General features: G+C 34.8%; 59 protein-coding genes (1 of these 59 only partly in view). 26 read left to right on the forward strand and 33 right to left on the reverse strand.

What is annotated here, in order from left to right; translation table 11 throughout:
* From KO493_RS15230 to KO493_RS15275, 10 genes are all read right to left on the reverse strand, one after another.
* Positions 1–102: the start of a hypothetical protein gene (locus KO493_RS15230; protein ID WP_216068843.1), read on the reverse strand. The gene continues 381 nt to the left of window position 1, outside the view; only the first 102 of its 483 coding nucleotides appear in the window; its start codon is at positions 100–102; its stop codon lies off the left edge, out of view.
* 96 nt (positions 103–198) lie between these two features.
* Complete coding sequence (locus tag KO493_RS15235) at positions 199–1,014, reverse strand: c-type heme family protein (RefSeq protein WP_216068844.1); 816 nt, start codon at positions 1,012–1,014, stop codon at positions 199–201.
* A 16-nt stretch (positions 1,015–1,030) separates the two neighbouring features.
* The gene (locus KO493_RS15240; protein ID WP_216068845.1) at positions 1,031–1,444 is read right to left on the reverse strand and encodes a globin family protein; all 414 of its coding nucleotides are present in this window, start codon (positions 1,442–1,444) and stop codon (positions 1,031–1,033) included.
* 190 nt (positions 1,445–1,634) lie between these two features.
* Positions 1,635–2,384 (reverse strand): Crp/Fnr family transcriptional regulator, encoded by a 750-nt coding sequence (locus tag KO493_RS15245; RefSeq protein WP_216068846.1) that lies wholly within the window; start codon positions 2,382–2,384, stop codon positions 1,635–1,637.
* A gap of 142 nt (positions 2,385–2,526) precedes the next feature.
* Positions 2,527–3,750: a sulfate reduction electron transfer complex DsrMKJOP subunit DsrP gene (gene dsrP, locus KO493_RS15250; protein ID WP_216068847.1), complete on the reverse strand. Its 1,224-nt coding sequence runs from the start codon at positions 3,748–3,750 to the stop codon at positions 2,527–2,529.
* Between the two features lie 448 nt (positions 3,751–4,198).
* Positions 4,199–5,347 carry a 4Fe-4S dicluster domain-containing protein gene (locus tag KO493_RS15255; protein ID WP_216068848.1) on the reverse strand — a complete coding sequence of 383 codons (1,149 nt, stop codon included), beginning with the start codon at positions 5,345–5,347 and terminating at the stop codon, positions 4,199–4,201.
* A 35-nt stretch (positions 5,348–5,382) separates the two neighbouring features.
* The gene (locus KO493_RS15260) at positions 5,383–5,991 is read right to left on the reverse strand and encodes a cytochrome c family protein (RefSeq protein WP_252723248.1); all 609 of its coding nucleotides are present in this window, start codon (positions 5,989–5,991) and stop codon (positions 5,383–5,385) included.
* 7 nt (positions 5,992–5,998) lie between these two features.
* Entirely contained in the window at positions 5,999–6,697 is a 699-nt protein-coding gene (locus KO493_RS15265) for a nitrate reductase cytochrome c-type subunit (protein WP_216068850.1), read from the reverse strand.
* A gap of 2 nt (positions 6,698–6,699) precedes the next feature.
* Positions 6,700–9,027: a molybdopterin-dependent oxidoreductase gene (locus KO493_RS15270; RefSeq protein ID WP_216068851.1), complete on the reverse strand. Its 2,328-nt coding sequence runs from the start codon at positions 9,025–9,027 to the stop codon at positions 6,700–6,702.
* 2 nt (positions 9,028–9,029) lie between these two features.
* Complete coding sequence (locus tag KO493_RS15275) at positions 9,030–9,269, reverse strand: hypothetical protein (RefSeq protein WP_216068852.1); 240 nt, start codon at positions 9,267–9,269, stop codon at positions 9,030–9,032.
* Between the two features lie 136 nt (positions 9,270–9,405).
* Here KO493_RS15275 and KO493_RS15280 point away from each other — a divergent pair, with 136 nt between their 5' ends.
* The 10 genes from KO493_RS15280 to moaA all read left to right on the forward strand — a co-directional run bounded on the left by KO493_RS15280 (position 9,406) and on the right by moaA (position 17,234).
* Entirely contained in the window at positions 9,406–10,584 is a 1,179-nt protein-coding gene (locus KO493_RS15280) for a molybdopterin molybdotransferase MoeA (RefSeq protein ID WP_216068853.1), read from the forward strand.
* Positions 10,585–10,594: 10 nt separating this feature from the next.
* The gene (locus KO493_RS15285; RefSeq protein WP_216068854.1) at positions 10,595–10,933 is read left to right on the forward strand and encodes a winged helix-turn-helix domain-containing protein; all 339 of its coding nucleotides are present in this window, start codon (positions 10,595–10,597) and stop codon (positions 10,931–10,933) included.
* A 67-nt stretch (positions 10,934–11,000) separates the two neighbouring features.
* Positions 11,001–11,357, forward strand: coding sequence for a four helix bundle protein (locus tag KO493_RS15290; RefSeq protein ID WP_216068855.1), 357 nt, complete (start codon positions 11,001–11,003; stop codon positions 11,355–11,357).
* A gap of 212 nt (positions 11,358–11,569) precedes the next feature.
* A complete protein-coding gene (locus KO493_RS15295) occupies positions 11,570–12,310 on the forward strand; it encodes a sulfite exporter TauE/SafE family protein (RefSeq protein ID WP_216068856.1) in 741 nt (246 codons plus the stop codon).
* Complete coding sequence (gene mobA / locus KO493_RS15300) at positions 12,311–12,925, forward strand: molybdenum cofactor guanylyltransferase (RefSeq protein WP_216068857.1); 615 nt, start codon at positions 12,311–12,313, stop codon at positions 12,923–12,925. It begins immediately after the preceding gene.
* A 153-nt stretch (positions 12,926–13,078) separates the two neighbouring features.
* The gene (locus KO493_RS15305) at positions 13,079–13,312 is read left to right on the forward strand and encodes a MoaD/ThiS family protein (protein ID WP_216068858.1); all 234 of its coding nucleotides are present in this window, start codon (positions 13,079–13,081) and stop codon (positions 13,310–13,312) included.
* 71 nt (positions 13,313–13,383) lie between these two features.
* On the forward strand, positions 13,384–14,457 hold the full coding sequence (gene moeB / locus KO493_RS15310) for a molybdopterin-synthase adenylyltransferase MoeB (protein ID WP_216068859.1): 1,074 nt from the start codon (positions 13,384–13,386) through the stop codon (positions 14,455–14,457).
* Positions 14,458–14,527: 70 nt separating this feature from the next.
* Positions 14,528–14,971 (forward strand): molybdenum cofactor biosynthesis protein MoaE, encoded by a 444-nt coding sequence (locus KO493_RS15315; RefSeq protein ID WP_216068860.1) that lies wholly within the window; start codon positions 14,528–14,530, stop codon positions 14,969–14,971.
* A gap of 149 nt (positions 14,972–15,120) precedes the next feature.
* A complete protein-coding gene (moaCB, locus tag KO493_RS15320; RefSeq protein ID WP_216068861.1) occupies positions 15,121–16,032 on the forward strand; it encodes a bifunctional molybdenum cofactor biosynthesis protein MoaC/MoaB in 912 nt (303 codons plus the stop codon).
* 200 nt (positions 16,033–16,232) lie between these two features.
* Positions 16,233–17,234 carry a GTP 3',8-cyclase MoaA gene (gene moaA / locus KO493_RS15325; RefSeq protein ID WP_216068862.1) on the forward strand — a complete coding sequence of 334 codons (1,002 nt, stop codon included), beginning with the start codon at positions 16,233–16,235 and terminating at the stop codon, positions 17,232–17,234.
* Between the two features lie 112 nt (positions 17,235–17,346).
* Here moaA and KO493_RS15330 read toward each other — a convergent pair whose 3' ends face one another.
* Positions 17,347–17,844: an SRPBCC family protein gene (locus KO493_RS15330; protein ID WP_216068863.1), complete on the reverse strand. Its 498-nt coding sequence runs from the start codon at positions 17,842–17,844 to the stop codon at positions 17,347–17,349.
* Between the two features lie 99 nt (positions 17,845–17,943).
* A complete protein-coding gene (ychF, locus tag KO493_RS15335; RefSeq protein ID WP_216068864.1) occupies positions 17,944–19,038 on the reverse strand; it encodes a redox-regulated ATPase YchF in 1,095 nt (364 codons plus the stop codon).
* 171 nt (positions 19,039–19,209) lie between these two features.
* Between ychF and KO493_RS15340 the strand changes: the two genes are divergently transcribed.
* Entirely contained in the window at positions 19,210–20,679 is a 1,470-nt protein-coding gene (locus KO493_RS15340) for a carboxypeptidase-like regulatory domain-containing protein (RefSeq protein ID WP_216068865.1), read from the forward strand.
* 101 nt (positions 20,680–20,780) lie between these two features.
* Here KO493_RS15340 and KO493_RS15345 read toward each other — a convergent pair whose 3' ends face one another.
* The 3 genes from KO493_RS15345 to KO493_RS15355 form a co-directional block, all read right to left on the reverse strand.
* On the reverse strand, positions 20,781–21,281 hold the full coding sequence (locus KO493_RS15345; protein WP_216068866.1) for a hypothetical protein: 501 nt from the start codon (positions 21,279–21,281) through the stop codon (positions 20,781–20,783).
* 142 nt (positions 21,282–21,423) lie between these two features.
* Positions 21,424–22,218 carry a CPBP family intramembrane glutamic endopeptidase gene (locus tag KO493_RS15350; RefSeq protein WP_216068867.1) on the reverse strand — a complete coding sequence of 265 codons (795 nt, stop codon included), beginning with the start codon at positions 22,216–22,218 and terminating at the stop codon, positions 21,424–21,426.
* 131 nt (positions 22,219–22,349) lie between these two features.
* The gene (locus KO493_RS15355) at positions 22,350–22,703 is read right to left on the reverse strand and encodes a 4Fe-4S dicluster domain-containing protein (RefSeq protein WP_216068868.1); all 354 of its coding nucleotides are present in this window, start codon (positions 22,701–22,703) and stop codon (positions 22,350–22,352) included.
* 68 nt (positions 22,704–22,771) lie between these two features.
* Between KO493_RS15355 and KO493_RS15360 the strand changes: the two genes are divergently transcribed.
* From KO493_RS15360 to KO493_RS15400, 9 genes are all read left to right on the forward strand, one after another.
* A complete protein-coding gene (locus KO493_RS15360) occupies positions 22,772–23,830 on the forward strand; it encodes an acyl-CoA reductase (RefSeq protein ID WP_216068869.1) in 1,059 nt (352 codons plus the stop codon).
* A gap of 76 nt (positions 23,831–23,906) precedes the next feature.
* A complete protein-coding gene (serC, locus tag KO493_RS15365; RefSeq protein ID WP_216068870.1) occupies positions 23,907–24,971 on the forward strand; it encodes a 3-phosphoserine/phosphohydroxythreonine transaminase in 1,065 nt (354 codons plus the stop codon).
* Positions 24,972–25,070: 99 nt separating this feature from the next.
* Positions 25,071–26,021 carry a D-2-hydroxyacid dehydrogenase gene (locus KO493_RS15370; protein WP_216068871.1) on the forward strand — a complete coding sequence of 317 codons (951 nt, stop codon included), beginning with the start codon at positions 25,071–25,073 and terminating at the stop codon, positions 26,019–26,021.
* 199 nt (positions 26,022–26,220) lie between these two features.
* Positions 26,221–26,859: a DUF937 domain-containing protein gene (locus KO493_RS15375; protein WP_216068872.1), complete on the forward strand. Its 639-nt coding sequence runs from the start codon at positions 26,221–26,223 to the stop codon at positions 26,857–26,859.
* 154 nt (positions 26,860–27,013) lie between these two features.
* Entirely contained in the window at positions 27,014–27,466 is a 453-nt protein-coding gene (locus KO493_RS15380; RefSeq protein WP_252723249.1) for a DUF6146 family protein, read from the forward strand.
* 27 nt (positions 27,467–27,493) lie between these two features.
* Positions 27,494–27,805: a DUF6787 family protein gene (locus tag KO493_RS15385; RefSeq protein ID WP_252723250.1), complete on the forward strand. Its 312-nt coding sequence runs from the start codon at positions 27,494–27,496 to the stop codon at positions 27,803–27,805.
* Entirely contained in the window at positions 27,805–28,137 is a 333-nt protein-coding gene (locus KO493_RS15390) for a hypothetical protein (protein WP_216068873.1), read from the forward strand. The genes KO493_RS15385 and KO493_RS15390 overlap by 1 nt, the downstream gene beginning before the upstream one ends.
* 31 nt (positions 28,138–28,168) lie before the next feature.
* The gene (locus KO493_RS15395; protein WP_216068874.1) at positions 28,169–30,568 is read left to right on the forward strand and encodes a TonB-dependent receptor; all 2,400 of its coding nucleotides are present in this window, start codon (positions 28,169–28,171) and stop codon (positions 30,566–30,568) included.
* A 34-nt stretch (positions 30,569–30,602) separates the two neighbouring features.
* Positions 30,603–31,154 (forward strand): type 1 periplasmic binding fold superfamily protein, encoded by a 552-nt coding sequence (locus KO493_RS15400; RefSeq protein ID WP_216068875.1) that lies wholly within the window; start codon positions 30,603–30,605, stop codon positions 31,152–31,154.
* A gap of 83 nt (positions 31,155–31,237) precedes the next feature.
* Here KO493_RS15400 and guaB read toward each other — a convergent pair whose 3' ends face one another.
* The 9 genes from guaB to KO493_RS15445 all read right to left on the reverse strand — a co-directional run bounded on the left by guaB (position 31,238) and on the right by KO493_RS15445 (position 45,041).
* Positions 31,238–32,710: an IMP dehydrogenase gene (gene guaB / locus KO493_RS15405; protein WP_216068876.1), complete on the reverse strand. Its 1,473-nt coding sequence runs from the start codon at positions 32,708–32,710 to the stop codon at positions 31,238–31,240.
* Between the two features lie 136 nt (positions 32,711–32,846).
* Positions 32,847–35,618, reverse strand: coding sequence for an outer membrane beta-barrel protein (locus KO493_RS15410; RefSeq protein WP_216068877.1), 2,772 nt, complete (start codon positions 35,616–35,618; stop codon positions 32,847–32,849).
* Positions 35,619–35,861: 243 nt separating this feature from the next.
* Positions 35,862–36,560 carry an Insecticidal toxin complex protein gene (locus KO493_RS15415; RefSeq protein ID WP_216068878.1) on the reverse strand — a complete coding sequence of 233 codons (699 nt, stop codon included), beginning with the start codon at positions 36,558–36,560 and terminating at the stop codon, positions 35,862–35,864.
* Positions 36,561–36,597: 37 nt separating this feature from the next.
* A complete protein-coding gene (locus KO493_RS15420; protein WP_216068879.1) occupies positions 36,598–39,021 on the reverse strand; it encodes a TonB-dependent receptor domain-containing protein in 2,424 nt (807 codons plus the stop codon).
* Positions 39,002–40,360 (reverse strand): HTTM domain-containing protein, encoded by a 1,359-nt coding sequence (locus tag KO493_RS15425; protein WP_216068880.1) that lies wholly within the window; start codon positions 40,358–40,360, stop codon positions 39,002–39,004. The genes KO493_RS15420 and KO493_RS15425 overlap by 20 nt, the downstream gene beginning before the upstream one ends.
* A gap of 76 nt (positions 40,361–40,436) precedes the next feature.
* A complete protein-coding gene (locus KO493_RS15430; RefSeq protein WP_216068881.1) occupies positions 40,437–41,546 on the reverse strand; it encodes an imelysin family protein in 1,110 nt (369 codons plus the stop codon).
* Between the two features lie 74 nt (positions 41,547–41,620).
* Positions 41,621–42,826 carry a DUF4856 domain-containing protein gene (locus KO493_RS15435; RefSeq protein ID WP_216068882.1) on the reverse strand — a complete coding sequence of 402 codons (1,206 nt, stop codon included), beginning with the start codon at positions 42,824–42,826 and terminating at the stop codon, positions 41,621–41,623.
* A gap of 130 nt (positions 42,827–42,956) precedes the next feature.
* Positions 42,957–43,820, reverse strand: coding sequence for a hydroxymethylglutaryl-CoA lyase (locus KO493_RS15440; RefSeq protein WP_216068883.1), 864 nt, complete (start codon positions 43,818–43,820; stop codon positions 42,957–42,959).
* A gap of 189 nt (positions 43,821–44,009) precedes the next feature.
* Complete coding sequence (locus KO493_RS15445) at positions 44,010–45,041, reverse strand: quinone-dependent dihydroorotate dehydrogenase (protein WP_216068884.1); 1,032 nt, start codon at positions 45,039–45,041, stop codon at positions 44,010–44,012.
* Between the two features lie 163 nt (positions 45,042–45,204).
* Between KO493_RS15445 and pepT the strand changes: the two genes are divergently transcribed.
* The 3 genes from pepT (at position 45,205) to cysK (ending at position 47,957) form a co-directional block, all read left to right on the forward strand.
* A complete protein-coding gene (gene pepT / locus KO493_RS15450) occupies positions 45,205–46,443 on the forward strand; it encodes a peptidase T (RefSeq protein WP_216068885.1) in 1,239 nt (412 codons plus the stop codon).
* Positions 46,444–46,504: 61 nt separating this feature from the next.
* The gene (gene eco, locus KO493_RS15455) at positions 46,505–47,014 is read left to right on the forward strand and encodes a serine protease inhibitor ecotin (protein WP_216068886.1); all 510 of its coding nucleotides are present in this window, start codon (positions 46,505–46,507) and stop codon (positions 47,012–47,014) included.
* A 34-nt stretch (positions 47,015–47,048) separates the two neighbouring features.
* Complete coding sequence (gene cysK / locus KO493_RS15460; RefSeq protein WP_216068887.1) at positions 47,049–47,957, forward strand: cysteine synthase A; 909 nt, start codon at positions 47,049–47,051, stop codon at positions 47,955–47,957.
* Between the two features lie 378 nt (positions 47,958–48,335).
* Here the strand turns inward: cysK and proB are convergent, their stop codons facing one another.
* The 7 genes from proB to nusB all read right to left on the reverse strand — a co-directional run bounded on the left by proB (position 48,336) and on the right by nusB (position 52,834).
* Positions 48,336–49,106 (reverse strand): glutamate 5-kinase, encoded by a 771-nt coding sequence (gene proB / locus KO493_RS15465; RefSeq protein WP_216068888.1) that lies wholly within the window; start codon positions 49,104–49,106, stop codon positions 48,336–48,338.
* Position 49,107: 1 nt separating this feature from the next.
* Positions 49,108–49,914 (reverse strand): pyrroline-5-carboxylate reductase, encoded by an 807-nt coding sequence (proC, locus tag KO493_RS15470; RefSeq protein ID WP_216068889.1) that lies wholly within the window; start codon positions 49,912–49,914, stop codon positions 49,108–49,110.
* Between the two features lie 50 nt (positions 49,915–49,964).
* Positions 49,965–50,156 carry a hypothetical protein gene (locus KO493_RS15475; RefSeq protein WP_216068890.1) on the reverse strand — a complete coding sequence of 64 codons (192 nt, stop codon included), beginning with the start codon at positions 50,154–50,156 and terminating at the stop codon, positions 49,965–49,967.
* Positions 50,157–50,191: 35 nt separating this feature from the next.
* Positions 50,192–50,647 (reverse strand): GNAT family N-acetyltransferase, encoded by a 456-nt coding sequence (locus KO493_RS15480; RefSeq protein ID WP_216068891.1) that lies wholly within the window; start codon positions 50,645–50,647, stop codon positions 50,192–50,194.
* 363 nt (positions 50,648–51,010) lie between these two features.
* Entirely contained in the window at positions 51,011–51,301 is a 291-nt protein-coding gene (gene yajC / locus KO493_RS15485) for a preprotein translocase subunit YajC (RefSeq protein WP_216068892.1), read from the reverse strand.
* Positions 51,302–51,331: 30 nt separating this feature from the next.
* A complete protein-coding gene (locus tag KO493_RS15490; protein WP_216068893.1) occupies positions 51,332–51,790 on the reverse strand; it encodes a DUF1573 domain-containing protein in 459 nt (152 codons plus the stop codon).
* A 96-nt stretch (positions 51,791–51,886) separates the two neighbouring features.
* On the reverse strand, positions 51,887–52,834 hold the full coding sequence (nusB, locus tag KO493_RS15495; RefSeq protein WP_252723251.1) for a transcription antitermination factor NusB: 948 nt from the start codon (positions 52,832–52,834) through the stop codon (positions 51,887–51,889).
* 201 nt (positions 52,835–53,035) lie between these two features.
* On the opposite strand from nusB, the gene KO493_RS15500 reads away from it, so the two are divergent.
* Positions 53,036–54,799: an ABC transporter ATP-binding protein gene (locus tag KO493_RS15500; RefSeq protein WP_216068894.1), complete on the forward strand. Its 1,764-nt coding sequence runs from the start codon at positions 53,036–53,038 to the stop codon at positions 54,797–54,799.
* 154 nt (positions 54,800–54,953) lie between these two features.
* Positions 54,954–55,337, forward strand: a complete 384-nt coding sequence (locus KO493_RS15505) for a PUR family DNA/RNA-binding protein (RefSeq protein ID WP_216068895.1) — start codon at positions 54,954–54,956, stop codon at positions 55,335–55,337.
* Positions 55,338–55,393: 56 nt separating this feature from the next.
* Here the strand turns inward: KO493_RS15505 and KO493_RS15510 are convergent, their stop codons facing one another.
* Together KO493_RS15510 and KO493_RS15515 are read right to left on the reverse strand one after the other, a co-directional pair.
* A complete protein-coding gene (locus KO493_RS15510; RefSeq protein WP_252723252.1) occupies positions 55,394–56,425 on the reverse strand; it encodes a lysophospholipid acyltransferase family protein in 1,032 nt (343 codons plus the stop codon).
* A 62-nt stretch (positions 56,426–56,487) separates the two neighbouring features.
* Complete coding sequence (locus tag KO493_RS15515) at positions 56,488–56,823, reverse strand: tRNA-binding protein (protein WP_216068896.1); 336 nt, start codon at positions 56,821–56,823, stop codon at positions 56,488–56,490.
* Between the two features lie 424 nt (positions 56,824–57,247).
* On the opposite strand from KO493_RS15515, the gene KO493_RS15520 reads away from it, so the two are divergent.
* Positions 57,248–57,409 carry a hypothetical protein gene (locus KO493_RS15520; RefSeq protein WP_216068897.1) on the forward strand — a complete coding sequence of 54 codons (162 nt, stop codon included), beginning with the start codon at positions 57,248–57,250 and terminating at the stop codon, positions 57,407–57,409.
* The last annotated feature ends 262 nt before the right edge of the window (positions 57,410–57,671 follow it).

The following is a 57,671-nucleotide window of genomic DNA, read 5'->3' on the forward strand; positions in this document are numbered from 1 at the left end:
TACCTCCAGCCATTCCCATGAAAGTCCTAAAAAGTATTGCAGAAAGTAAGCGCAAAGCAACAGCAATCCTAATACCGTGGATTTATTCGTACTTAATACCATAAATAGTTATGATTGTTTGTTGTCATTGAAAAACACAACCTTTTAATTTTATAATAAAACCTTACGGAAGGCTGCCTTAATCTTATTGATTTCTTTTTACTCAGAAGTTACTACCAAATGCTTCACCGTTTCATATGAAGACAGCTTTTTCACGCTATCTAAAAACACTTCAGCTGAAGGCAAATAGAAGCCTTCTTCTGGCCATTTATCACCTATCTCTGGTTTTTCACTTGCTTTAAAATTTTCAATTTCATCTAAGTATTCCATATAAACATCTACTGTCCCTTTAGCATAAGAACTAAGTACATCCACCGTTTCCTTATAAGTTAAAGAGTCTTTGGGGTATTGCCAAGTTGTGGCTCCCATGACATCACCTAGTTTCCAATCAGATTTGGTCGTTTGCGGGTGCTTATTGTGACAGGTTACACAGGCATCTGCACTGGCTAAATCTGCAAACATGGCCGTATGCAATTTCTGGTCTTCATCAAAGAAAAACTGCGGTTTTTGGTCTTTTTTAATTTGAGTAAAAAGTTCGGCTTGTTTGCCTTCAAACTTATTCGCGGCGTTCACCGGAAAATCAGAACCCAAATACAAACCTAAAGGCACTGGGCTCTTTCTAAGGCTCGTTGCGACACCACGTAAAAATAATGCTGGTAAGGGTCCCGCTTCTACGTCGTCTTTTCTCCAATCCTCATCAAACTTCATCCCTTGAGTTTTTCCTTTACCAACAATGGCTTTGGTGTATAGAGTTCTAGTTACATCATTTTCTTTAGAGACCATTTCTAACACCTCTTCTACCGAAAAAGCATTTTCAACAGTAGCCGTATCCGCTTTATCTTCCGGTACACCCCCGCAAGAATGTAACATACAAATACTCGTTCCTAATAAAATGGTTTTTAATAGTATTCTCATAATTACTTAGTTTTAATTAATATGCAGCTTCAATCATCACACTTGACATGGTTCCATAAACCTCAGCCCAAGCGTCTTTAACTTCAGGTGTAAAATCATCACCCAAGCCTGCGGCAAGCGTACCCAATAATGCAGCACCTACAGTCTCGTAATGAGAAGGCTCTACCTTATAGGCTACATGGCGCTTACCTAAATCTTTTAAAACTGGAATTAATGCATCTAAATTATTAAGGCCAGCAACGGCCGCTCCAAGCATAGTCATTAACTTATTACCTTGAGTTTTCATCGCATCACCGTCGCTAGGAAACAAAGGCTTTAATTTAGGATCGAGTTCGAATAGTTTTGTATAGAATATTTCTGCAGCAGCAGGTGCTATAGGTTTTACTTTTTCAAAAGAGTCTTGTACAAGAGTAACTGTTTTTGCTTCCATAAATTATAAATGTTTTTGGTTTGATTAGGTTTTTAATAAGTATTAATACTTACCCAAAGCAAATGTAAAATGTATATGGCTAACCAATTATGAAATAAAGCAGGCTTAAAGAAGCTTTTATTCCACATTAAAACATGTTAAAACGCAGAAGTTAAAAAAAGAGCAAAAAAAAGGGTCTAAGCCCAAGACATTAAATATCTAGAAAATAATTATGGTCGTTAATCTCTTGTTTGAGCAAGCGCACATCTGGAATTCCAATTTTTTTCCCTTTTGCTGAAATAAGATTTTCCTTTTTTAGAGCTGAAAAAATGCGAATCACCTGTTCCTCTGTAGTTCCTGCATAATCTGCATATTCCTTACGGCTTAAAGGTAATTTTAAGAAACCATTTAAATCACCAAACTTGCGATGTAAATATAGTAAGGTATCAATAACACGCTCACGAACCGTCATTTGAGAAATAGACTTGACTTTATTTTCACTTCTATTGAGTTCATTAGCATAAAACAACATCATACTATAGGCAAACTGCGGATTTTCAAACAAGGCTTCCTGAAGTTCGTCTTTTGAAAAATAACACAACAGCGTATCCTGTAACGCAATGGCTCCAATAGAATAATACTCTTCGGTACCAAAACCACGATGTCCGATAATCTCACCTTCTTTAGCAAAACGAACAATTTGCTCTCTACCATTAATACCCGTTCTAAATACTTTAACGGTTCCTTTAAGTATAAAAAAGAGTCCATTTACAGGAGCGCCTTCCATAATAAACTGCTGCCCTTTTTTACATTTTAAAGTGTTTTTGCTTTTTACGAAAGTAGAATCTAATGCCGTAGACAAACTGCTTTTTATTAAACAGTTTTGATTTAGGCAAACTTCACAAGACACATCGTTTAACGATTTGTTTCTTGAATTGGAATGTAAAGCTGATAAAGGCATAAAAGTGATATCTTTTTCAAAATTAAGTAATAATACTTAGTTTTAAAAACTATTACTTATTTTTAGGAGTCTAACAAAAAACACCAACCGAAATTATTCAATTGATGTTTTGCAGCCTTTATATTCAGAAATCAGGAAGAGACTAAGCTTCCTTCTTGTATCTCAAATTACCCAATTCGATACCTATGGCTGTTTTAGCAAGTATCGTAAACACAAAAGCACCCATAGCCCAAATACCTAGAGTCACGCCTATTTCTATACCTGTAGGTGTGTATTCAACAATTTTACCATAAGGCCCTGGAATAAAACCAGGCACAATTAATCCGAAACCTTTTTCAATCCAAATGGCCACAAACAAGAGGAAACAACAAAAGAAAAGCACTCTAAAATTATTTCTTAATTTATGAAAAGTCAGCAATACGGTAGCCAGTACATTCATAGGAATCGCCGTCCAAATCCATGGTAACAAAGCGTCTTTTCCGTGTAAACCAAAGAATAAATAATAAGCGCTTTCACTGTGGTGTGTAGGTGCATAAAATTCTTTAAAAAGCTCCGAAACCAACATAATTAGATTAATTTGGGCCGCTACAGTAACCACCATAGCAATTTTTCTAAGGGTTCTATCCTGAACTTTGAATTCGGTAAAGTTTCTAATAATTGCTAAAACTAATATGATTAACGCAGGTCCTGCAGCAAATGCAGAGGCTAGAAAACGCGGACCTAATAGGGCATTATTCCAAAACGGTCGAGCCTGTAAACCTTGATATAAAAACGCAGTAACCAAGTGAATACCAACAGCCCAAAACACCGATAAAATAGCCCCTGGAATATAAACACTAGACTTTGCCTCCTTACCTTGATAATGTCTAAATAATATATATAACGGTATGGTGATATTTAAAAACAGATAACCATTTAGTACCAAAACATCCCAGGTAAGCATAGAATTAGGGAAGTTAAACACCCCTATCCCGGGCAACATGTGCCATAACACCGAAGGTCCTCCCATATCTGCAACCACAAAAGCCAAACACATAATTAAAGCAGCCACAGCAAGCCCTTCACCTATTAACACCGCTTGTTTAAAATCTACATCATGCAAGACATAAGTAGGCATAACAAGCATAACGGCGGCGGCGGCAACTCCAACTAAAAATGTAAAATTAGAGATATAAAGTCCCCAGCTCACACGATCGGTCATTCCCGTAACACTCAAACCTTCACTCAATTGAATGGAGTAGCAATACATACCCACCAACATGATAAAAGTTAATGCCCCCATCCAAATATGATACCTCAAAGAACCGCGCGTTATCGTAGCTAAACTGTCCTTAACCAAACTTCTAAAAACTTTAAATCCACTCATGTTTTTAATAATTCTTTTTTGTGACTGATTATTTGTTTAATTGTTTATTCGTTTAACCGATCTTCCTTTTTCAACATTTCGACTAATAAATCAACTCTACTATTCCTTGTGAAAGTTTATTCGTTTAATCGTTTATTTGTTGAACCGATCTTCCCTTTGGTTGTTTAATCGTTTATTTGCTTATTCGTTTAACCGATCTACCTTTTTCAACATTTCAATTAATATATCTGCTCTACTGTTCCTTATGAAAATTTATTCGTTTAATCGTTTATTTGTTGAACCGATCTTCCTTTTGGTTGTTGAATCGTTTATTTGCTTATTCGTTTAACCGATCTTCCTTTTCAACATTTCTACTAATAAATCAGCTCAATTAATTCTTTGGTGAATGTTGATTCGTTTAACCGGTTCTCCCGATTAAACAGTTCAACGATTCAACATATAAACAACCTTAATCCATAAAATACCAGAACTTAGGTTCTGTTCCTAAATCTTCTTTCAGTCTAAATACTTTCTTATTTTCTAAAACCCATCTAATCGTACTTTTAGGGTCTAATAAATTCCCAAAAATTCGCGCACCTGTTGGGCAAGCTTCAACACAAGCAGGATTTTTACCAGCTCTTGAACGCTGTACGCAGAACGTACATTTTTCCATCACACCTTTCTTACGCATACGGTTTCCTAAGTAATGCTGATTGTGGTTAACTTCCTTTTCAGGAACCTCAGGTTTACTCCAATTGAAGCGTCGCCCATCATAAGGACAAGCTGCCATACAGTATCTACAGCCCACACACCAATCGTAATCGATAACCACTAAACCATCATCTTCACGCCAAGTAGCTTGTACCGGACAAACCTCAACACATGGCGGATTATCACAATGAAAACACTGTGTCCCCATGTAAAAATGACCTTCCGCAGGCACTTCATGGTAATAATTATCATCAGCTTCATTGAAATTAAAGCCTTGACCATCTTTCATCTCATGAATTCTAATGTATTGCATTTCCGAATCGCGGTCTTGGTTATTCTCCTCAACACAAGCATTCACACAATCCATATAACCTTGACACTTCGAAATATTAAAAGCATAACCAAACAAGACATCTTCCTCAGCATTTTTTGAAGACATACTTAAATTTTTCCCTGTTCTTAATTCGTAAGAGCGCATTAAACGATCAACCGTAGCCCCTTTTTCCTCATCAGACATCAATTTGTAGTTCCCCTTAAATTGCTCTTCCCAATCTATCTGTGCCTTCTCTTTGCTTTCATCACCACCTATCACACTACAAGAGGTACTTACCGCACCGGCACCAATTAACAAACTTGCTGTTAATTTCTTAAACGCCGTACGTCTGTCCATTTTCACATCAAAAACCTGATCGAAACCATCTTTTTTAGTTTCCTCTCCAATCGATGCCTTTATAGCAGCTTCAGCAAATTCTGCATCAGTCATTTGCGCTACATCTGGTATTTCACCACTAGAAGGTTGATGAGAACCACAGCCTCCAGAGGTTTTTCCGCAGCCACAAGACCCCTTATCAGGTTCATTATTTCTACCAAAATTTAAAGAAAACCATTTTTTGTTAGTACCGCTCATGTCTTAAATATTTTAAAATCTTCGTGTATGTTTTACTATTTTCTTTCTTCTTCTGTAACTGTATTAAATCGTGCTGGCCACCTAGACTCGAAACCAGGTTTATGCGGATTATGACAATTAACACAAGTCATCGCAGCTCTTGGAGGCGCCCAACCACCAATACGTTTCCCGTGCGCCCCACCTTTCCAATCTTCAAATTGCTTGGTGTGGCATTGGCTACATAATTGATAACTATTATTAAAATCGATATCCTTGCCTGTCAGACTTTTTAATTCGTTCATATTATTTGGGTTATGACAAGTCACGCAATTCATCGTATTTTCGTTAGCATGCACCAATTTCATATCCCAATGCGCCTTTTGCATGCCTTCACTATGCATGTCACTTAATGATTTGGAATGGCATTCGGTACAAGCATAAGATCGAATGTCTCCTTTTCGCTCGGGAATTAAAAACGTATGACCACCTTCGGTGATTTCAATCATTCTTAGATCTTCTAAATATTTTTCAGATGAAATCGACGTCCCTTGATAGTTTTTACCTTCAGCGTTAATTTTTTCAATAACACCATGATACTCGCCTTCGCCATGTTTACATGAAAAAAAGCAGATTAATATCATAAAGCCATAAACTATTCTATTCATAATATATCTATTGCACTTCATTGGTATGCATTCTTTTAAAAGTTCCTATATCTGTCATTTCCTTATTATTAGGCACATGACACTGACGGCAATTAATACGTTCGGGATGTGTTACTCTAATTTCCTTTGGAGCAGCAGGCCCCGCATGACAAGACAAGCAATTTTCATGTAATTGTATTTGATGTGGTATAATGGGCGGACTCGTTAAAAGGGCATTGTTTACACCGGCTTTTGGCGCTTTCATCTTTTCAAAATTGTTCGCCACAAATAACTTATCGGTTTGTTCTGGTACGTGACATTGCCTACAATTTACCAACTCGGGATGAGGCGTTACTGGAGCATAAGCACCAAACTTATCTACAAAACCACCATTTTGATGACATTTTAAACACACATTCTCCCCCATACTACGCTCGTTAGCCACAGGGTGTGGAATACTTGGAGGTGCGCCATGAAACGCTCTATTCTCATAGTAGGTTTCTAAAGATCTTTGATGGGCTTCATCAATTGGCATGTTGGCGTAATCCAAAGCATATTCAGCACGTGTAAAAACACCAGACTCCGACGGAATTGCAGAAATATGATTATCACTTTCAAGTGGAATATAGGCTTCCTCAAGCCCTTCTTGATAACTATAACCCCAAATAAAAATGAAGGCTACAAAAAGCACTACAAAAAACGATATGATACCCATTCTCTTTTTCATCCTTATACTTTTTCAACTTTAACGGCACATTTTTTATAATCTGGTTCTTTAGATATCGGGCAAAACGCATCTAAAGTCACATCGTTAATTAGCATGTTTTCATCAAAGAAAGGCACGAAAACCTGACCTTTGGTTGGCAAACCTCTTTCGTTAATCGATGCTGGCAACACACAAGACCCGCGTCTTGATGTCACTTTTATTTTTTCGCCATTTATAATACCTAATTTCACAGCATCATCTGGATGAAATTCCACATAAGCATGTGGCATGGCTTTATGGAGTACAGGAATTCTTCGCGTCATAGACCCCGTATGCCAATGTTCGATAACACGCCCTGTATTTAACCAAAAAGGATATTCGGCATCAGGAATCTCCGGAGCAGGCTCGTAAGGTCGCTGCCAAATCACAGCTTTTCCATCAGGTTTTCCATAAAAATGAAAGTCTTTATCATTCGTACAAGCAGGATCGTATTTTGCATTAAAACGCCATTGTGTAGACTTACCATTTACATAAGGCCAAATAGCGCCAGACTCCTTTTTAAGAACCTCTAAAGGTGCCATACCATGCTTTGCGCCATCATGAAATTGACGGTACTCATTAAAAATTTCTTCTACGTGGTTTTCTCTAGAATATGGGAATAATTCACCATAGCCCATACGTTTCGCCACTTCAATAAACATCCAAGCATCGGGCATGGTGTCTCCTGGACCTTCTACCATTTGTTCCCAATACTGGGTTCTACGTTCTGAATTTCCGTATAAGCCACCTTTTTCAATATGCCAAGATGCTGGTAAAATAACATCGGCTACATCTGAAGTTGGCGTAGGAAACACATCTGAAACCACCACAAAACAAGACTCTTTTTCCATTGCTGGACGGTAACGACTTGTTTTAGGTAGAGAAACTAATGGGTTTGTGGCTTGTGTCCATATAAATTTAATATCGCCGCGATCTACAGCTCTAAACATTTCGGTAGCGTGATAAGTTGGTTTAGAAGGAATACGCTCCACGGGAACTTTCCATATTTTAGCGGCCATTTCACGATCCTTAGCATTCATTACAACGCCATGAGGTAATTTGTGCGTAAAAGTCCCTACTTCCCTAGCCGTACCACAAGCAGATGGCTGACCCGTTAAAGAAAACGGCCCATTACCTGGTTGTGAAATTTTACCTGTAAGTAAGTGAATGTTATAAACTAAGTTATTCATCCAGGTCCCTCGTGTGTGCTGGTTCATACCCATACACCAATAAGAAACAACCTTCGTATTAGGATTTCCATAAATTTCTGCGAGGTATTTAATATCCTTTACAGATACTTTGGAGTATTTAGAGACCTTTTCTGGCGTGTAATCTTCTAAGAATTCTTTATAAGATTCAAAATCTATTTTAGTAGGTTTATCAGCGAAAGCGTAATTATCTTCCAAACCATAACCCATTTCTGTGAGACCTTTACTGAAATTTATATGGTTTTCTACAAAAGAATTATTAACCCAGCCATTATTAATAATTTCGTAGCAAATAGCATTGGCTACCGCTAAATCTGTTTGAGGTTCAAACAAAATAGACTTATCAGAAGCCATACTAGAACGCGTTGTTCTAGTTGCAAAATCTATAATTTTAGCCCCTCTTCTATTCTTCTGCTCTAACATTCTTGAGAATAAAACAGGGTGCATTTCAGCCATATTATTTCCCCAAGTGATAAAATAATCGGCATGATCTATATCTTCGTAGCAGCCCATTGGCTCATCGGCACCAAAACTGGTTAAAAATCCAGTCACAGCACTGGCCATACACAAACGCGCATTACAATCTAGGTTATTCGTTCCAATAGCCCCTTTCATTAATTTTGAAGCCACATAACCTTCAGGAATCGTAGATTGCCCAGAGGTATACATCGCTACCGAATCTTTACCATGCGTATCCATAGTTTCCTTCATCTTGTTAGCAACGATATCTAAAGCCTCATGTATTGGCGTTTGAACATATTTACCGTTTTTCTTAACTAGGGCGTGTGTTAAACGGTCTTCTGCTTGAATACACATAATTTGGTGATAGCCTTTAACACAAAGCAATCCTTTATTGACTGAAGAATTAGGATCTCCTTTCACCGCAACTGCTTTCCCTTTATCAACACCTATTAATACTCCACAACCTACACCACAAAAACGACAAGGTCCTTTTTTCCAATCTAAATCACCACCGTTAGGCAGATCTTTTTCTTGGTCTTCTGCAAATAATATTCCTGGAAACATGGTTGCTGCAGCTGTCATTGCAGACATGATTGCCATTTTTTTAATAAAACTACGTCTGTTCGTTAACGAGGTATACATACTTAATTGCTTTTAGGTGTATCAAATCCAGAAACCATTGCCAACAGTTTTAAACTAGCAATAGATTCTATCTGTTCTTTTAAATTTTTATCTTCGGAAATATCGTTGGTATCGGTAACCACTATAAGTAAATCTTCATTCTCTGCAGGAATAACTTCACAATGATTTAAATTAGTTAAAGCAGTAAGTAACTCAGCTTTTTTACCGTCTTGCGGATGTGCTAAATAGCTTTTAATTGGCATATTATTAAATTGTTGTTAAGTTCTTTAAAGATATGATAAAATTATGTTAAATAAAAAATGAATAAACTGACATTTATCAAGTTTTAAAATAAAATGAATTCGCTATATTTGCACGGATATAACGAATCCGAACCACATGATTTCTATTTCCGAAGCGATTTCTGCAGTAAAAAACCAAAGAAAACCACTTACCGTAAAATGCATAAAACCCGTTGAAAAAGCTGGTGGTTATTTACTTTTTGAAGACATAAAATCACCTATAAACATGCCGCCGTTTAGACAATCGGCCATGGATGGTTATGCCTTAAATCTTCACGATAAAATATCTTATAAATTAATAGGAGAAATTAAAGCAGGTGATGCCGTTCGTCTAAAATTAAATCCAGGAGAGGCCGTTCGTATATTTACAGGCGCTGCGGTACCAGATTCAGCGAATGCGGTGATGATGCAAGAAAAGGTACAAAATCATGGTGAAACCATAGATATCCAACATCAAATTGATTTAGAACTCAATATTCGTCCGTTAGGCGAACAAGTAAAAACCGGTGATATTGCCTTAAAAAAAGGCACGAAACTCACTCCTGCGGCTATTGGTTACCTCCTATCTTTAGGAATCACTGAAGTTTCAGTTTACAAAAAACCAAACATTGCACTAGTTACAACAGGCAACGAACTTGTAGAACCCGGACTAGCACTCACGCATGGAAAAATTTACGAAAGTAATTCCAGAATGCTTTTAAGTGCCCTCTATAATTTAAAGTTTTACGACATCACATTATATAAAGTGGAAGATGATTATGCCCAAACAGTTTCGGCATTAAATTCAGCTATAAACGACAATGATTTGATCTTAATAACAGGCGGTATTTCGGTTGGAGATTACGATTTTGTTGGAAAAGCTCTAAGCGAATTACATGTTGAAGAACTTTTTTACAAAGTGAAACAAAAGCCTGGAAAACCTTTATTCTACGGAAAAAAAGAAGATACACAAATTTTTGCCCTTCCGGGGAATCCTGCAGCGGCACTCAGCTGCTTCTATGTGTATGTGTACATTGCTTTGCAAAACTTGATGGGTCGCAACGACACAGAGCTTCCAAGGGCTCAAGCAACATCTACTTCGGTGTTTAAAAAGCGTGGCGACCGTCCGCAATTTTTAAAAGCTATATATCAAAATGAGACCGTTGAAATTTTAGAAGGTCAAAATTCATCTATGCTACAAACATTTGCGCTTTCAAACGCATTGGTACACATGCCTGGTGAAGTTTCTGAAATCAACGAAGGAGATACTGTTGAAGTCATCATACTTCCGCAATAAAAAACAAACTATGGGATACAAAATTAAAAGTCGCATTTGGATTGAATCCGATAACCATGTTATTCTTGGCGAAGGTCGTGTGCATTTACTAAAAGCCATTCATGAAACCGGTTCGCTCTCAAAAGGCGCAAAATCTTTAAATATTTCATACAAAAAAGCCTGGGGTTTATTGGATTCTGTAAACAAATCGGCCAAAAAACCCGTAACCATAAATTCTGTTGGCGGCAAAGGCGGCGGCGGCGTGCAACTTACAGATTACGGCAAATCATTAATTAAAACCTTTGACGAGATAAATAAAAACTGCTGGAAGTTTTTGGATGATCAGGTTGCTAAGTTTGAAACCTTGTAACAATGAAGTGCCTAAAATTATAAATGCCTAAAGTTTAAAGTATTTAAAGTGCCTAAAATTAATTTAAATGAATAATAAAGAATTTGCGAAGCAATTAGAGTATCGAACTAGACAATTTGGAATTTCAATTATCAAATTATCAAGTGTGCTACCTAACTCTATTGAAGCTAAGGTTATAAAAAACCAGATTACAAAATCTGGTACTAGCATTGGCGCTAATTATCGTGAAGCAAATCGATCTAGAAGTTCAAGAGATTTTAAAAACAAAATTAAAATTTCAGAAAGTGAAGCTAGTGAAACGGAATATTGGTTAGAAATTATAAATGATATGAATTGGGTAAAACCACAAGAACTAGATAAAATAATGAAAGAAGCAAAAGAACTTTTAGCGCTTTTTACTTCAATTTCAAATAAACTTATGTGAATTAAAGTGAGCTAAAGTTATAAGTATTTAAAGTGCCTAGAATTCAAAGTGAGCTAAAGTTATAAGTATTTAAAGTGCCTAGAGTTATCAGTTCAAAAAATTAGACGATATGAAAAACAACTTTTTAAAAGCTTTAAACTTTAAATACTTTAGCGCACTTCTAACTTTAAACTTTAGGCACTTTAGCACACTTTAGACACTCGAATAAAAAAATGCTACAAACCGAAAACATATACCTCTTCCTAGCAATCTTACCGATTGTATCCTTCCTCTACGCGAGCGTTGGTCATGGTGGCGCGAGTGGTTATTTGGCGCTTATGGCATTATTTTCCTTTGCTCCAGAATCGATGAAACCCACGGCTTTATTGCTGAATTTATTTGTGGCAGGTATATCGTTTTACTATTACTATAAAGCTGGTCATTTTAATAAAAAACTGTTTTTATACTTCGCCATTGCCTCCATTCCGTTAGCTTTTTTAGGGGGTACTATTGAAGTTGACGCTTCTATTTATAAAAAGATTTTAGCCGTTTTACTCATATTCGCCATTTTAAAAATGCTGAATGTTTTCGGAAAAGAAAGCGACAAAATAAAAGACGTTAAACTCTGGCAAGGACTAATCGTTGGCGGGGTAATTGGGTTCTTCTCCGGACTTATTGGTATAGGAGGCGGCATTATTTTAACCCCTATAATTTTACTATTACACTGGGGGAAAATGAAAGAAGCCGCGGCGGTTTCGGCACTCTTTATTTGGGTGAACTCTGCAGCGGGGCTAATCGGACAAATAAGCAGTGGTGTTACCATTGAAAAAGAGCGTTTTCTTTTAGTAGCCATTGCGCTCGTTGGCGGAATTTTAGGTGGTTACTACGGAAGCAAAAAAATAAACAACAACATACTACGATACATTCTAGCCTTTGTTCTTACTATAGCATGTGCTAAATTATTTTTCACATAAATGATAGACAAAAAAGACATCACAGGCATCATTTTATCTGGCGGAAAAAGCAGCCGCATGGGTTCCGATAAAGGTTTTTTACACCTTAACGGAAAACCATTTGTGCAATACAGTATCGATGCCCTTAAACCTTTGGTTTCTGAAATAATCATCGTTTCCGACCATTCGGAATATGATGAATTTGGATACCGAAGAATTACAGACAACATTAAAAATGCAGGACCAGTAGCAGGAATTTCAGCAGGTTTGGAAGCTTCTAAAACAGTATATAACCTGGTTTTGAGTTGTGATATTCCGATGATAACTTCCGAAATATTAGAAAAACTGATTAAGAATTCTGATCCTGAAAGTGATATCATTCAAATAGAAAGCCAAAGTAAAACCATGCCTTTGATTGCATTATATAAAAAATCCTGTGGTCCAATTTTTAGAAAATTAGTTGAACAAGATGAAAGACGTTTACGTGTTGCCGTAAACTCCTGTAAGGTGAAAAATGTGGATTTAGAATCGAAAGACGAAAAAATGACCATGAATGTGAATACCCAAGAAGAATTAAAACAATTGAAAAATGAATTTAACCATTCACTCGATTGTACAAATAAAACGAATAAATAACTATTAAAATGAGTAGGCAATACAAAAAATATTAGAGTACGTCATTCTGAACTTGATTCAGAATCGCATCATATTGATAAACAATCATTATGAGAACCTGAATCAAGTTCAGGTTGACGACAACTTTACTTTTTAGACAGCCTCAATTGAAAGATGCTATTAACCATTAAATATTTCGGACAAATTGCTGAAGTCACTCAAAAAGAAGAAGAAACTTTAGAATGCTCAGCAAAAAACATCTCTGAACTTTTAGCCCTTTTATATTCAAAATATGAAGGCCTGAAAATAAAAGATTTTCAAGTCGCGCAAAATCAAGAACTGGTTTCTGAATCCACAGAAATCACAGGAGCAGAAATTGCTTTGTTGCCGCCTTTTGCGGGGGGATGATAAAAAATTGTTTAACTGTTTAATCGTGTAATCGGTTAAACAAATAAACGGTTAAACGAATAAACATATTTATGAGATACAACAGACATATCATTTTATCTGAAATCGGCCAAGTAGGCCAGGATAAGATTTCTAAAGCCAAAGTTTTGGCTATTGGTGCTGGCGGACTCGGGTGTCCGATTTTGCAATACCTCGCTGCGGCTGGGGTTGGGACGCTTGGTATTATTGATTTTGATACGGTAGATCTTTCTAACCTTCAGCGTCAGGTTTTATTCGGAACAGCTTCCTTAGGCAAAAACAAAGCCCTAGCTGCCAAAGAACGTTTGGCCGATTTAAACGGCGACATCACCATTAACACCTACCCTGAAAAATTAACGCATAAAAACGCCATTACCATATTCGAACAATACGATATTATTGTTGATGGTTCCGATAATTTTGAAACACGCTACCTCGTAAACGATGCTTGTATCATCACCAATAAACCCCTTGTTTTCGGCTCGATTTACAAGTTTGAAGGTCAGGTTTCGGTATTCAACTATCAAAACGGACCTTCGTATCGCTGTTTGTTCCCAAGTCCTCCAGAACCGGGCGCTGTACCTAATTGTTCAGAAATTGGGGTGCTAGGCGTGCTTCCAGGTATTATTGGCACCATGCAAGCCAATGAGGTCTTAAAAATTATTTTGGGTCTTGGCAAGGTGCTTTCTGGCAAATTACTATGCTATAACGCCCTAACCCTTCAAAACCATATTTTAAAAATTCAACGTTCGGAAGAAGCGATTCAGTCGGTTTTAAAAGATAAAGCCAACTTTAACAACAAACATATTGCCCCAGTAAATTGCACATTAGAACCCGATTCTGTTTCTATTGCAGACATTAAATTAGACGAAAACATACAGTTTGTAGACGTTCGTGAAGCGCATGAACAACCAAAAGTTGAAGGCGTTTCCGTAATTGATATTCCCTTAAGCGTATTGGAAGATGAGTACATCAACATAGACCCTTCTAAAAAAACCTATGTGTTTTGTCAAGCGGGAATACGCAGTCAGAGCGCCGTTGAAATCCTTCAGGAAATTGGCGTCCCAAACTGTTTCAGTATTGAAGAAGGGGCTTCAGAAATAAAAAATTATATAAATAACCATTGAGAAAGAGAAACGACTGTTGTAATCATTTAAACAGATTGCTTCGTACCTCGCAATGACAAAAACATAAAAAATGAAAGATAAAAAACCTAAAAATGTCTTTAGAGACGGCGCGATTTCCTCAGATTTCATAGGAAATTCCATTTATAAACATCAAACCAAAACAAGCATCGGTGCCCATAATATTTTCTTAGGCCAAGTACGTGCCGACGACATCGACGGAAAAACCGTTGCCGCTATTGAATACACAGCCTATGAAGACATGGCTAACCAGAAATTTCATGACATACGCGAATCGGCCTTCGAAAAATTCGACCTCACCTGCATGCACATTTACCACAGTTTAGGCACGGTAAAAGCTGGTGAAATTTGCTTATTCGTTTTCGTATCCTCACCAAGACGCAAAGTCGTTTTTGAAGCTTTAGAATATATTGTAGAAGCTATTAAGGCAGATGTTCCTGTTTTTGGTAAGGAGATTTTTGAAGATGATACGCATCAATGGAAACAAAACAATTAGTTAATGGTTAATGGTTAATGGTTAATGGTTAATGGTTAATGGTTAATGGTTAATGGTTAATGGTTAATGGTTAATGGTTAATGGTTAATGGTTAAAATAAATTCCCAAAAACTAACAACCAACAACTATTAACAAAAAAAAACAAAAAAATGGTCGATATAACAAATAAGTACACCACCCTACGCATCGCTACCGCACAAGCTGTGGTAAAAGTTAGTAAGCAAGAAACTATTGAAGCGATAAAAAACGATACGGTTCCAAAAGGGAATGTCTTTGCTATGAGTAAAGCAGCTGGTCTTTTAGGCGTAAAACGCACACCAGACATTTTACCTGATTGCCATCCCCTACCAATTGAGTTTACTGGTGTGGAATACAAAATAAACGACTTGGAAATTTCAGTGATTTTCACGGTAAAAACCATATATAAAACTGGTGTTGAAGTGGAAGCTATGCATGGCGCGAGCGTTGTGGCTTTAAACATGTACGACATGCTCAAACCTATTGATAAAGGCATCGAAATTCACGCAATAAAACTGCTCAATAAAAAAGGTGGTAAATCAGACTTTAATGATAAGTTTAGAAAAGATTTAACCGCAGCCGTTGTGGTTTGTAGTGATACGATTTCGGCTGGACATAAAGAAGATAAAGCAGGAAAGGCGATTATTGCTAAACTAGAATCCTGTGGGGTGAAAATTTCTGAATACGTGATAATCCCTGATGAAAAAGAGGTCATTCAGCAAAAGGCACAAAGCTACCAAGAACAAGGTATCGATATGGTGATTTACACGGGTGGCACCGGACTTTCAGCTAGAGATGTGACACCAGAAGCTTTAATTCCGATTCTAGATAGACGTATCCCTGGTATTGAGGAAGCTATTCGCAGTCACGGTCAAGAACGTACACCGTTTTCTATGCTATCAAGAAGTGTTGCTGGCACCATAGAAGACGTGCTAATTTTAGCGCTTCCAGGTTCAACAAACGGCGCCAAAGAATCCATGGATGCTATTTTCCCAGGCGTTTTACATAGTTTTCGTATTTTAAAAGGAGCGAGACATGATTAAAGTTGATTTTTGGTTATTAATTGGTGGTTGTTAGTTACTTGATTATAAATATCTAACTACTTTAACTTCTTAACTACTTAACTACCTAACTACCTAACTACTTAACTCCTTAACTCCTAAATAATGTTAAATCGTTAAGGCGTTGAATCGTTTATCCGGTTACACAATTAAACAAATAAACAGTTAAACAAAGCGAAGAAATGAGCGACAACATACTACAAGATTCCCACGGCAGAGACCACGCTTACCTGCGTATCTCGCTAATTGAACGCTGTAATTTGAGATGTACCTATTGCATGCCAAAGGAAGGGGTTACATTATCTCCAAAAAGTGATTTAATGAGCTACGAGGAGATTTATGAAATTGCCAAAACATTCGTAGATCACGGGGTTACAAAAATCAGGTTAACAGGTGGCGAGCCTTTAATTAGGAAAGACATTCCTATTATCTTAGAAAAACTGGCAACCCTTCCAGTGGAATTATCCATCACCTCAAATGCGGTGATTATCGATAAGTTTATTCCGGTTTTAAAAAAATATGGGGTTAACAAAATAAACGTGAGTTTAGATTCTTTAGATGAAGGTAAGTTTAAACATATCACGAGACGTCATGAGTTCAAACGCGTGTATGACAACATCCTGCTTTTAGTCAAAGAAGGTTTTACGATAAAAATCAATGCGGTTTTAATGAAGGATTTCAATGAAAACGAAATCATTGATTTTATCAACTTCACAAAAGATTTACCAGTTTCGGTGCGTTTTATAGAGTTCATGCCTTTTGATGGCAATAAGTGGGACATGAGTAAAATGGTGTCTTATGCCGATGTTATGAAACTCGTAAATGCTTCATTTGAAGAACACCAAGTTGAACGCTTACAAGACGCCCCTAACGACACCTCTAAAAACTATAAAATAAAAGGCTACCAGGGGACTTTTGCCATTATTAGCTCAGTGACTAATCCGTTTTGCGATTCCTGTAACAGATTGCGTTTAACGGCCAATGGACAATTGAAAAACTGCTTGTTTTCTTCCGAGGAATCGGATTTATTAACCACGCTAAGAGCAGGAAAATCTATAGAACCCGTTATTCAAAAAGCGGTGTTAGCAAAATTTAAAGTACGTGGAGGCATGGATACCCTAAAAAAACTTCAAGAGCCTGAATTACATACTAAAAATAGAAGTATGACGGCGATTGGTGGCTAGATCGTATTATCGACGTGATTAAATACTGCAATCGTATAGGCACTTTGATGGTGGTGAATGCAAATTATGCTAATAAGCGGTACTTAAATAGTTATGAAGAAAAGATTTTAACCTACTTTTTATTAGGACACAAAAGAGAGGATGAAAAATCTGCCGCATTTTCACTATCAGCTATAAATTTTAAGATTTTAACTCTTGACTTCAATAGGCTTGAAATGTAGCTTTTAAGGAATAACCTGTTCACGAGTTCCCCAAAAATCCCATAAGGTAATTCAAAAGAAAAATTATCGGTCATGATGGTTTTATCGCCTTTTTCTTCAAAAATATGTTCGTGACGATAAGACTTAAACACCCCTAAAACCATCTCATTAACAAAATAATTAGGTTTATCAAAAGCCACAATCTTGGTAGTTAGATGCTGTGCAAATCCTAAATGATTTGCTTCCCAACTTACCCACTCACCATGTTCTATGAGTCCGCTTGTTTTTCCTGCAATAGGAATTTCCTTGGTGTGTTTCAAGGATTCTTTGACAATATCAATGTTCCGAGCTAAATCGAAACACGTATGTATATCAGAATTAATTTCTGAAGTTAATTGGATTGTAGGCATTACTTTAGTTAAGTTGGTCAAGTTTGGTTCGCAAACTTAATCAATTTCCCTTCTTAACAAAAATTAACTTACATTTAACATTAAAACTTAACGTTAAATTTATACGTTAAATAAGAAATGCATAACATCTCCGTCTTTAACAATGTAATTCTTGCCTTCAACACGCATTTTCCCAGCTTCTTTAACTTTAGCTTCGCTACCTAATTCTACATAATCATTGTAAGCGATAACTTCAGCACGGATAAAACCTTTTTCGAAGTCGGTGTGAATAACACCAGCCGCTTGTGGTGCGCTGGCCCCAATATCAACAGTCCAAGCACGAACCTCCTTAACACCAGCAGTAAAGTATGTTTGCTGATTTAATAATTTATAAGCACCACGTATTAGTTTTGCAGAACCCGCTTCTTCTAATCCGATGTCTTGAAGAAACATTTGACGCTCTTCATAATCTTCTAATTCATTAATATCCGCTTCTGTTCCAACCGCTAAAACAATCACTTCAGCATTTTCATCTTTAACCGCTTCCTTAACTAAATCCACATAAGCATTTCCAGAAACAGCAGCACCTTCATCTACATTACAAACATACATAACAGGTTTATCTGTAATAAACTGTGATGGTACAACGAACTCTTCATAATCATCTTCAGAAAATTCTAAAGCTCTCACAGAAGTTCCAGCCTCTAACCCTGCTTTAATTTTTAATAAAACAGCTTCTTCTTTTTGAGCTTCTTTATTTCCTGTTTTAGCGGCGCGTTTAACTTTATCTAGTTTTTTTTCGGCAGTTTCAAGATCTTTCAATTGAAGTTCCATATCAATGGTTTCCTTATCACGAATCGGATTCACATTACCGTCAACATGTACAATATTATCGTTATCGAAACAACGTAAAACATGTAAAATAGCATCTGTTTCACGAATATTGGCTAAGAACTGGTTCCCTAAACCTTCTCCTTTACTTGCTCCTTTTACTAATCCAGCAATATCCACAATTTCAACCGTTGCAGGTAAAACACGCTCTGGATTTACCAAAGATTCTAATTTCTCTAAACGCGGATCTGGAACGTTTACAACCCCAATATTTGGCTCTATAGTACAAAAAGGAAAGTTTGCACTTTGCGCTTTTGCATTAGATAAACAATTGAATAACGTTGATTTTCCTACGTTTGGTAACCCTACTATACCTGCTTTCATGTGAACTATTTTTTTCATTTCCGTGAAAACGGAAATCTTATAACAACAAAGTTTAAAAAGATTCCTACTTTCGTTGGAATTCATTTTGCGAGTGCAAATGTAGTTAATTCCTTTATTATTTTTTGTAACAATTTTAAGCTTTAATCGTTGAACGTTTATAATCCGGTTTGAATGAAAAATATTCCCCTCTTTATATTAGCTTGCTGTGCCAACTTTATCGCACATTCCCAAAGTATCACTGCGCAACTTATTGATAAAGGAAATGGCAACCCAATCCCTTATGCCACTATTAAAACAAACGAACATCAAGGGGTAATTTCTAATGAAGAAGGTTTTTTTACAATCCATATTGATGAATCGGTTAAAACCTTAAGTATTTCTTGCCTGGGTTATAAGCATAAAACAATTGAAACCAAAGACTTAAAAAACACAAACACTATCATTACGCTTGAAGAGGCATTAAACCAATTGGATGAGGTTTTTATAAGTAACAAAACGCCTAATGCGCGAAGTATTATCGCAAAAGCAAGAGAAAACCTTTCAAAGAATTACACTTCAAAATTGAATAAGTATAACGTTTTTAGCAGAATGACCAATTATATCGATTTTAAAGTTTTAGAATTTGAAATTGAAAAGGCTTCACATGTCAATAATAAAAACATAGAAGCTGCGAATACCGATTTAGTGGCTATGTCTAAAAAAGTACGCGAAAGTAATATGGTTCAATTTGAAGATTTTAAGGGAGAATTGTACAGTCTTAACAGGGATAGCAGTAAAATAAAGGTATCGAAAGCAACAAAACTTTTAGATCATACCAACGATTTTTCATTGGATGATATACAGGAGAAATCACAAAAAATCGTTTTAAAGTATTTAGACAGTTCAAAAACCTACAAAATAAAATCGGGATTGTTTAAACTTGAAGACTCCTTAGATCTAAACGATGAAAAACTTAAAAATCTTCAGAAAAAAGAATACCAATTAAACGCTCTAAATACAAACACACGTAGAGGCCTTAGGGGTGCTCAGTTTTATCAGGACGCGTTTTTAAATAAGTTTTTAGATGAAGACTTATACCAATATCGTATAGAAAGCACCACTTTTGATAACGATGAACTTACTTACGTTATACGTTTCATACCAAGAAAAAGCAAGGCAAAATACACCGGATCACTTTCTATAAACCATGGTGATTTCGCTATTACTAAAGTGGATTATCATTATTCTGAAGGAAAACAAGGTAAAAAAATTAACCTGAAGTTTCTCCTAGGGGTAAAATACATACACACCATAAGTAGTGGTACGATTTTATATAATAAATCTAGCGACAGCTTGTATCACCCGAAGTATATTAAGCACAATTATGGAAATTATTTTTATGCGAGTAGAGACGTGAAATTTATAGAAAACAGTAGAGATAAAAACAAAGTTAGCTTCAGTTTTACAGTTGAAGGTAGTAGCCGTTTCAAACAAGAACTTCTCATTACAGGACATGAAGCTTTAAGTGAAGTAGCTTTTAATGCTGTAAAACAAGATACTGCCGTTGCTTATAAAGAATTAAAGAAATTCGATAAATCAATTTGGGGAAAGGATCAGATTTTGGAACCATCAACTGAGATTAAAAATTTTCAATCGGAATAAAAAAAGGCTGTATATAAGGTGAAATTTTCGCCAACATAAACGGATTACTTATTTACAAACAACCTCTTTTTAATCTTTTTTTTTTAAACGACAATAACCAGCTATATAAATAACATTATCAAGGTTAGCACGACTCCAAAAGCAGTAAAATACATGCCTTTTTTAAAGATTTTAGTTTTAGGCATAAACATCCAAAAAGATGATATTGCAAAAAAGAAAAGCGACACCCCAGAAAACACATTTAGCCAGAATAAAGGCTCTTGTGAAGTGGCTTTATGCAAATGTGTCATTCGACTAAGTACATAAGGCAACTCTTCTTTAGTATAATTAGCAACACCAGTGGTTTTGTTATATTGGCCATTTTTAAATATAATTAAATCGCCTTCATTTTTTTCAGCTTTAAACCGCTTAATTTTTAAAGCACGTCCAACGGCTTCGCCTCTTAAATTTGGCTTTAATGCTTTTTCTACTTCAATTTTACTTTTTAAAAAATCGGTATTTCTAAAAATTAAAATAACGCCGCTTAATGAGTAAACAATCATTACTCCTATTAAGAAAAAACCTAAATATCGGTGTATTATGCGCATCCACTTGTTTGTCATACTATATGTTTTTGACGTTAGACCAAATAATATTATTATGGTTTAATAAAGATTAAAAAAGTTTCAAAGGTATTCTGTTTAAAAAAAATATCCCAAGCTAAAGCTCAGGATTTTTCATTTATTTCAAAGTATTTTTTCTATTTTAAATAGCAGCTTCTTGTGTTTGCACAAATTCTTCTATAGCTTTCTTTTTAGTTAATTGTATAATACCTAAAATTCCGAAGATAATTGGGCTAAAAGACACCAATAAACTAACTACTACTCCGGCCATAGCCAAAGCCCCTTCAACATTGCCATCGGCGCTAACCAATCCTTCCATGGTAAACGCTGTAAAATCCCATAAGGCATGTAATATTATAGCCGGTACAATACTTAAGGTTTTTATTCGAATCGCTAAGAACAGCACCCCAGAACTCATTGCAAAAAATGCCTGTGCGATACCTTGTCCCAACTCTCCAGTTGTAAATACATTCATGATATGAATCAATCCGAAAGTCACAATAACAACAATAGCAGCTTTCCAAAATCCAAATTTCTTAGTTAAACTACTTAATAATATCCCGCGAAACATTAATTCTTCAGAAATACCAACAAAAATACAGTTAAAAAGTACCCACTTGTATGAATCGAAATCAGAAAATATACCATTTAATCCACTAGTTATTAAACATAAAGTGATAACAAATACAGGGTAAATTAAAATCCAGTTCTTCTTGGCTTTAATTTTATTCAGACCTACAATAATATTGGCTGGTCTTATATAACTGTAAATCAAAACAGTTGCAGCGGCAAATAACAAATGCATAGCTAATCCGCTATGTACTAACTCTGCTAAGGACATTTTTTCAGAAGATACAAATACTTTGGCATAAACAAATGTAAAAAAGGCCCAAAGCACAGTTACTATTAATAAATGGGATAATGGGATACGTTTCATAAAATTTTTGGTTTGGTTAATATTGGTTTGAATAATTAAAGTAAATGTAATTTTTTTGTTAAATAAAGGCCTACAAACAAAAAAGACCACCTTTAAGGGTGGTCTTTTAAAATATAATTCAAAAACTTTATCTATCCATCAGGATGCATAAAGCGTTGTTTTGCTAATAATTCATCTTCAGTTTCTACATGTTCATCATCAGGAACACAACAATCCACTGGACATACTGCCGCACATTGAGGTTCATCATGAAAACCTTTACACTCGGTACATTTATCTGGTACGATGTAATAAAGTTCGTCACTAATAGGTTCTTGAGCTTCATCAGCATCCACTTCAGAGCCGTTCGTTAGTACTACTGTTCCGTCCAAACTTGTACCATCTTTGTAGCGCCAATCATCTGCACCTTCATAAATTGCCGTATTCGGGCATTCCGGTTCACATGCACCACAATTTATACATTCGTCTGTTATTATAATTGCCATAGCGTTTTTTTCTTTCTAAATTTGCAATAGCAAAAATAACGCCTAAACCTTTCATAACCAAATTCAGAATGCAATTACAAGAAAGAATTAATGCTTTTATAAAATTAGGAGATTTTTTAAGGCAATTTTCTAACGAAGTTGTTCAAAAGAATGATATTGTTGAACATAACGATATTTTCTTCGATGGCTTTAAACATCAGTTAAAATTAGCAGAAGAACATAATGGCTGGTTTACTCAGGAAAACATACGTTTTGCTTTAAACTCGTGGTCTGAAGCTTTAACTCAGGAAAATTTAAACGCCTGGTTAAAACCTTATAAAATTGGCAATACCAACCCCAAAACAGTAGCCATAATAATGGCCGGAAACATACCTCTTGTAGGGTTTCACGACTTTTTATCGGTTCTAATTACAGGGCATGATGTTTTGGTAAAGCAGTCTTCAAACGACAAACATCTTCTACCCTATCTAAGTAAATATCTGGAATATGTGGAACCTCAGTTTAAAGGTAAAATTAACTTTACTGAAGGAAAAGTAGAAAATTTTGATGCTGTTATCGCCACAGGAAGCAATAATACGGCACGTTATTTTGAATATTATTTTAAAGATAAACCATCAATTATTAGAAATAATAGAAATTCAGTAGCCGTTTTAACTGGAAACGAAACTGAAGCCGATTTAAAAAACCTGTCTGAAGACATATTTAGATATTACGGATTGGGTTGCCGAAACGTCTCGAAACTCTACCTCCCAAAAAATTACAATTTCGATGCTTTCTTTGAAGGTATGTACCACTGGCATCCTATTATCAATAAAGCCAAATACGCGAACAATTACGATTATAATAAAGCGGTCTATTTAATGAGTGAATTTGACATGCTTGAAAATGGCTTTTTCATGATTAAAGAAGACGAAAGTTTAGCTTCACCTATTGCTACTGTTTTCTATGAGTATTATGAAAACAAAACGCAATTAGAAGAAAAACTAAAAGCAAATAAACAGCAAATTCAATGCATTGTGTCTAACGGATTTACAAAAAGTGAAATTGCTTTTGGAGCCACTCAAAAACCACAACTTTGGGAATATGCAGACGATGTGGATTCTGTTGAATTTTTATTAGCGATTTGATAAAACTTTTAAAGAATTTTTAATTAAAAATCAGTAATTAATTAAGACCTTTACATCTTAATTTTTACCAAGAAAAATGAAAAAACATAACTTTAGTGCAGGACCTAGTATTTTACCACAAGAAGTTTTATTAAAAGCTTCAGGGGCAATTGTAGATTATAACAACAGTGGATTATCCTTAATTGAAATATCTCATAGAAGTAAAGATTTTGTTGAGATTATGGACAACGCTAGAGCCTTAGCTTTAGAGCTTTTAGGATTAGAAGGAAAAGGTTATACAGCTTTATTTTTACAAGGTGGTGCTAGTATGCAGTTTTTAATGACCGCATTAAATCTTTTAGAGAAAAAAGCAGGTTATATTAATACAGGTGCTTGGAGTGGAAAATCAATTAAAGAAGCTAAGAAAGTAGGAGAAATTATCGATGTAGCTTCTTCTGCCGATGCTAACTTCAATTACATTCCTAAAGGATTCGAAATTCCTTCAGATTTAGACTATTTACACTATACATCAAACAACACTATTTTTGGAACGCAGTTTAAAGATATTCCACAAACCGATGTGCCATTAGTATGTGATATGAGTAGTGATATTTTCTCAAGTACTTTAGATTATTCAAAATTCGCTTTAATATATGCAGGTGCTCAAAAAAATATGGGACCAGCAGGAACAACGCTTGTTGTTGTAAAAGACGAAATTTTAGGAAAAGTATCTCGCGATATTCCATCAATCTTAGATTACCAATTACACATTAAAGCAGGTAGTATGTACAACACACCTCCTGTATTTCCTGTGTACACATCTATGTTAACTTTAGAGTGGTTAAAAGGATTAGGTGGTATTGCTGGAATTCAAGAAGAAAACGAAAAGAAAGCAACCCTAATGTATTCTGAGATTGATTTAAATCCATTATTTAAAGGATTTGCAGCTAAAGAAGACCGTTCTACAATGAATGCGACATTTAACTTAACAAACGAAAGTTTAAAAGATACTTTTGATGCCATGCTTAAAGAAGCTGGAATTAGTGGTGTAAACGGACACAGAAGTGTTGGTGGATATAGAGCATCTATGTATAATGCATTACCTCTAGACAGCGTAAAAGCATTAGTAGAAGTCATGAACGAATTAGAGGCTAAAGCATAAAACAGTTCTCTCATTTCCACGAAAGTGGAAACTAAAGGATTCAACTAAATAATTACTATTAATATTTTCGCTTTCGCGGAAATAAAAAATAACAAAACAATGAAAGTATTAGCAAACGACGGTATTTCACAAAGTGGTATCGACGCCTTAGAAAAAGGAGGATACGAAGTAATCACTACTACCGTAGCACAAGAGCAATTAATCAATTATATTAATGAAAAAGACATCGCTGTTTTATTAGTTAGAAGTGCAACTACTGTACGTCAAGACTTAATCGATGCTTGTCCTGGATTAAAAATCATTGGACGTGGTGGTGTTGGTATGGATAATATCGATGTAGCCTATGCTAGAGAAAAAGGACTTAGTGTTATTAACACGCCAGCAGCTTCTTCGCACTCTGTTGCTGAGTTAGTATTCGGTCACTTTTTTGGATTAGCACGTTTCTTACATAACTCAAACAGAGATATGCCATTAGAAGGTGATCAAAACTTTAAAGGTTTAAAGAAAGCTTATGCTAAAGGTACAGAATTAAAAGGTAAAACTTTAGGTGTTTTAGGTTTTGGTCGTATTGGTCAAGCTACCGCTAAAGTGGCCTTAGGAGCTGGAATGAAAGTTGTTGCTTTCGATCCGTTCTTAGAAAAAGCAAACTTAGAATTGGATTTCTTTGACGGACAAAAAGTAAGCTTTGAAATTGAAACAATTTCTAAAGAAGAGGTTTTAAAACAAGCCGATTTCATCTCATTACACGTTCCTGCACAAGATAGCTACGTTATTGATGAAGCAGAATTCAACATCATGAAAGATGGTGTCATTATCGCTAACGCAGCACGTGGTGGTGTGGTTAATGAAGTAGCACTTGTAAAAGCCCTAGAAAGTGGTAAAGTTTCTAGAGCTGCTTTAGATGTTTTTGAAAAAGAACCTAAACCAGAAATTCAGTTATTAATGAACCCAGCTTTATCTTTAACACCACACACTGGTGCTGCAACTAACGAGGCGCAAGATAGAATTGGTACTGAATTAGCAGAACAAATTATTAGTATTCTTGGATAATATTTTAATTGAAAATTAATCTTCAACTAAAACTTGAGTTAAGGTTGTTTTGCTACACGTGTTGAACGCTATCTAAACATCCGTTACCCATAAAAGAATTCTATTGATATATTAAAAAGTCCTAGCATAAATATGTTAGGACTTTTTTTGTACCTTAAACATCCCTTAAAAAAATATTAATTAATTAAACATAAAAATCATGTCTGGAATATTAGATATATTAAACAGCGACCTCGGAAAATCAATTGTTAACGGCGTTGCTGGACAAACCAATCAACCACATAGCAAAACACAAGATGTTTTAACCATGGCCTTACCGCTTTTAACAGCAGCCATGAAACGTAACGCGAATTCACCTCAAGGTGCAGACGGTTTAATGAAGGCATTAAATACCAAACACGACGGAAGTATATTGGATAACTTAGGTAGCCTATTTGAAGGTGGTGTTAATTCTGATGTCTTGAAAGATGGTGGCAATATTTTGGGTCATGTATTAGGTTCAAAACAACAGCATGTTGAAAATACTCTAAGTGCGAAATCGGGAATGGACACGAATTCTATTAGTCAAATTCTTAAGGTTGCGGCACCGCTTTTAATGGGTTTGATAGGCAAAAAGAGCCGACAAAACAATGTGAGTAATTCAAGCGACTTAGGCAGTCTTCTTGGCGGACTAATGGGCGGGAATTCTAGTGGTCAAGAGCAAAACTTTCTAGAAAGCATTTTAGACGCCGATGGAGATGGTAGCGTTATTGATGATGTTGCTGGCATGATGCTAGGTGGCGACAAAAGCAAAAGTGGTCTTGGAGGTATGCTAGGCAGTTTGTTTGGTGGAAAATAATCTGAAATCAAAAAATTATTAAAGAGCTTGTGTTAAATTGAAACCTTTACGCAGGCTCTTTTTTTATTTGCACTTAATTAAAATATGTATTGATTTTTGTATCTTAAAATGCCATTTTAAAAAATAATGGTTTAACTGTTTCAATTTTAAAAAAATGAATCATCTCATGAAGTACTTGCTTTATTTATCACTTATTGCTTGTTTTATATACGGTTGTAAAGCCGTAAATAAAACTACAGTGCCAATAAAAGATGAAAATCTGGAAGCCTTGAAACGAAATGATACAGTCACTATAGTTAACGAAGAAGAAGCATATGAAATCATTATAATAGAACCTGGATTTAATTTTTGGGTAGCCAGTCAAGCGCGACCTCGAGGGTATTATTCTCAAAGTTTTATGGAAAACAGAAACCATTTATATGTCATAGAATGGAACCAACGGGTTTTACAACCTCATCGTTATTCGCCAAATTTGTATGAATTACAAATCAATTACGATCATGTTACTGACTATGGTTACGAAGTAAACTACCTGCTTTATAATTATTTTCTTTATTTTCAACGCACCTATAAACAAAGATTAGGACCTTTTGTTCCTAGGATTTAATTAAGATTTAATTACTTTTGCAGCCAAATGAAATTTGTGGAAAAATTAAAAGCACGTTGGGATATTGAACATAACTGGGAAATCATAGTCATTTTGATTGTGTTCTCTGTTACGGGTTCAACAGCATCATACATTGGGAAGCCTATATTACGCTATCTAAGTATTACAACCGAAAACTTCGGGACTTTTGGATATTGGGTAATACGCATTCTTTTATTATTTGTTATGTATCAATTCATGCTGGTCTTTTTTGGATGGCTATTTGGTCAACATAAATTTTTCTGGAATTTTGAAAAGAAAATGTTACGCAGAATTGGTTTAAAACGTTTTGTAGATTAATGATTTCTAAACAGCAACATATTATATTTAAAGTGTTTACACTTTGCTTAGTACTGAGCTTGCTGTTTCCTGCTGCGACAAAATTCGTACATCTATTTGAACACCACAACCATGAGGTTTGTAAAGATGGCGACACCACACACATTCATCAAGTTGATTTAGACTGTGAGTTTCAAAAGTTTTCTTTACATACACACATTTTTATAAGCGATACTAGCGCGTATTGGACTGCAGTTAAGCGGCCATCAAAAGTATCTATTACGACTTATAAAACACTTAAACACCACAAACCGCTTTCTTATTCGTTAAGAGGCCCTCCTGTTTTAGCTTAAAATACTTATTTTAAACTAAAACAAAAATTCAATGAAACAATACTTATGGATTGTAGTGCTTTGCTTTTATAGCCTAGCCTACACCCAAAACTGTACGCATTCCCTAGATGGTACTGTAACAGATTTTCATGATGGTAATCCTTTGTCTGGAGCCACGATTCATAATGAAACTGCAAACACTTATACCTCTGCAGATATTAATGGAAAGTTTTCCTTTTCAGATGTATGTGAAGGAACTATAGTATTGGTTGTTTCACATGTGGGCTGTGATCCCGAACGCCTTGAAGTAGACGTACCTAACAAACGTTATGTAGACATACATATGGAGCACCATTTAGAAGAACTACATGAAGTTTTAATTACTGGTACTTCTAAGGAGGAAAAAACGTCTATCCAGCAAACGGTTCATAAAAAACAGATAGAAACTTTCACCGATAAATCACTAGGAGATGCGCTTAATACGCTAAGCGGTGTATCTTCCTTAAATACTGGAAACACTATCGTAAAACCGATGATTCATGGGTTGCACAGCAGCCGGTTAATAATTATCAATAACAACGTACGCTTGTTCGACCAGGAATGGGGAGATGAACATGCTCCAAATATTGATATTAATACCAGTAATCAATTAGAAGTTATAAAAGGAGCGAATACCTTAAGGTATGGAAGTGATGCCATAGGAGGCTTAATTCTAGTAAAACCTAAAAAATATGCCCCTAAAGACAGTCTTTTTGGTAGCACTTCACTTTCAATGAATAGTAATGGACTTGGTGGCAACCTAAATTCTGAACTTATTAAAACCTATAAATCGGGATATTATGCCAAAACACAAGGGAGTTATAAGCGATTTGGTGATTTTAAAGCACCCGATTATTACCTAACCAATAGCGGCTTAAAAAACGCTAATGTTTCGGCAAATGTGGGGTATTCGAGTTTTGAAAAAGGATTTGACGCCTATTATAGTTTTGTTGATAATGAATTAGGCATTTTAGCAGCCTCCCATATTGGTAACGTTAACGATTTGGTTACCGCCATAAACAGCAAAGAACCTCGAATTACGGAAGATTTCTCATACCATATTGAATATCCAAAGCAACGCATTTCACACCATTTAGGAAAGTTGGATGCTTACAAGCGCTTTAAGCGCTTAGGGAAATTATCGATGCAGTACGATTTTCAAATCAATAGAAGAAAAGAATATGACCTAAGGCGAGGAGACCAGGCCGATACGCCAGTAATAGATCTTCGTTTATTTACAACGTCTTTTCAACCTAATTTACAAATAGATGCCTTCGAGAATACGGAAATTAATACTGGTTTTTTGCTACGGTTTCAACAAAACGATGCCATTTCAGGAACTGGTGTGAGCCCTTTAATTCCGGATTTTGAAAAATATGATGCGGGGGTTTATGCCACGGGGACTTACAAGCTGAATTTATTTAGTGAAATAAGTGCCGGTTTTAGGTTTGACTTTTCCAAAATTAAAGCGCGAAAATGGTATAACACCACCGATTGGGAAGACACCTATAACTATGATGAATTGTTTCCAGAATTTGAATCGGGCATAACCAGTAATTCTAAAACCTTAACGTATCCAGAGTTTTCGTTTCCAAATTTCTCGGCTAATTTGGGCTACATGAGACATTTTAGCAATGATTTTGAATTCTTTTTGAATTATGGTTTAGCCTCTAGAATGCCAAATCCGTCCGAATTATTTAGTGATGGCCTACACCATAGTGCAGCAAGAATTGAAATTGGGAAATTAACCATTGGAAAAGAAGTTTCTAATAAGGTAATCGCTTCATTACAAAGAAACAATCAACATATTGGATTCACCATTAGTCCTTATTTCAATTACATTAACGACTATATTCAACTTATCCCTACTGGTATTACAACAACTATTAGAGGGGCTTTTCCTGTTTGGGAATACGATCAAGTTGATGCAACCATTTATGGTGTAGACTTGGATTTAAATGTGAGAATTAGTGATAAAATTAGTTATAATGGAAACTTTAGCTGGTTACGAGGCCACAATGAAACTAACGACATACCGTTAATTAACATGCCTGCAGCAAATTTTAACAACAGTATTACTTACTATAACAAAGACTTAAACCAACTATCGGTTAGTTTAATTAATAAAACTGTATTACAACAAAAAAATTACCCAGATTATAATTTTTACACATACAACGCTATTACCAACACTAACGATTATGTTGATATTAGCACCCCGCCTTCTTCCTATTCTTTATTTAGCTTTAATAGCGCTGCCAATTTTAAGGTATTTAAGACAGGGACTTTAAAACTAGAATTTAATATCGATAATATTTTCAATACTTCGTACAGAGATTACTTAAATAGTCTTCGATATTTTGCCGATGAATTAGGAAGGAATGTAAATTTAAAAGTTAAAATAAATTATTAAAAAAAATATTATGAAATATTCAAAATCAATTACTATGAAAACAGTAAAATTATTAGCCCTATTTTTTGTGGCAAACCTAGCTTTTGTAGGTTGCTCTAGCGATGACGACGATCACCACGATCATGATCACGAAGAAGAACTTGTCACTACCGTAATCTATGCTTTAACCAATGGCAATGATGTGGTAACTTTAACATTTCAAGATTTAGATGGTGAAGGTGGTAATGACGGCACTTATATTGTTTCTGGACCATTTACAGCCAATACTTTCTATTCTGGAAGAATAACATTATTAAATGAAACAGAAAGCCCTGCGGAAGATGTTACAGAAGAAGTCGAACACGAAGGAGACGAACACGAGTTTTTCTATATTTCTACGCCTAATGACATCACTATTTTAAAAACTGATGTAGACGATGATGGCAACCCTATTGGTATTGAAACTACTTTAAAAACTGGTGATGCTGGTACAGGATCGCTAACTATCATCTTAAAGCACGAACCTAATAAGCCGAATAACGACACACCTACTGATGCTGGAGGAAGCACAGATATAGAAGTAACTTTCCCTATTACTGTACAATAATAATCTGGGGTTATTTTGTTGTAAATACAGATAAAAAAAAGAGGCCAAAAGCCTCTTTTTTTTATTTAAATTATAATTTACTCTTATCTAGAATAATTAGGAGCCTCTTTGGTAATAGTTACATCATGAGGATGACTTTCAGCAATACCTGAAGCTGTTATTTTTACAAAAGCTGAGTTGTTTTTTTGATCTTCAATACTTGCAGAACCACAATACCCCATACCTGCTCTTAATCCACCAATAAATTGGTGCATCGTCGCATATAATTCACCTTTATACGGTACGCGACCTTCAATACCTTCTGGAACTAACTTTAAACTATCATCTTCTTTTCCTTGGAAGTAACGGTCTTTTGAACCGTTTTTCATAGCCTCTACAGAGCCCATTCCACGGTAAGATTTAAAACGACGTCCGTTAAAAAGAATAACCTCACCTGGAGCTTCTTTAGTTCCTGCTAGCAGGGAACCTAACATAATAGAATCGGCTCCAGCTGCAATAGCTTTAGGAATATCTCCTGTAAAACGAATACCTCCATCTGCTATTACTGGCACGCCTGTTCCTTTTAAGGCTTCAGCGACATTCATGACCGCCGACAATTGTGGGTATCCAACACCTGCAACCACACGTGTTGTACAAATAGACCCAGGACCAATACCTACTTTTACGGCATCTGCTCCAGCGGCTACCAAATCTAAAGCTGCTTTTTCGGTAACAATATTACCTGCAACCACATCTAAATTTGGAAATTCAGCTTTAACTTCCTTTAATTTCGTTAATATATTAATTGAATGTCCGTGCGCAGAATCTAATACTACGGCATCAACGCCTGCAGCAACTAATGCTTTTACGCGATCGATACAGTCTGGTGTTACTCCTATAGCAGCTGCAACTCTTAATCTACCGTACTCATCTTTATTTGCACTTGGGTTTTCTCTAACTTTAATAATATCTCTAAAAGTAATTAAACCAACTAATTTGTTTTTCGCATTAACAACAGGTAGTTTTTCTACTTTATTATCTTGCAAAATATCTTCAGCTTGTTTTAGAGACGTGCCTTCCTTTACTGTAATTAAACCTTCAGAAGTCATTACTTCAGAAATTAGTCGTTTTTCATTTCTTTCGAATCTCAAATCACGATTTGTAACTATCCCAACTAACTCATTATCAGAATTTATCACTGGAATACCACCAATTTTATGTTCAGACATCAAATTATTCGCGTCTAGAACCGTGTCGGTAGCTTTTATAGTTACAGGTTCTAAAATCATTCCTGCTTCAGAACGCTTTACCTTCTTAACTTCTAAGGCCTGTTCTTCAATGGACATGTTCTTATGTAAAACACCGATTCCACCTTCACGAGCCATAGCTATTGCCATTGCAGATTCCGTTACCGTATCCATTGCAGCAGATATGATTGGTGTATTTAAAGGAATATTTTTTGAGAATTTTGAAGCGATATTAACCGTGTTGGGTAACACTTCTGAATAAGCCGGTACTAAAAGTACGTCGTCATAAGTTAGACCTTCTCCTAGAATTTTGTTTTGATGTGAAATCATGATGCAATTACAGTTTAATTGCGTGCAAATATACATCTTTTTTCTGTTTCGTTATCTTAATATCTTCACAAAAAGAAATAATACTAATTAAGATTTATTCCGTGCATTTTTAACCCACATGAATAATCACACCAAATTAATTTCTTCCACGACCTCGGCCTCCTGAGCCTCCAGAACGTCCGCCTCGCTCTCTATGGCCGGAAGGCACATTCATGTTTTTACCTGCTATTCTTCCAAATTTATAGACGAAAGTAGCCATAAAATACTGCTCTAAGATTAAATTTTCAACATCTTGAATATAGGTTTCAGAAACTGATCTTCTAAAGCCATTATTCATATCTAACATATCATACCCTATTAAGGTCAAGGTTGCCTTTTCATTCCATAATTGAACACCTAGCCCAGCATTCCATAGTACGGCATCACCATCGAATTCATCACCCACCCTACTATTGTATTGGTAAGATATTTTATTCGAAAAGAAAAAATTCTTCAAGAAAAAGATAGAGGCCTCAAAATTTAAGTTTTGAAGGAAAAAAGCATTATCGGCAAACGTGTCGGTATCATAAATATTTTTATTCATTGAATAACTGTATGATGCGCTTAAATCGACTTTACTATCATATGAATACCTCAAGGCAAGCGTTGGTTTTAACTGTGAATTCTTTGCTGTAAACTGTACATCGTTCTGGATTGACAAATTATTAGAGTAACGTCCTGATAATCTCATATTGATATTAAAGTTCGTTTTTTTACTATAAAAGGATTTAGAAATTGCAGCATCACCATGAACCGCATAAGATCCATTAATATTTTTATAGGTGGTGTATTTAATTAAATCTGTATCTGTTAGTGTGGCATTAATAATTTTATTTTCATAGAACTGAGCCCCTGCTCTACCAGTAATATTAATATTATTGAAGGCTAAATTATTTTGATATTGAAAACTTAAATTATGATTTACCTGAGGTTCTAATAGTGGATTTCCTATTTTGATATGAGTTTGATTACTTTCATCTACCACAGGCTGCAACTGGGTAGCAGAAGGTAAATTCACACTCTGGTTATACCTCAACGATATATTTTTATAACCATTTTTATCACGATAACGAATTCTACCAGAATAGTTAAAATACTCAAATTCTGTATCAAAATTTCGAGCATCAATGAGTTGATCAGTATAATTACTAAAGGTATTTGTATAGGCTCCCTCTATTTCAAAACGAAAATCTTTATACTCATATCTAAGACGCAAGGCGGGCACTACGGTAGTTGTAGCATACTTACTATCTGCACTTTGTAATTTATTAAAATCAGTATAGTCGTTAGTTATGGAGTCTAGATCATAAATAAGCATTTCATTTTGATTGTAACTAATCCTAGCTGTATAACTTGGTATGGCTTTAAAGTTTGGAAACAACTCCTTAAACCAATACGCGTTTAAATTGACATTCATATCATCCTTATCCGAGCTTCGTATTTGATCTTGAACCCGAGTCTCATTTTTATCATAAAGGATATTCTCTGAGTAGTTTGAAGATTCTGAATTGTTAGAGTTATAACTCGTGTTCACATTGATATTAAAAAAATCTGAGCCTTTACCTGTTCTTGTTATCACTCCAAATTCATTCTCTATTCTGTTCTGTGTTGATGTGGACTCATTATTAGCATTCACTTCACTAATAAGGTCATCATCCATAGATTTTGAAACCGTACTCGAATTTGAGAAATTATCGGAAGCCGAGCTATTAAATTTCAAATCATTAGAAAGTTGTACTTTCCTTTTAGTTAATTTATTTTTTGGTTTAATAATATAATTGATGTCTAAACCCGCTGTATGGGTGTCTACATCATTAGTGCTTGCACTTTCCGTTTCTGAAATGTAATTCAAATTTGGAAGAAAGTTTTCTCTCACGCGTTTTTGAGCATTATCGGTATTGTTTGCATCGAATTGATAATTACCATTAACCCGAGTTTCATCCCATTTACCCTTGGTATAGTTGGCACCAATAAAATCTGATTCTATATAACCATTACTAGATCTGGCATCTGGTAAGGCGTTAAATCCACGTTTCATATTAATATTATTGGAGCCAGAAATCACACCAATTTGTTTCCCGTCTACAAGCTGAAATAAATTGGCGTTAACTTGATACTTATCATCGGTACCATAACCTGCATTAAAATCACCAAAAAACGCTCTATTTTTTCCTTTTTTAATTTTAAAATTAATCTCTTTGGTTCCAGAGTCCGATTCTTCTCCTGTAAATTTTTGCATATCACTTTTATAATCGGTAACCTGCACTTTACTAATCACATTACTCGGCAAGTTTTTGAGGGCTATATCGCCATTTTTCTCACCAAAAAACCGCATGCCATCCACGTTAATGGCTTCAACTTCCACACCATTTACGGTAATGAGTCCGTCTATATCAATCTCTACGCCTGGTAATTTTTTTAACAGGTCTTCTGCACGATCATTAGGGAGTGTTTTAAAACTATCTGCGTTATATTCTATGGTATCCTTTTTTATAACCACAGGAGGAGATCTGGCAATAATAGACACCGTATTGAGTGATTCTACAGCGTCTTTTAAAGTTAAAATACCCACATCTAAATCCTTCGATTCTGGAACTTCAACAAACTGCGAATAAGGCTCATACCCTAAATAAGCAACATTAAGTAATACTTTGGGTGCTTCTTCCGCATTAACTCGAATTGAAAATTTACCATCATTATTGGTTATACCATAAGCTAGAATTAAACTATCTTGAGTACTCTGAATAAAAACGGTAGCTGCTTCTAAAGTTAAATTTTGATTGTCCTTTATAATCCCTTCTAAGGTGAATTTTTGCGCGAATAATGAGGTCGAAACCACTAACAGTAGGGCACTTAGTAAAACTTTCAAATCTTGTCGTGTTTAGTCGTTGTCTTTTAGACTAAAGAATAAAGCAAAAGTTTAATACCTTTTTAAAATTTGTTTCATTTAAAAGCGCAAGGAAATCTAGGGGTTTATTAGCTACCATTTATACTAAAATGTTGCAAGCCAGCATTTGTTTTGATGTCCAGTTATGTGGCAATTATAGTTAAGTGGCGAATAGGCATGCTTTATTTAGGTACATTAAACTTTGTTGTACCTCTAAATATATTACTAATGATTTTCACAAAAATCTCTAAGTACATGCAGTGCGTAATCATATCGGTTTTTGGTCACACTAATATCAGATTTAAAACGAATTTTTTTAGGAACCAAAACGCAATAGAAACCTTTGCCTTTTGCCATGCGTTCTATAGTACGAAGTCCTTTATCATCTATACCTTCATAAATACCTTTTAACCAAATGTATTGTTCTTTATGGATTATGGATTCATCCCATTGCATCGCCGCATTAGATTTCAAAACGTCTTCACTCAAATACAAGGCCTTCAAAGTTTTAAAAGCATGGTTAAAAACGGTTTCACTGCCTTGATATGCGTAGGATTTGACACTTTTTGTTGTAAATACGCTAAAAGGAAACGCATTTACTAGTCGTAATTTATTCGATATATAATACGCCATCTTGGGCCAAACGACCTCACAATGTCTTGCTTCCATTTTAGAAAAAAACCATTTGTAAAAATCGCGACGCTCCTTTATGGTTTCGTATTCCAAAAAATAATTGTGCTGTAAATTGTAAATATTAGCATTCTGCCAAACTTGCGTATTTCGCCTGCGATCCGATTTTAACCAGTCGGTAGCTCTTAATTCCCTTTTGCCGTTTACTTTTTCAAAGGCATTTAATGATTTCCATTCTTTAGCATGCCCAAAGCAGCATACCAAAAGAAAACCTACTGAAAAAATATATCGCATTGCACATGGGTTTAAGACTTAAAAATACGAGTTATTTTTAAATTTTTATCTCCAAAGTAGCATACCAGTTTCTAGGTGCCGAAGGAATAATACCAGGACCTGGATAACCCGTTGCACGACGCGTGAAGTAGCTGTTGTCTAAAACATTGTTTAAACCCGTTTCTAGTTTGAATCGTTTATAGCTATAAGACAGTGAGATATCTAAAACATCGTAAGCAGGAATTTCTCCAATTACCCCACTTAAACTAGGCGTAACAGAATTAGTTGCATCGGTAAATTGACTTCCTAAATAGGTATACTGAATACTTCCTAACACGTTTTTATATCCACCACGTAAGCCAGTTTTAAAATTTAAATCTGGCACAAATTCTACTTTGTTACCCACAATACCAGCTTGTTCTGAATGGGTATATTCTGATGCTATAAAAGAAGAGTTTATAAAATAATTCAGTTTAAAATCATTATTTAAACCAATGATAGATTTCAAATTAAAATCGAATAAGGATTCTACGCCATACATCACGGCATCACCAATGTTCCCACGTTCGGCCACAATTTTACCATCAGGCAATACAGTTTGCACGAATCCAATTCTATCCTTATAAAACAAGCCAAACGCACCTAAATCGTACGACAGAAAGCTACCGTAAGTGCCTCGCATACCCATATCGGCCGTAAAACCACTTTCGTCGCTAATATCAGGATTGATAGTAAATGCAGGGTTAGTAACATTAATATCTGAAAATGTTACCGAACGGTAATTCTGTGAAATATTCCCATAAAATTCTAGGTTAGCATTAGCTTTATAACTTAGCCCCAAACCTAACAACACAAAGGCACGTTCAAAATTTTGATCTTCTTCAATAGTTTCTTCAAAAATGACATTTCCAGCACTATCCAAATTAAAATTCTTATAGTAACCATCGCTTTGCGTTTTTATATACTCAAAACGGAATCCTGGTGTTACTGAAAATTTATCGGTTACATAGAAAATATTTTCTCCAAAAACTGACACATTAAGGTTAGGCAAATCAAATCGTGATTGGTTTTTATAATAAGGAAAATCATTCGAGGCGAATTTAAAATCTGGACCAACACCATCGCTTCCTGGCCCTTGCTCTTGGAAGTTATTGGCCTTATAAAACTTGGTTCCAATTAAAAAAGTAGCATCCTTATCAAAAACTTCATACTTACTTAATAAGCGTGATTCAAATCCGAAATTATTAAAATCCCCAACTATTAAATCGCGTACACCTCCTGGATCGGCTTGATTAACTCGATTGGTACGAAACCCTAAGGCTTTTCTAGATGCTTGTAAACCAAAAAAGTTAAAAGTAAAATTGGTGTTTTCTGTAAATTCGTGCGCAAATTTTAAATTATAGAGCAACCAATTCACTTTAAACCAGTTTCTTTCTCTATTACTTTGCAACGGGTCGTCTTCAAACATATCATCGGTTAAACCACCTCCTTGTTGCGCCAAATAATGCAAATAAGAAACATCGCCTGTTAATGAAGTTTTCTTATTAAACTGATACCCTATTTGAGCAAAAACATTTTTTGATTCAAACTCCGAATTGGGTCTAAACCCATCCCCTTTCTTATAGTTAAAATAGCTGTAGTAGCTCCATTTATCACTGGTACCACTTAAACTTGTAAAGTTGGTATATAGCCCAAAACTTCCAACCGTATTTCTGGTAATAACCTCAATGGGTTTATTAGGATTAGGTGCCTTCATTTTGAAGTTTATCAAACCTCCAAACTGTGTTCCGTATTGCAAAGAAGCAGCACCTCGAATGACCTGAATTTCTGACAAACCTTCTGAAGCTGGGGTATAATAACTTTCTGGATAACCTAAAACATCGGCGCTGATATCATAACCATTTTGTCTGGTGTTAAAATTTGCCGTTCTATTGGGATCCAAACCACGACCACCAACATTTAACTGTAAACCAGCATCATCATTTTGATAAATATTTAAACCAGCAACCTGACTAAAAATTTGACGGGCATTATTAGAGGCTAAATTCGCCATAGACTGATCTACTAGAACCACTTCGGTTTTTTTTCCGGCGTAGATAGCGGTTTCTTCCACATCATTTAAGCGTTGCATCTCAAAAACTCTTTCTTTTCTAGCGGTAATTTCAACTTCAGAAAGTTTGGTGGTTAGATCCTGTAATTCAATCCTTAAATTTTCGGCTTCTGAAGTGCTTATCGTAATCTCTTTAGTTTCATATTCATAAGAAAAAAATACTAAAGTCAGTCCTTTTTTAGAAGTTTGAAAACTAAAATACCCCTTGGCATCTGTAACTGCTTTTTCCCCTGAAGCTTTATCATATATCTGAACATCGGCAACAGGTTTTTGAGTTTCAGAAAATACAACAACACCATTTACAGGGTTTTGTGCATATAGTGAGATGCTGAAAAATAGCGTGAATAATAATTTATAGGCCTTTAATGTCATCGTTAAAAGGTAAGATCCAGTGCTTGGGTTTAAATGATTCTTTTTCTTGGTACAAATCTACTGTTTTATCTATATATGGCGCGCTTAATCTGCCATTTAATGTTACATAACTTTCAACAAAAACTTGTACGTTTTTATGCCCTTGTGCTGTAAAATGATCGCCCAAATAATGAGCGTATTCTAAAATAAAATCAGGTTGAGACCCCATTTGCTTTTCCTGAAAAGGGGTTAAAAAATCTTTATTGTCTACATAAAAAAAGTTACCCGTTTTGGCATCAACAATTTTAAAGGTAGATATTCCCATTTTTTCCATAAGCATGACACGCCATGAAAAACGGTACCCTTCTTCGGTCCAAAAAAGTTCGCCTGGATATAATAAATAACGAAACGGAAACGCCAATTGAAACACAAAAAACAACCCGATAAAAGCAACAAGTGGCTTCTTAAAGGTGTATTTATAATTGGATTGCGTTGCAATTAATGTTGAAGGTTTAAGGTTTTGAAATACATCTTTTATAAGGCGGATAATTTTTTTATGAAACCCAGCTTCAAAGAAAATTAATGTTGAGGCAATCATTACAAATGGAAACATCCCGATAGGAAACAAAACACGTGTAAACACATGAAAAATGACTACCAATAAAAAAGCGAATCTGCGCGTGGGTTTGTAAAGTAACAAAAATGGAATCGCCAAATCATAAAGCATACCGCTCCAACTCATCGCGTATTGAAACCAAGTTTGATGCATCAAAGTATCACCTATTAGTGGTAAATCATATTTAGAAGGCAACCATATTTTTAAAGGCATCGCCTGTAATAACCAATCACTATTTAATTTGGCCAAGCCTGCATAAAAATACACAATCCCTAAAAGTAGCTTTACAGCATCAATAGTCCATTTTGGAATGTTTTGATAAGATCGCTTTCTAATTAAATTATCTATTGAAAGCTGTGCGTTAGCGGGAAGAAAAATCATTAAAAACGCCATTAAACTAATAAAGTAGTAATGATTGAGATAGGTGGTTTTATCCATCAATTCGATGTAAGTAAAACTGAGAAAAAAAGTAATTATTGCGAGCCTATATTTTAAACCAATAGCCACAAAAATTGCTGAAAGCGCGCAAATAATAAATAATAAATAAGTGTAATTACCTAAGGGTTTTACCCACTCAAAACCGAAATAAGTAAAGTTAAATTTTGGCTGAATGTATAAAGTATCTATCCAACCATGATACCAAAACCGAATCATGCCATAGCACATCATCAAACCAAATAGCATCCTGAACACCGCTAATGGTGCCGCATTGGTATACTGGTTAAAATATGATTTAAAAGTCATGGCTATAAATGTGAAAAAGCTATCTGCAAAGGAGTTTCTTTATAGATAGCTTTAAAAGTTATTTTTTTATATATGATTAATCACCATCATTATCTTGATACCCTTCATCCAAACTCACTTGAAATACAGCCATCATATCCGATTTTAACGAGACTACGGCTAATTGCAAAGCATCGTAAATCATAGTCATTTTAGAATTATCTGTATTAATTTGCGAATAAAAATTGGCATCTACTACGTCAATTCTAGTTCTTGCGTCATTAAATCTTGAATTTATTAAAGTGGCGATATCATCACGCTCTAAATACACTAAGTACGAATAAAAGCTTTCCCCTTTAGAAGATCCTTTATACGCTTTACCATTAAAGAAATCTTGAACAGCATTTAAAGCGTCTTGAATTAATATTTTTGACACTTCTTGATTGTAAAAAGCCTCTATCTTTTCTGGTAGCGGTGTGTTAGAGAAATGACCAATAGGAATAGCAATCTTAGCTGCTCTTAAACGACTTTCATAATAAAAATTATAATCGTTAACTATTTTATTAACACTACTAGTTCCAGTGTTTCCGGTTTCTTTTACAAAAGCATCACGGTAAGAAGTCGTCCAATCGTTTAACACGATCTCTGTTAGATTTTGCATCTGATCAATAACATCAGATAAATACGTTTGATATTTAGCATCTGTATATTTTGCTACAATTGAAGCCTCATCAGCAGCAACACCGTACAATAAGTAATCTACCGCAGGAAAACCAACGGCATCATTATTATTTGGGTGTGTTAAATCGTATGTTCCGTTTGCTATATTGGTTTCTACCTCTTGCACAGAAGTAGGATACACATTCATTTGAAAACCGTACAGCATTGATTCGGCTTTACCAATATTAAACATTTCAACAGATTGCCACACTTTATAAGCCGCTAACCAAGAACCTCTTAAAGTTTCCAAGTTCGTTTGATTTGGAGTTGCAATAAAATTGTCTTTATCGGTTTTAAGCGTTTTAAGTTTAGTGTTTAAATCTAAAAAAGCAGGAACGATAATATTATCGGCTAAATTTAATAACAATTCACCTCTATCGTAGGCATCCTTTCCGTCTGTACCATTATCATCTGAAGAAGATGAACTACAGGCATTAAAAAACATAACGACGCTTAGGGCTAAAAAAACTTTTCTTAATGTAAACATATCTTATAAATATTGGCAAAAATAGCAAAACAGCAAATGTATTAATTCATTTGCTGTTTATAAAAATCTTTTACTTAGTTAGATGCATCTGCTGCAGCTTCAGTTGAAAAACCAAACCTTGCAGAAATGTCATCAGATAACTCATTTAAAGTAGTTTCTGAAACGCCCCAAAAACCATTATTCCCCATTAAATCGGCTAGCATTCCGTCTACCTCATCCTTTGTAAAATAAGGGCCGTCAGTGGCGTTATCTCTTGTGAATTGTAAGCTATAAATAAATCCGTAGGCTTCAGATAAAGCGTGAAATGCAGAAGCTTTATCTGCAGTTAAACTGTTTTTTCCAGATTGTAAATAGTAAACGGCACGCACAGCAGGAACCAAAGAAATACGTTCTCTTAAAATTTCAACTTGCTCATCACGTACAGTATACTCTCCTTCTGTAATCGCAGCTCTACCTAATTTAAAAGCATTATAAACATCTTCATCTAAACCATCAAAATCAGGATCTGCACTTACACGATCTAAATATTCGCTTAAAAATTGATCTGCACCTAATTCTGGCTCAGCAGGGTTAACTTCAGCACCATATAAGTAACCGTAAGCCTCATCCCATTTGTGCTCCATGGTTGTATAATCTTTACCAGATTCTAAAACTCCTGCATCATTATTTTCTTTATTCGAACCAGCATCTAAAACAGCTGTTCCTAAGTAATTATTTAATATTTGATCAATCATTAAACCACCAATAAGCCCTTTCGCGAAAGCTTGGTTGTATTCTAATCCTTCTGCATTTACGTAACGAATGGTTCCACTTGTTTGCTGAATTGCACCAGCGTTACCCTGAGAAGCTACAGCCCCCCAATTTGGGAATACACTATTAACTTGTCCCGAAATCCAAGAATCGAACTCCGCTTTAATTTCGTTAGATACTGTAGTATTTGTTGAAAAATAATCTGTAGACGCCGCCACTTTACTTTTTACACTTTTATTTGAAGCATTCAAATCTGCATCTGAAAAATCATTAGCATTTTCAATATGCGCAAACATCGCGTCAATTTGGGCTTGTGAAGAACCATTATCTTTTAATGCAGTAACAATTTCTTCTGCCATTTGAATTCTAGTGGTTTGACCAGAAAAACTTACTGTTGAATTTCCATCTCTTGTAAACACGTAGGTTTCAGGAGCATCAACATTGTTTCCATTATCTCCACCGTCATCATCATTTGTACACGATTGAAATAAAGCAGATACTACAAATAGACTTAAAACTAATTTTTTCATTATAAACTTAATATTGGTTTTTATTTTTATTTAGACTGATTGTAAACAGCAGTCAATTTTCAGCTGCAAATATAAAACTCAATAGCAGTTAGACAAAATTTATTTAGATTAAATTTAAATAAATGAAGAATTAGTAATAAACCTTAAAGATTTTTGAGGCTTCATTAAAGGCACTTTCAAAGCTTAGGGCGTTCAGGTTATTTTTTTGTTTAGTCGTAAAATAAGATAATAATTTCTCGGTGGGCATGTTGCCAATCAACTCATCTTTTGCCATTGGGCAACCTCCAAAACCTTGTATTGCACCATCATAGCGTGTACAACCAGCATCATATGCGGCATCAATTTTTTCAAACCAAGTTTTTGGGTTTGTATGAAGATGAGCACCAAATTCAATTTGAGAATATTCAGGAATTAAATTAGAAAACAAATAATTGATAGTTTCTGGTGTAGAAGAACCTACGGTATCGCTTAATGATAATATTTTCACGCCCATTTTAGCCAATTTGGAGGTCCACTCGCCTACGATATCAACATTCCAAGGGTCTCCATACGGGTTTCCAAAGCCCATTGAAATATAAACGACTACTTCTTTATTGGCTTGATCGGCGATTTCTAAAATTTCAGAAAGGGTAATTACTGATTGCGCAATCGTTTTATGCGTATTCCGCATTTGGAAGTTTTCTGAAATTGAAAACGGATAGCCTAAATAATTAACTTCTTGATACTTACTCGCATCTATAGCACCTCGCGTATTAGCGATTATGGCTAAAAGTTTACTAGTCGTTTTGCTTAAATCTAACTGCCTTAAAACCTCTGCAGTATCAGCCATTTGTGGTATGGCCTTTGGCGACACAAAGCTTCCAAAGTCAATGGTATCATAACCAACACGTAATAATGATTGGATATATTGAACCTTTTGAGCGGTTGGAATTAATTGTTTTATGCCCTGCATGGCATCTCTAGGACATTCAATAATTTTTATTGGTGCAGACATAAACTTCTAAATGGAAGATAAAAGTAATATTTATTATTTAATAAATTGAAAACGCTAATCACATCTCTTTAGCATACTTGAAAGCAAGAGCAAAAGATAGCCTATCGTCACCCTGCATTTAATTCAGGGGCGCTTCATAAATCGTATTATCAATATAATGAGTTGCCGAATCGCGATCGGCATGACGCGTTATTGCTTTAAAACCGCCTTATTGATTTCCTTTATCAAGCCAGGACCTTCATAAATAAAACCAGTATAAATTTGTACTAGATCGGCACCAGCTTCTAACTTTTCAAGCGCATCTGTTCCGGAATGCACACCTCCCACTCCAATTATAGGGAAAGCTTTATTACTTTTTTCTGATAGGTATTTAATAACGGCTGTACTTTTTTCTTTAACCGGCTTTCCGCTTAAACCACCGTTTCCAATAGATTCTAATAATTCATCTGAAGCTTTTAAACCGCTTCTATCCGTAGAGGTATTACTAGCTATAACGCCATCTAGATTGGTTTCATTAACCAATTCGATGATTTCATCTAACTGAATGTTATTTAAATCCGGGGCGATTTTAAGTACAATTGGTTTTTGTTTATCGAAGTTTTTATTCGCCGTTTGTACCGCACCAATTAGTTCTAAAAGATAATCTTTATCATTTAATTTGGCGTGACTCCCTACATTAGGGCAACTTACATTAAGCACAAAATAGTCTACGTAAGGGTGCAGCGCATTAAAGCACTCTAGATAATCTTTAGTATAATCTTCAGGTTTTGTGGTTGTATTTTTACCAATATTACCACCAATGATCAATTTACCTTGGTTATTCTTCAACTGAGAAATAGCAGCATCTAATCCTTCATTATTAAAGCCCATACGGTTTATAATCCCTTGATCGTCTTTTAATCTGAACAAGCGTTTCTTAGGATTACCTTCCTGACCTTTAGGTGTTACTGTTCCTATTTCAATAAAACCAAATCCGAAATTGGCCAACTCGTTATAAAGCACGGCATTTTTATCAAATCCAGCTGCTAATCCCACTGGGTTTTTAAAAGTAAGTCCGAATAATTTACGTTCCAGGCGCTTATCTTCAATCACATATAAACTTCTAAATAAGGCAGAAACACCAGGGATTTTTGAAGTTATTTTTATTAAAGAAAAGGTGAAATGGTGAATTTTTTCAGGATCGAACAAGAAAAATAAAGGGCGAAGTAAAAGTTTGTACATCTTTATTATTTGTGCAAAAATACCGCTAATTAATCTAAATAAAAAATCAACTAAATGTTAAGCCAAAAAAAATTAATATTCGTAAATTAGATGTTCAATTTTCAAACAATTATAGCACTGAAAACCAACAGGTTTACAAGTTAATCCCTTAATTTTATTTAGAATGATCTCAAAAGAACACATTATAAAACGTTTTGTTAGTTATGTTACTGTAGATACCGAATCTGATCCAAATTCAAATAGCACGCCTAGCACAGAAAAACAATGGGATTTAGCCAATAAACTGGTTGAAGAATTAAAGACCATTGGACTATCTGATGTTAGTATAGATAACAATGCCTACATCATGGCCACCTTACCTAGCAATGTAGATCATGAGGTTCCAACTATCGGATTTATTTCGCACTTCGACACCTCACCAGATTTTACAGGCGCTAACGTAAATCCACAAATTATAGATAAATATGACGGTAAAGATATTGTGCTAAACGCAGCCGAAAATATCGTTTTATCTCCAGATTATTTTGAAGATTTAAACCTTTATGTTGGCCAGACTTTAATTACAACAGACGGCACCACACTTTTAGGCGCCGATGATAAAGCTGGAATTTGTGAAATTATTTCGGCTATGGAATATTTAATCAATCACCTCGAAATAAAACACGGTACGATTAAAGTTGGTTTTACACCGGATGAAGAAATTGGTAGAGGTGCTCATAAATTTGATGTCAAAAAATTTGGAGCAGACTGGGCTTACACCATGGATGGCAGTCAAGTTGGTGAACTGGAATACGAAAATTTTAATGCGGCAGGGGCGATTGTTAAAGTAAAAGGAAAGATCGTGCACCCAGGTTATGCTAAAGGCAAATTAATAAACTCGATGTATATTGCTACAGAGTTTATTAACTCCTTACCAAGGATGGAAACCCCAGAACATACCGAAGGGTATCAAGGTTTCTTCCATTTACATAATATGAAAGGTGAAGTTGAAGAAACCGTACTAGAATATATTATTCGCGATCATGATCGTGGACATTTTGAAGCTCGAAAAGAAGTGATGCTTAAGCTTACCAACGAGCTCAATTCGCAATACGGATATGAGGTGGTTTCTACAGAAATTAAAGATCAATATTTCAACATGCTTGAAAAAATTGAACCCGTAATGCATATTGTAGATATTGCAGAAGAAGCCATGAAACAGGTTGGTATCAAGCCACATATTAAGGCCATTCGAGGTGGAACTGATGGGGCACAACTGAGTTATATGGGGTTACCTTGTCCAAATATTTTTGCTGGTGGACATCATTTTCATGGTCGTTACGAATATGTGCCAGTAGAAAGCATCATAAAAGCGACAGAAGTGATTTGTAAAATCGCAGAACTCACAGCAAAAAAGAAATAGTTATTGTAAAGTTGAAAACTCAATTAACCAAGAATGCCGGCATTCTATAAAAACAAAAGTTATGAAATTAAATATTTTAATGCTTTCAATAATTCTATTGGTTTGCAGCTGTAAAGCACAAAACACAACAAATAAAAAAGAAGATGCTATGCCTAAATCAGAAACAGTCACACACGACATTAGTATGTATCCAAAGGCTAATAACAATCAACTTAGACATATTATAAACCTGCCTAAAACAGAAGATGATTTTGATTTTAAAGTGGAAATCTATGCCGGTAAAATGGCTGAAGTAGACTGTAACCAAAGCACATTATCTGGCTCTTTTAAAGCAGAAACCGTATCTGGCTGGGGCTATTCTTATTATAATTTCGACACAAACGGACAAATTGCAAGCACAAGACGTATGTGCCCAGATAATTCAAAACACCAAGCATTTGTGCAAACTCAAGGTGAAATTGTACGCTATAACAGCAAATTACCTATTGTTGTTTACACACCAAAAGGCTATGAAGTACGTTATAAAATTTGGTCAAGAAACACTTCTGAAAAAACAGCCATTATAAAATAAATTCAACGTAGAAACTATTTAAGATTTATAATAAATGAAAATCAATAACATATTAGAAAACATAGGCGATACGCCTGTGGTTAGATTAAGCAAGCTATTTCCAAAAGCTCATGTTTGGATGAAACTTGAAAAAGCAAATCCAGGTGGAAGCATTAAGGATAGAATTGCACTTTCTATGATTGAAGATGCTGAAAAAAAGAACCTCTTAACTAAGGATACCGAAATTATTGAACCAACTTCAGGAAATACAGGTGTTGGTTTGGCTATGGTTTGCGCTATAAAGGGTTACAAGCTTACCTTAGTGATGCCAGAATCTATGTCTGTTGAAAGACGCGCCTTAATGGCCGCTTACGGAGCAAACTTAGTATTAACTCCGAAAGAACAAGGTTTGGGTGGTACTATAGCCAAAGCAAATGAATTGGTTGAAACCACAAAAAACGCATGGATGCCTTCGCAATTTACAAACCCTTCGAATCCTGAAGTCCACAGAAAAACAACGGCTTTAGAGATCGCTAAAGATTTCCCTGATGGTTTGGATTATTTGATTACTGGCGTTGGAACAGGCGGCCATATTACTGGGATTTCGGAAGTTCTAAAAGAGAAATTTTCGAACTTAAAAGTCCTTGCTGTTGAGCCTGACGATTCGCCCATTATTTCTGGTGGTGAACCAGGGCCACATCCTTTACAAGGGATCGGGCCAGGTTTTTTCCCTGAAGTATTTAACAAAAACGCTATAGATGGTGCTGTTAGAATTACCAAAGAAGAAGCTTTCGCTGAAGTTCAAAACATTGCTAAAACAGAAGGTATTCTAGTTGGTATCTCTACAGGCGCTTCATTAGCCGCTGTTAGAAAACAATTATCAAACTTTAAGGAAAGTGATGTTGTTTTAACTATGAATTACGACACAGGTGAGCGTTATCTTTCTATTGAAGGATTACTATAAACAAACTTCTTTTTGAAATGGTTATGTATTTCGAAATCGAACACCGTCTCTGAACTTGCTTGTTCACGGTGTTCGGGCGGACTCGATAACTTTTCGACATCAAAAAAAGCAATCTCGACTGCGCTCGATTTGAGATCCTACTAAAAACTAAAAAAGCTTCCTCAAACGGGAAGCTTTTTTGATAACAATTTAATTGTATAATGTCGTATTTTTAATTTGAATTATTTTTTGTTCAGATGAAATAGAAAATTCAAGCATAGCAGTAGCTACGGTTTTATTTTATATTGAAATATGGATGAAAAAGAAACAAATTATATGCGATATTATATGGTTAAAATGGTATAATATCAGACAAAATATAGATAATGTCTACATTATTTATAGAGATACTTTTGTACCTACATCTTTTCCGTCGATAATATCTATAATGGTATTTGGATTTGTACCATTTGCAATATAAGTTGGTATATTGTTAGCGGCAGCTGCCTGAGCGTAGTCTAACTTAGACCCCATTCCACCACGGCCTTCACCTTCAGCTTTATTACTACTTTTAATATAACGTCCCAAATCATCTTCAGGATCTACATTAGATATTAAATTACTGTCTTTAGCTTCAGGGTGCCCCGTGTAAAGTCCGTCAATATCTGTTAAAATAATAAGTCTATCCGCTTCAATTAATTGCGCAATTAAACTGGCTAACTCATCATTATCAGAAAACATCGAATTCCTTACCGAAACAGCATCATCTTCATTGGCAATAGGGATAACACCTTCTTGCATTAAGCCTTCTACACAGCTAATCATATTTTCTCTATGAACTCCAGGAGAAAAATCACGTTTGGTAGGCAATACCTGTGCACATTTCATTCCGTAATCATAAAAAATATTGTAATACAAACGCATCATTCTTGGTTGCCCAATTGAAGAATACACCTGACGACGTTGTGTTTTATTTTTAATTTTAGCTTTACCTAATACTTCCTTACCTGCAATAACAGATCCAGAGGATACTAAAACCACCATGATATCTCGATCGTAAAGTTCAGCGATTTGTCTAACTAAGTTTCGTAAAACAGGTCTAACAATTCTGTTGTCTTTGTTGGTCATCACATTGGTACCAACTTTAATAACTATTCTTTCTTTATACATCTTAATGTTCTTGTCCTAATTCAATTGCACGATTAAACGCAGCGTATGCGGCATCTCTAATTAACACATTTACTTTATTATCTTCCATAGAATTCAAAGCTGCTCTGGTAGTACCGCCCTTAGAAGCAACTCTATCCATCCATTCTCTAGGCGTAATATCCGATTGATTAAAAAGATCTACAGCGCCTGCAAAAGTTTGCGAAACTAAAGTAGTCGCATCTTCTTTAGAAAAGCCCATTTCTGTAGCAGCATTCATCATACTTTCCATAAAAAAGAATACATATGCTGGTCCGCTTCCTGAGATACCAGTTGAAGCATCAATGAAGTTTTCACTTGAAACTTTTAGAGATTTCCCTGTCGTGTTTAACAAAATCTCTACGTTAGACGCCTCTTGAGTAGAAACTTCAGGTGAAGCCACAAAAGACGTCAATCCTTTACCTATTTGTGCTGGTAAATTTGGCATTGCTCGAACTACTTTGTCAAGTCCTGACATTGTTTTGATAGCACCTATAGTTACTCCTGCCATAACAGAAACAATTATTTGCTCCTTATTCGTATAAGGCTTTATATTTTCAAAAACGCTAGCAGCGTGAAATGGTTTTACCGCTATAAAGATGATATCTGCCGCTGGCACACAATCTTTTAAATCTCTATGAGCATCAAAATATGGAATTTCATCAAGTTGTTTTAGCTTTTCTTCGCTATTATCAAGAACCATAATGTTATTATTTTTTAGAAGTGTTGACTTCGACATGCCTTCTGCATAGGTTAATCCCATATTTCCGGCTCCGATTACTAGTACTTTCATCTGTTTTTTTAACTTATTTTATTTTAATTAATAGCTTGATTTTCTTCAATTTAAACGAACAACATTTTGTTGTTATTATCGCTTACTTCCTTATAATAAGTTTCCTTATTCATACGAAGTGTTTTAATGGGCATTCCAAAAAGATACTTTTTAATAGAAGTAACTTTCGTAATTAATTGGCCCATTTTAATACTGTATTGTTTATCGTATTGTATTTGACGTTTAATATATAAAATTTTCATGTATTCGGTTTTAAACTTTATGCAATTAATCTTTATTATCTAGTTAATCGCATTTCAATATTACGAGCCTCAAATCCTTCATTTTCAAATAACTCAATCATAGGATTATGTTTATTAATATGTATTGCAATGGCTCCTCTGCAATACTTTTTAGTATGTTTTATCAAATCTGAGGAAATCCCTTTTCCTTTATACGCCTCTTTCACAGCGATATAAACCAATATGTTTTCAGATAAATATTCGTTCATTCCTGTTTTATTTACCACCACAGCGCCTACAATTTGGTCTCCATCCTCCATTATAAAAACATACCCGCCCAAGCCGGCAATTTCCTTAGCAGCATATAGCAAGGACTTCCTTATGGCGCTTTTAGAATCTCTAAAATCACCAGAATTAGCATAAATAAAATTGGCCGTGCGGTTAATATCGTTAATTGATAACCTTGTAAAGGCATCAAATGTTTTTATGGTCATTGATTTGGTTTCGGACATAAAAATAGTTTACATCTAATTTATAGATACAACAAGACGTGCATTTAAATAAAATTTACCTTTTAAATATAGCTGAAATTACATCAAACATATCTACAAGGTAATCGTTATAAAGGGAGATCGATAATGGATATGAAAGCTAACGTGAAGGTGGAATGAATTTGTCAGATTGGTTTCTAAAAACTAGAAAGTTGAAGTTAAATATTCTGCAATTCTTTTCATGTATTCCTTTTCTCATTAGCCAAATTTAGGTAATTATACCCCTAATAGCAAATTTGAAACGTTAAGATAATTTAACAAGAAAAGTATGGAGCAAAAAAAAGCTCCCAAATTGGGAGCTTTAGTAATCAATTATCAAAATAATTATTTCTTTTCTGGAGCATTAAGTTTCGTACTCATCTCCATTGAAATTGCCGATTTATCGAATTTCAATTTTCCAGACATCGTTTCTAAAACACAACTTCCGTCTTTATCATTTAATTCTAAAACTTTAGCATGTAAACCACTTTTTGTGATCACTTTATCGCCACGTTTTAAATCTGCTGCAAATTTCTTTTCTTTCTTTGCGCGTTTCATTTGTGGTGCAATCATAAAGAAATACACTACCACAAACATTAATACAAACGGCAGTAAACTACCAATACCTTCACTCATTATTTATAGATTTAGCTATTAAGCTGTTATTTAACTTTTGGCAGCTTCTGGTTTCACAAAGGCAGAAATTTTAACAACTTCAGTTCCTTTTTCAGTGTTAGCTGTAACCGTAATTGATTTAGTAACTTTATTAGATCCGCTACCATTAAACTTTACTGTAAATTTTCCGCTTGCTCCAGGTGCTAATGGTTCTCTACTCCAATCTTCAGGTACCGTACAACCACAAGAACTTTTAATGTCGGTAATTACTAAAGGTGCATTACCTGTATTTGTATAACTAAAAACAGTTTCAACAGGTGTTTTAGCTTCTATTTCACCAAAATCATGCTCCTTCTTATCGAATTCTAATACTGGAAAGTTTGAAGCGTTAGCATCACGTTCTGCCGCTACCGCTACGTTTGTTTCATCAATTTTTGCCGCTGCATTATCCTTACAAGATGTAAATGCGATTAAACATAAGGTGCTTAATCCTAAAATTATTTTTTTCATATTCCTTCTTTTTTTGGGTTTGGTGCGTAAAAATAGTAATTATTTATACTATTAAAAATTTTTGCAATTTTCTTAACAGATATTATCAGTAACACCTTACATCAAGCCTCGACCAATTTTATTTAAGGTGCCTTCCGCCTCGTATTCCTTCACTAACTTGTCTAAAATACCATTAATGAATATGCTACTTTTTGGTGTTGAATATTCTTTAGAAATTTCCAAATACTCGTTCATCGTTACTTTCACTGGGATTGATGGGAAGTTTTTAATTTCCGAAATAGCCATTTGCAGTAACACATAATCTACATTTGCAATACGTTCTGCGTCCCAGTTTTGGGTTTTAAGTTCGATTTCCTTATTTATTGCCGACCTATTTAGTAAAGTCTTTTTGAATAAGGTTGTCGCGAACTGCTTATCTTCAATATCCTTATATAGTTTTGGTGTAAAATGTTTTTCAGGTGAAGTAACTTTAGCTTTTCTAAGCAACTTTAAAATGGTTGTATTTACAGTTGGTAAATCATCTAACCAGGTTAAATTCTTATCTTCTATATATTCGTATAACTTTTCGTTAGGTGCAATGATGTCCTTAAACACATCTACAATAAAAGTACGATCTTCTTTAAAGTCTGAAACACGGGTTTTCATATACTCCACATATAAATCGCTTGAGGTGATGGCTTTAAAAACAACATCAACATACTCACTATCTAATGCCCAGTTAATATGTGCATTTCCATTAATCTCATCTTCTAATTGAATGTTATCCTTTAAGAGTTTTAAAAGTTCGTTATTCACAAACTTTCGGTTAGGATCTTTATCCTCCTTTGTAGCAAGGTGTTTGTTTTGTTTCTTTTGTAAATCGTCTTCTGCTCTTTTTTGTACTTCAATTAATAAAGAAATAATTAGAAGGTACAAATTGTACATATTTTCAATACTGTAAATTAGAAACTTTTGATCTTTACTAAAATCATCACTTTCACTACCTTTAAAAGCATACATGGTTTGCATTACTTTCACACGAATATGTCTTCTGCTTAACATCATTACAAAGAACTTTAATTAAAATAGGTGAAGTTTTTTATTATTTTCACGCTGCAAAAATAACACTATATTTAAAAACTAGTACAGTAAATTATGTTTTATTATCGTTAAATAGCTTTAACGATATTTAACAAATAGCCCGATACTTACAAGGTGTTAATTATCATAGATACCCTATATTTGTTCTACAATTTTAAATATTGAATGAAAGAATTACAGCACCTTAATAAATACTTTTTTAAATACAAAACACATCTTTTAACGGGTATTGTAATTACTATAATTGCTAGAATATTTCTACTTTTTACACCGCGTTACATCAAAGAGATTTTTGTAATTATAGAAAATTATTTAAAAGGCGGTGTTACAGAAGCCTCGATAAAAACCGATTTAACCGAAGCCATTTTATACATTATAGGAGCTGCCATTATAGGTGGTATTCTTACTTTCTTTATGAGACAAACCATTATTAATGTCTCTCGTTATATTGAGTACGATTTAAAAAATGAAATTTACGAGCAATACCAAAAGCTCTCCTTGAACTTTTATAAGAAAAATAGAACTGGCGATTTAATGAACCGCATCACCGAGGATGTTGGTCGTGTTCGTATGTATGCTGGTCCCGCCATCATGTATAGTATCAACACGGTAGCACTTTTCGTTATTGTGATTATTTACATGTTTAACGCGTCGCCAAAATTAACACTATACACCATTTTACCTTTACCTATTTTATCGATTATTATTTATAAACTAAGTAAAGAAATACACAAACGTAGTACGGTTGTTCAAGAATACTTATCTAAACTTTCAACCTTTACACAGGAATCTTTTAGTGGAATTTCGGTGATAAAAGCGTATGGTATGGAACCACAAACTTCTGAAAATTTCAACACATTAGCCAAGGAAAGTAAAACCAAACAGATAGACTTAACCAAAGTCCAAGCTTGGTTTTTCCCTATGATGATTTTACTTATAGGCATGAGCAACTTACTTGTTATTTATGTTGGAGGCATGCAGTATATTGATGGTGAAATAGAAAGCATTGGCACCATTGCCGAATTTATTATTTATGTAAATATGCTAACTTGGCCCGTTGCAACTGTAGGCTGGGTGACTTCCATTGTGCAACAAGCCGAAGCGTCGCAAAAACGAATTAATGAGTTCCTAAAAATAGAACCCGAAATAAGAAACTACACGTCTAATCATACAGAAATAACTGGAGACATTGTTTTTAAAAATGTACATTTCACCTACGACGACACCAATATTAAAGCTTTAAAAGGTGTTAGTTTTAATATTAAAGAAGGAGAAACATTAGCCATTTTAGGGAAAACCGGTTCTGGAAAATCAACGGTTCTAGATTTAGTGGGGCGCCTTTACGATATTGACAAAGGATCTATTTTGATTAACGATACCGAGATTGATCAGCTTAATTTAAATGAATTAAGAAATAGTATAGGCTATGTGCCACAGGATGCTTTTCTATTTTCCGATAGTATAAAAACCAACATCAAATTTGGTAACCAAGAAGCTAGCGATGATGATGTTATTGAAGCTGCAAAAAACGCACAGGTTCACAAAAACATTATCAAATTTAATAAAGGCTATGATACTGTTTTAGGAGAACGTGGCATTACGCTTTCTGGCGGACAAAAACAGCGTGTTTCCATAGCCAGAGCGATTATAAAATCACCAAAAATCTTATTGTTCGATGATTGTCTTTCTGCCGTAGATACCGAAACGGAAGAGAAAATACTAAGAAATATTAATAAACTCTCTAAAGGAAGAACGAGCATTATAGTGAGTCACCGGGTTTCATCAGCAAAAAATGCCGATAAAATTATAGTATTAGAAGATGGTGAAATAGTTCAGGAAGGTACGCACGAGAGCTTAATAAATGTAGAAGGTTACTACAAGCACTTGTATTTAAAACAGCTTAGCGAAAACACAGCTAACCCACTGTAAATCTATCGAGTAAACTAAAGGCACCAACCATATTATTTAATTAAATACAACGAAAAAGGGCATTTCAAAAAGAAACCTCAAATTTTGTTGCTTAGTAACGGTTTTTTTTAGATTTTTGATACAATTATGATTATAAATAAATTTTAATTCAACTATGAATAATAACGGTATGATGGAGAAAGAGGAAATTTTTTCAAAAGTTTTAAGAGCAGGAAGACGCACTTATTTTTTTGATGTAAGAGCTACTAAAGCAGATGATTACTACTTAACAATCACAGAAAGTAAAAAGTTCACAAACGACGACGGATCATTTCATTACAAAAAACATAAAATTTATATATATAAAGAAGATTTTTCAGAATTTAAAGCCATTTTATCTGAAATGACTGATTATATCATCAATGAAAAAGGAGATGAAGTGATTAGTGAACGTCATCAAAAAGACTTCAAAAAAGACTACGATCCAACAAGTCGTGTTACTGAAGACGAATTAAAAACACCTGGCAGCTTTACAGATATCAACTTTGACGATATTTAATATAATAGCATCATAAATTACAAACCGTTAAGCCTAAGTTTTGCGGTTTTTTTATGCTATAATTTTACCGCTAATAATACGATAATTAAACTAACCAAAACGTAAGCTAAAGCCATATTTAATCCAAAAATTAGACCAACAACCAATGCCGTTAACAATAACCAAAGTGGTCCTAAAACAATAGTGACTGCAAAACGAAAAGTGGCTACAAATTCAAGTTCCTTAATTTTTGGTTGCGCATAATATTTCCAAACTGCATAGGGCATAATAAAATTACATGTCAGTAAAAAACGAAACACCTTTTTTATACCTACGAGGCTATCCTTTGGTTTCGGTACTGGCACTTTAAAATCATTTTTTATACAAGCATTCACTGCTTGGGGATTAAGATAATCTACATTTAAAGTCTCTAATTTACTAAGTGTTTCAGGATAATTATTAATAGGAATAACCGCGGTAAGTTCGGAAAGTTCTGCTTGAATTCTCGATTTTAACCGTACCACATCATTATTTCGTTCGCCAGTATAAAAATCTTTAGCATTCACAGGTTTTCCAAAATATATGGCAACACTATCTGGAAACTTTAAAGGGTTTGCATAATTTAAACCCATAGGGGCCAACTGTAAATCGGTTTCTGGATATTGCTCTAAAGTATCTAATACAATTCTTGTAAACCCTTTACTTAACGGACGAACCGTACGCCTTAAATCATGCCCACCTTCAGGAAATATTACCACCGTCTCTCCCCTACTTAGTAGTCTGGTACAGCTTTGAAAAATCGCATTGTTATTGGTTAAATTCCCCCAACCATCACGAATACGGTATACAGGAAGCATTTGAAAAACATAAAACAACTTTGCTAATAATGGCTTCGTGAATACACCTGCACGTGTTAAAAAATAGAAAAAACGCTCAAACCGCACAGCTAATAAAAGCGGGTCTACTAAGCCATTTTGGTGATTACTCAAAATGAGGACAGGTTTATCCTTAGGTACACGTTCTTTATTGTAAACGGTTATTTTTTTGAAATAGAAAAACATTCCTATATTCATATATCCTCTTACAATTCTTAAAAAAAAATATTTCAAACGATTATTACTTCTTAATGTTTTTTATTGAATCTCCTAAAAAATGGAGTTATCAACCCTAATTAATTTACGGTAGTTCCGTTTTTAACTCCAGTTTCAGGGTTTAAAAGTAATACATCTTTACCTTTCACAGCGCCTAGAATTAAACATTCACTCATAAATTTAGCGATTTGTTTCTTCGGAAAATTGAGCACTGCTATAATCTGTCTGTTCATCAAGTCTTCTTTTTTGTAAAGTGTTGTGATTTGTGCTGATGTTTTTTTAACTCCCAATGGTCCAAAATCAATATGCAATTGATAAGCCGGATTTCTGGCTTCAGGAAAATCATGCACTGCTATAATAGTACCTATTCGTAAGTCTACTTTTGCGAAATCTTCAAAAACAATGAGGACTTTCATTTTATAAAAATATAAATATTCATACGGTTAAGAAATCCATTAACTAACATTAACGTAACATTTATACTCTAAACACATCCAGTTTCCTAACTTAAACGGAGTTCCTACCTAAAACCAAAATTTTAATTGTGCGATAAAATCGACAAAAAAACATCTCACAAAAAACATGAAAAACAAATACCATATAAGGTCACTGTTTTTGATAGCTATTTAAACCAGTAAACATCTTCTTACCATGGTGAAATTTAGCAATCAAGTTTATGTCTAGTAATAATCTTAAAAAAAAACACTATTTATCGACACTACTTTTTTTTGTCAAGTTATAATCTAGTTAAAACAGTCTGACTTATAGATTGTTATGATAATTTTGAAATCAGTTACTTAACCACATCTAGATTACCCCTAACTACTAAACAAATATAACATGAAAAAAGTCAACTTATTTTTAGCCCATTTTGGCTTGAAAACACATACTTCAAGAGAATACAGCCTTCAGTGGATTTGGATTCCCACGCCGTATAAAACAGAACTTACTCTAGAAGCTTATTTTCACACATCATTTCGAAATTCCGTAAACATGGCTTGAGGTAAACCTAGGTTTTATCTGGTAGAAATTATAACATACCACTATTACAAAAAACGCATTACTCTTTTTAAGGATCTTATTTAAAACACTTTAGACATTCTCACAACCCAATTGTGTCAATGCACACTGTAAATGTTTGTATGGCCTTCCAAAGTCACTTTTTAACGCGTTTTTCACCCAGAAAGCCTTTTTACTAACCCTTTATACTAGAGTAGTACTTCGTGTACAAACCACTAAACCAATTAGGCATTTTATTGCCTCC

This window comes from Pseudotamlana agarivorans (genome assembly GCF_018860245.1).
In the GTDB taxonomy this organism is placed as follows: Bacteria; Bacteroidota; Bacteroidia; order Flavobacteriales; family Flavobacteriaceae; genus Pseudotamlana; species Pseudotamlana agarivorans_A.

Bases quoted from the DNA above. Each gene is read 5' to 3' on its own strand.
- dsrP (WP_216068847.1), bottom strand. From the start codon at position 3,750: ATGAGTGGATTTAAAGTTTTTAGAAGTTTGGTTAAGGACAGTTTAGCT.
- KO493_RS15500 (WP_216068894.1), top strand. From the start codon at position 53,036: ATGAAAGAATTACAGCACCTTAATAAATACTTTTTTAAATACAAAACA.
- KO493_RS15270 (WP_216068851.1), bottom strand. From the start codon at position 9,027: ATGTATACCTCGTTAACGAACAGACGTAGTTTTATTAAAAAAATGGCA.
- moaCB (WP_216068861.1), top strand. From the start codon at position 15,121: ATGGTCGATATAACAAATAAGTACACCACCCTACGCATCGCTACCGCA.
- KO493_RS15280 (WP_216068853.1), top strand. From the start codon at position 9,406: ATGATTTCTATTTCCGAAGCGATTTCTGCAGTAAAAAACCAAAGAAAA.
- KO493_RS15235 (WP_216068844.1), bottom strand. From the start codon at position 1,014: ATGAGAATACTATTAAAAACCATTTTATTAGGAACGAGTATTTGTATG.
- KO493_RS15295 (WP_216068856.1), top strand. From the start codon at position 11,570: ATGCTACAAACCGAAAACATATACCTCTTCCTAGCAATCTTACCGATT.
- pepT (WP_216068885.1), top strand. From the start codon at position 45,205: ATGATCTCAAAAGAACACATTATAAAACGTTTTGTTAGTTATGTTACT.
- KO493_RS15440 (WP_216068883.1), bottom strand. From the start codon at position 43,820: ATGTCTGCACCAATAAAAATTATTGAATGTCCTAGAGATGCCATGCAG.
- KO493_RS15360 (WP_216068869.1), top strand. From the start codon at position 22,772: ATGCAATTACAAGAAAGAATTAATGCTTTTATAAAATTAGGAGATTTT.
- KO493_RS15430 (WP_216068881.1), bottom strand. From the start codon at position 41,546: ATGTTTACATTAAGAAAAGTTTTTTTAGCCCTAAGCGTCGTTATGTTT.
- KO493_RS15435 (WP_216068882.1), bottom strand. From the start codon at position 42,826: ATGAAAAAATTAGTTTTAAGTCTATTTGTAGTATCTGCTTTATTTCAA.
- serC (WP_216068870.1), top strand. From the start codon at position 23,907: ATGAAAAAACATAACTTTAGTGCAGGACCTAGTATTTTACCACAAGAA.
- KO493_RS15375 (WP_216068872.1), top strand. From the start codon at position 26,221: ATGTCTGGAATATTAGATATATTAAACAGCGACCTCGGAAAATCAATT.
- moaA (WP_216068862.1), top strand. From the start codon at position 16,233: ATGAGCGACAACATACTACAAGATTCCCACGGCAGAGACCACGCTTAC.
- proB (WP_216068888.1), bottom strand. From the start codon at position 49,106: ATGTATAAAGAAAGAATAGTTATTAAAGTTGGTACCAATGTGATGACC.
- KO493_RS15305 (WP_216068858.1), top strand. From the start codon at position 13,079: ATGCTATTAACCATTAAATATTTCGGACAAATTGCTGAAGTCACTCAA.
- KO493_RS15290 (WP_216068855.1), top strand. From the start codon at position 11,001: ATGAATAATAAAGAATTTGCGAAGCAATTAGAGTATCGAACTAGACAA.
- KO493_RS15420 (WP_216068879.1), bottom strand. From the start codon at position 39,021: ATGACATTAAAGGCCTATAAATTATTATTCACGCTATTTTTCAGCATC.
- KO493_RS15355 (WP_216068868.1), bottom strand. From the start codon at position 22,703: ATGGCAATTATAATAACAGACGAATGTATAAATTGTGGTGCATGTGAA.
- ychF (WP_216068864.1), bottom strand. From the start codon at position 19,038: ATGAAAGCAGGTATAGTAGGGTTACCAAACGTAGGAAAATCAACGTTA.
- KO493_RS15385 (WP_252723250.1), top strand. From the start codon at position 27,494: ATGAAATTTGTGGAAAAATTAAAAGCACGTTGGGATATTGAACATAAC.
- proC (WP_216068889.1), bottom strand. From the start codon at position 49,914: ATGAAAGTACTAGTAATCGGAGCCGGAAATATGGGATTAACCTATGCA.
- KO493_RS15340 (WP_216068865.1), top strand. From the start codon at position 19,210: ATGAAAAATATTCCCCTCTTTATATTAGCTTGCTGTGCCAACTTTATC.
- cysK (WP_216068887.1), top strand. From the start codon at position 47,049: ATGAAAATCAATAACATATTAGAAAACATAGGCGATACGCCTGTGGTT.
- KO493_RS15240 (WP_216068845.1), bottom strand. From the start codon at position 1,444: ATGGAAGCAAAAACAGTTACTCTTGTACAAGACTCTTTTGAAAAAGTA.
- KO493_RS15350 (WP_216068867.1), bottom strand. From the start codon at position 22,218: ATGAAACGTATCCCATTATCCCATTTATTAATAGTAACTGTGCTTTGG.
- KO493_RS15445 (WP_216068884.1), bottom strand. From the start codon at position 45,041: ATGTACAAACTTTTACTTCGCCCTTTATTTTTCTTGTTCGATCCTGAA.
- KO493_RS15370 (WP_216068871.1), top strand. From the start codon at position 25,071: ATGAAAGTATTAGCAAACGACGGTATTTCACAAAGTGGTATCGACGCC.
- moeB (WP_216068859.1), top strand. From the start codon at position 13,384: ATGAGATACAACAGACATATCATTTTATCTGAAATCGGCCAAGTAGGC.
- KO493_RS15425 (WP_216068880.1), bottom strand. From the start codon at position 40,360: ATGACTTTTAAATCATATTTTAACCAGTATACCAATGCGGCACCATTA.
- KO493_RS15520 (WP_216068897.1), top strand. From the start codon at position 57,248: ATGAAAAAAGTCAACTTATTTTTAGCCCATTTTGGCTTGAAAACACAT.
- KO493_RS15260 (WP_252723248.1), bottom strand. From the start codon at position 5,991: ATGAATAGAATAGTTTATGGCTTTATGATATTAATCTGCTTTTTTTCA.
- nusB (WP_252723251.1), bottom strand. From the start codon at position 52,834: ATGATGTTAAGCAGAAGACATATTCGTGTGAAAGTAATGCAAACCATG.
- KO493_RS15515 (WP_216068896.1), bottom strand. From the start codon at position 56,823: ATGAAAGTCCTCATTGTTTTTGAAGATTTCGCAAAAGTAGACTTACGA.
- guaB (WP_216068876.1), bottom strand. From the start codon at position 32,710: ATGATTTCACATCAAAACAAAATTCTAGGAGAAGGTCTAACTTATGAC.
- KO493_RS15475 (WP_216068890.1), bottom strand. From the start codon at position 50,156: ATGAAAATTTTATATATTAAACGTCAAATACAATACGATAAACAATAC.
- KO493_RS15275 (WP_216068852.1), bottom strand. From the start codon at position 9,269: ATGCCAATTAAAAGCTATTTAGCACATCCGCAAGACGGTAAAAAAGCT.
- KO493_RS15380 (WP_252723249.1), top strand. From the start codon at position 27,014: ATGAATCATCTCATGAAGTACTTGCTTTATTTATCACTTATTGCTTGT.
- KO493_RS15400 (WP_216068875.1), top strand. From the start codon at position 30,603: ATGAAAACAGTAAAATTATTAGCCCTATTTTTTGTGGCAAACCTAGCT.
- KO493_RS15245 (WP_216068846.1), bottom strand. From the start codon at position 2,384: ATGCCTTTATCAGCTTTACATTCCAATTCAAGAAACAAATCGTTAAAC.
- eco (WP_216068886.1), top strand. From the start codon at position 46,505: ATGAAATTAAATATTTTAATGCTTTCAATAATTCTATTGGTTTGCAGC.
- KO493_RS15505 (WP_216068895.1), top strand. From the start codon at position 54,954: ATGAATAATAACGGTATGATGGAGAAAGAGGAAATTTTTTCAAAAGTT.
- KO493_RS15395 (WP_216068874.1), top strand. From the start codon at position 28,169: ATGAAACAATACTTATGGATTGTAGTGCTTTGCTTTTATAGCCTAGCC.
- KO493_RS15345 (WP_216068866.1), bottom strand. From the start codon at position 21,281: ATGACAAACAAGTGGATGCGCATAATACACCGATATTTAGGTTTTTTC.
- KO493_RS15490 (WP_216068893.1), bottom strand. From the start codon at position 51,790: ATGAAAAAAATAATTTTAGGATTAAGCACCTTATGTTTAATCGCATTT.
- KO493_RS15315 (WP_216068860.1), top strand. From the start codon at position 14,528: ATGAAAGATAAAAAACCTAAAAATGTCTTTAGAGACGGCGCGATTTCC.
- KO493_RS15255 (WP_216068848.1), bottom strand. From the start codon at position 5,347: ATGAGCGGTACTAACAAAAAATGGTTTTCTTTAAATTTTGGTAGAAAT.
- KO493_RS15330 (WP_216068863.1), bottom strand. From the start codon at position 17,844: ATGCCTACAATCCAATTAACTTCAGAAATTAATTCTGATATACATACG.
- KO493_RS15480 (WP_216068891.1), bottom strand. From the start codon at position 50,647: ATGTCCGAAACCAAATCAATGACCATAAAAACATTTGATGCCTTTACA.
- KO493_RS15415 (WP_216068878.1), bottom strand. From the start codon at position 36,560: ATGCGATATATTTTTTCAGTAGGTTTTCTTTTGGTATGCTGCTTTGGG.
- KO493_RS15285 (WP_216068854.1), top strand. From the start codon at position 10,595: ATGGGATACAAAATTAAAAGTCGCATTTGGATTGAATCCGATAACCAT.
- KO493_RS15265 (WP_216068850.1), bottom strand. From the start codon at position 6,697: ATGAAAAAGAGAATGGGTATCATATCGTTTTTTGTAGTGCTTTTTGTA.
- KO493_RS15390 (WP_216068873.1), top strand. From the start codon at position 27,805: ATGATTTCTAAACAGCAACATATTATATTTAAAGTGTTTACACTTTGC.
- yajC (WP_216068892.1), bottom strand. From the start codon at position 51,301: ATGAGTGAAGGTATTGGTAGTTTACTGCCGTTTGTATTAATGTTTGTG.
- mobA (WP_216068857.1), top strand. From the start codon at position 12,311: ATGATAGACAAAAAAGACATCACAGGCATCATTTTATCTGGCGGAAAA.